This window comes from Rhodococcus sp. T7 (assembly GCF_009872365.1).
Taxonomy (GTDB): domain Bacteria; phylum Actinomycetota; class Actinomycetes; order Mycobacteriales; family Mycobacteriaceae; genus Rhodococcus_F.
The window spans coordinates 1-49,718 of the sequence record NZ_WXYH01000341.1 but is presented as its reverse complement, the minus strand read 5'-3'; the positions used below and the strand labels follow the sequence as shown (position 1 = coordinate 49,718).

43 protein-coding genes and 7 pseudogenes are annotated in these 49,718 nt (G+C 64.0%); 30 read left to right on the top strand and 20 right to left on the bottom strand.

Translation table 11 applies throughout. The features are described 5' to 3' along the window. Window positions 1–20 precede the first annotated feature (20 nt). A protein-coding gene (locus MLGJGCBP_RS32050; RefSeq protein WP_085990379.1) for an IS3 family transposase occupies window positions 21–1,252 on the top strand; the annotation gives its coding sequence in 2 pieces (ribosomal slippage) (window positions 21–342 and window positions 342–1,252; 1,233 coding nt in all). 332 nt (window positions 1,253–1,584) lie between these two features. On the opposite strand, the gene MLGJGCBP_RS32045 is transcribed toward MLGJGCBP_RS32050, so the two are convergent. Then, window positions 1,585–1,884, bottom strand: a complete 300-nt coding sequence (locus MLGJGCBP_RS32045; RefSeq protein ID WP_012686941.1) for a hypothetical protein — start codon at window positions 1,882–1,884, stop codon at window positions 1,585–1,587. Window positions 1,885–3,141: 1,257 nt separating this feature from the next. Between MLGJGCBP_RS32045 and MLGJGCBP_RS32040 the strand changes: the two genes are divergently transcribed. Beyond that, window positions 3,142–3,405, top strand: coding sequence for an ANTAR domain-containing protein (locus tag MLGJGCBP_RS32040; protein WP_007297966.1), 264 nt, complete (start codon window positions 3,142–3,144; stop codon window positions 3,403–3,405). Window positions 3,406–3,775: 370 nt separating this feature from the next. Further along, window positions 3,776–4,046, top strand: a pseudogene (locus tag MLGJGCBP_RS32035) (transposase); the annotation flags it as partial. A gap of 82 nt (window positions 4,047–4,128) precedes the next feature. On the opposite strand, the gene MLGJGCBP_RS53840 reads toward MLGJGCBP_RS32035, so the two are convergent. From MLGJGCBP_RS53840 to MLGJGCBP_RS32020, 3 genes and pseudogenes are all read right to left on the bottom strand, one after another. Beyond that, window positions 4,129–4,392 carry an adenylate/guanylate cyclase domain-containing protein gene (locus MLGJGCBP_RS53840; RefSeq protein ID WP_231869137.1) on the bottom strand — a complete coding sequence of 88 codons (264 nt, stop codon included), beginning with the start codon at window positions 4,390–4,392 and terminating at the stop codon, window positions 4,129–4,131. A gap of 373 nt (window positions 4,393–4,765) precedes the next feature. Continuing rightward, window positions 4,766–5,061, bottom strand: a pseudogene (locus MLGJGCBP_RS32025) (PaaI family thioesterase); the annotation flags it as partial. A gap of 25 nt (window positions 5,062–5,086) precedes the next feature. Then, window positions 5,087–6,685 (bottom strand): MFS transporter, encoded by a 1,599-nt coding sequence (locus tag MLGJGCBP_RS32020; RefSeq protein ID WP_007297962.1) that lies wholly within the window; start codon window positions 6,683–6,685, stop codon window positions 5,087–5,089. 121 nt (window positions 6,686–6,806) lie between these two features. Between MLGJGCBP_RS32020 and MLGJGCBP_RS32015 the strand changes: the two genes are divergently transcribed. Next, window positions 6,807–7,472, top strand: a complete 666-nt coding sequence (locus MLGJGCBP_RS32015) for a helix-turn-helix domain-containing protein (protein ID WP_039951559.1) — start codon at window positions 6,807–6,809, stop codon at window positions 7,470–7,472. A gap of 192 nt (window positions 7,473–7,664) precedes the next feature. On the opposite strand, the pseudogene MLGJGCBP_RS52145 reads toward MLGJGCBP_RS32015, so the two are convergent. Next, window positions 7,665–8,614 (bottom strand): annotated as a pseudogene (locus MLGJGCBP_RS52145) (flavin-containing monooxygenase); the annotation flags it as partial. A 23-nt stretch (window positions 8,615–8,637) separates the two neighbouring features. Between MLGJGCBP_RS52145 and MLGJGCBP_RS32005 the strand changes: the two are divergent. The 3 genes from MLGJGCBP_RS32005 (at window position 8,638) to MLGJGCBP_RS31995 (ending at window position 12,325) form a co-directional block, all read left to right on the top strand. Then, a complete protein-coding gene (locus tag MLGJGCBP_RS32005; RefSeq protein ID WP_007297958.1) occupies window positions 8,638–9,120 on the top strand; it encodes a TetR family transcriptional regulator in 483 nt (160 codons plus the stop codon). Window positions 9,121–9,298: 178 nt separating this feature from the next. Next, window positions 9,299–9,505: a hypothetical protein gene (locus tag MLGJGCBP_RS32000; protein WP_007297957.1), complete on the top strand. Its 207-nt coding sequence runs from the start codon at window positions 9,299–9,301 to the stop codon at window positions 9,503–9,505. Between the two features lie 1,359 nt (window positions 9,506–10,864). Then, window positions 10,865–12,325 carry a cytochrome P450 gene (locus MLGJGCBP_RS31995; RefSeq protein ID WP_007297956.1) on the top strand — a complete coding sequence of 487 codons (1,461 nt, stop codon included), beginning with the start codon at window positions 10,865–10,867 and terminating at the stop codon, window positions 12,323–12,325. A gap of 169 nt (window positions 12,326–12,494) precedes the next feature. On the opposite strand, the pseudogene MLGJGCBP_RS31990 reads toward MLGJGCBP_RS31995, so the two are convergent. The 6 genes and pseudogenes from MLGJGCBP_RS31990 to MLGJGCBP_RS53835 form a co-directional block, all read right to left on the bottom strand. Continuing rightward, window positions 12,495–12,686, bottom strand: a pseudogene (locus tag MLGJGCBP_RS31990) (transposase); the annotation flags it as partial. A 91-nt stretch (window positions 12,687–12,777) separates the two neighbouring features. After that, entirely contained in the window at window positions 12,778–13,974 is a 1,197-nt protein-coding gene (locus MLGJGCBP_RS31985) for an NAD(P)/FAD-dependent oxidoreductase (RefSeq protein ID WP_007297955.1), read from the bottom strand. Window positions 13,975–13,979: 5 nt separating this feature from the next. After that, window positions 13,980–14,171: a ferredoxin gene (locus MLGJGCBP_RS31980; protein ID WP_007297954.1), complete on the bottom strand. Its 192-nt coding sequence runs from the start codon at window positions 14,169–14,171 to the stop codon at window positions 13,980–13,982. 12 nt (window positions 14,172–14,183) lie between these two features. Beyond that, entirely contained in the window at window positions 14,184–15,485 is a 1,302-nt protein-coding gene (locus MLGJGCBP_RS31975) for a cytochrome P450 (RefSeq protein ID WP_007297953.1), read from the bottom strand. Between the two features lie 379 nt (window positions 15,486–15,864). Beyond that, window positions 15,865–17,268, bottom strand: coding sequence for a cytochrome P450 (locus tag MLGJGCBP_RS31970; protein WP_193384909.1), 1,404 nt, complete (start codon window positions 17,266–17,268; stop codon window positions 15,865–15,867). A 34-nt stretch (window positions 17,269–17,302) separates the two neighbouring features. Further along, window positions 17,303–17,641 (bottom strand): PaaI family thioesterase, encoded by a 339-nt coding sequence (locus MLGJGCBP_RS53835; protein WP_007297951.1) that lies wholly within the window; start codon window positions 17,639–17,641, stop codon window positions 17,303–17,305. A gap of 446 nt (window positions 17,642–18,087) precedes the next feature. On the opposite strand from MLGJGCBP_RS53835, the gene MLGJGCBP_RS31960 reads away from it, so the two are divergent. Next, window positions 18,088–18,708 carry a TetR/AcrR family transcriptional regulator gene (locus MLGJGCBP_RS31960; RefSeq protein WP_308821644.1) on the top strand — a complete coding sequence of 207 codons (621 nt, stop codon included), beginning with the start codon at window positions 18,088–18,090 and terminating at the stop codon, window positions 18,706–18,708. A 148-nt stretch (window positions 18,709–18,856) separates the two neighbouring features. Here the strand turns inward: MLGJGCBP_RS31960 and MLGJGCBP_RS52140 are convergent. The 4 genes and pseudogenes from MLGJGCBP_RS52140 to MLGJGCBP_RS31950 all read right to left on the bottom strand — a co-directional run. Then, window positions 18,857–19,188 (bottom strand): annotated as a pseudogene (locus MLGJGCBP_RS52140) (ABC transporter ATP-binding protein); the annotation flags it as partial. Further along, window positions 19,189–20,283: pseudogene (locus tag MLGJGCBP_RS31955) on the bottom strand (IS630 family transposase). Window positions 20,284–20,363: 80 nt separating this feature from the next. Beyond that, window positions 20,364–20,667, bottom strand: a pseudogene (locus MLGJGCBP_RS50740) (ATP-binding cassette domain-containing protein); the annotation flags it as partial. Between the two features lie 367 nt (window positions 20,668–21,034). Continuing rightward, window positions 21,035–24,499, bottom strand: coding sequence for a serine/threonine-protein kinase (locus tag MLGJGCBP_RS31950; protein WP_007297946.1), 3,465 nt, complete (start codon window positions 24,497–24,499; stop codon window positions 21,035–21,037). Between the two features lie 58 nt (window positions 24,500–24,557). Here MLGJGCBP_RS31950 and MLGJGCBP_RS31945 point away from each other — a divergent pair, with 58 nt between their 5' ends. Further along, window positions 24,558–24,746, top strand: coding sequence for a hypothetical protein (locus MLGJGCBP_RS31945; RefSeq protein WP_012686933.1), 189 nt, complete (start codon window positions 24,558–24,560; stop codon window positions 24,744–24,746). Between the two features lie 400 nt (window positions 24,747–25,146). On the opposite strand, the gene MLGJGCBP_RS31940 is transcribed toward MLGJGCBP_RS31945, so the two are convergent. Further along, window positions 25,147–25,809, bottom strand: coding sequence for a response regulator transcription factor (locus MLGJGCBP_RS31940; protein WP_007297945.1), 663 nt, complete (start codon window positions 25,807–25,809; stop codon window positions 25,147–25,149). A gap of 75 nt (window positions 25,810–25,884) precedes the next feature. On the opposite strand from MLGJGCBP_RS31940, the gene MLGJGCBP_RS31935 reads away from it, so the two are divergent. The 21 genes from MLGJGCBP_RS31935 to MLGJGCBP_RS31835 all read left to right on the top strand — a co-directional run bounded on the left by MLGJGCBP_RS31935 (window position 25,885) and on the right by MLGJGCBP_RS31835 (window position 48,008). Next, window positions 25,885–27,204, top strand: a complete 1,320-nt coding sequence (locus MLGJGCBP_RS31935; RefSeq protein WP_012686932.1) for a sensor histidine kinase — start codon at window positions 25,885–25,887, stop codon at window positions 27,202–27,204. Between the two features lie 374 nt (window positions 27,205–27,578). Next, entirely contained in the window at window positions 27,579–28,685 is a 1,107-nt protein-coding gene (locus MLGJGCBP_RS31930; protein ID WP_007297943.1) for an NDMA-dependent alcohol dehydrogenase, read from the top strand. 48 nt (window positions 28,686–28,733) lie between these two features. Then, entirely contained in the window at window positions 28,734–29,714 is a 981-nt protein-coding gene (locus tag MLGJGCBP_RS31925; RefSeq protein ID WP_007297942.1) for a R2-like ligand-binding oxidase, read from the top strand. A gap of 82 nt (window positions 29,715–29,796) precedes the next feature. After that, window positions 29,797–30,813 carry an NAD(P)/FAD-dependent oxidoreductase gene (locus tag MLGJGCBP_RS31920; protein WP_007297941.1) on the top strand — a complete coding sequence of 339 codons (1,017 nt, stop codon included), beginning with the start codon at window positions 29,797–29,799 and terminating at the stop codon, window positions 30,811–30,813. Window positions 30,814–30,859: 46 nt separating this feature from the next. Further along, a complete protein-coding gene (gene fdxA, locus MLGJGCBP_RS31915) occupies window positions 30,860–31,174 on the top strand; it encodes a ferredoxin (RefSeq protein WP_007297940.1) in 315 nt (104 codons plus the stop codon). Between the two features lie 183 nt (window positions 31,175–31,357). Continuing rightward, window positions 31,358–32,857: an aldehyde dehydrogenase family protein gene (locus MLGJGCBP_RS31910; protein ID WP_012686931.1), complete on the top strand. Its 1,500-nt coding sequence runs from the start codon at window positions 31,358–31,360 to the stop codon at window positions 32,855–32,857. Window positions 32,858–32,920: 63 nt separating this feature from the next. Beyond that, the gene (locus tag MLGJGCBP_RS31905) at window positions 32,921–33,328 is read left to right on the top strand and encodes an SCP2 sterol-binding domain-containing protein (RefSeq protein ID WP_007297938.1); all 408 of its coding nucleotides are present in this window, start codon (window positions 32,921–32,923) and stop codon (window positions 33,326–33,328) included. Between the two features lie 40 nt (window positions 33,329–33,368). Further along, entirely contained in the window at window positions 33,369–34,997 is a 1,629-nt protein-coding gene (locus tag MLGJGCBP_RS31900; protein ID WP_007297937.1) for a fatty acid--CoA ligase, read from the top strand. A 169-nt stretch (window positions 34,998–35,166) separates the two neighbouring features. Next, the gene (locus MLGJGCBP_RS31895; protein ID WP_012686930.1) at window positions 35,167–35,967 is read left to right on the top strand and encodes an MlaE family ABC transporter permease; all 801 of its coding nucleotides are present in this window, start codon (window positions 35,167–35,169) and stop codon (window positions 35,965–35,967) included. A 141-nt stretch (window positions 35,968–36,108) separates the two neighbouring features. Beyond that, window positions 36,109–36,888 (top strand): MlaE family ABC transporter permease, encoded by a 780-nt coding sequence (locus MLGJGCBP_RS31890; protein ID WP_148222682.1) that lies wholly within the window; start codon window positions 36,109–36,111, stop codon window positions 36,886–36,888. A 1-nt stretch (window position 36,889) separates the two neighbouring features. Beyond that, window positions 36,890–38,053: an MCE family protein gene (locus tag MLGJGCBP_RS31885; RefSeq protein ID WP_012686928.1), complete on the top strand. Its 1,164-nt coding sequence runs from the start codon at window positions 36,890–36,892 to the stop codon at window positions 38,051–38,053. Then, window positions 38,050–39,054, top strand: a complete 1,005-nt coding sequence (locus tag MLGJGCBP_RS31880) for an MCE family protein (protein WP_007297933.1) — start codon at window positions 38,050–38,052, stop codon at window positions 39,052–39,054. Before MLGJGCBP_RS31885 ends, MLGJGCBP_RS31880 begins: the two co-directional genes overlap by 4 nt. Next, on the top strand, window positions 39,054–40,052 hold the full coding sequence (locus MLGJGCBP_RS31875; protein ID WP_007297932.1) for an MCE family protein: 999 nt from the start codon (window positions 39,054–39,056) through the stop codon (window positions 40,050–40,052). Before MLGJGCBP_RS31880 ends, MLGJGCBP_RS31875 begins: the two co-directional genes overlap by 1 nt. Next, window positions 40,049–41,158 (top strand): MCE family protein, encoded by a 1,110-nt coding sequence (locus MLGJGCBP_RS31870; protein ID WP_012686927.1) that lies wholly within the window; start codon window positions 40,049–40,051, stop codon window positions 41,156–41,158. The genes MLGJGCBP_RS31875 and MLGJGCBP_RS31870 overlap by 4 nt, the downstream gene beginning before the upstream one ends. Next, window positions 41,155–42,306, top strand: coding sequence for an MCE family protein (locus MLGJGCBP_RS31865; protein ID WP_007297930.1), 1,152 nt, complete (start codon window positions 41,155–41,157; stop codon window positions 42,304–42,306). The genes MLGJGCBP_RS31870 and MLGJGCBP_RS31865 overlap by 4 nt, the downstream gene beginning before the upstream one ends. Next, window positions 42,306–43,784, top strand: a complete 1,479-nt coding sequence (locus MLGJGCBP_RS31860; RefSeq protein ID WP_007297929.1) for an MCE family protein — start codon at window positions 42,306–42,308, stop codon at window positions 43,782–43,784. Before MLGJGCBP_RS31865 ends, MLGJGCBP_RS31860 begins: the two co-directional genes overlap by 1 nt. After that, window positions 43,760–44,374: a hypothetical protein gene (locus MLGJGCBP_RS31855; RefSeq protein WP_007297928.1), complete on the top strand. Its 615-nt coding sequence runs from the start codon at window positions 43,760–43,762 to the stop codon at window positions 44,372–44,374. Before MLGJGCBP_RS31860 ends, MLGJGCBP_RS31855 begins: the two co-directional genes overlap by 25 nt. Continuing rightward, window positions 44,371–44,901: a hypothetical protein gene (locus tag MLGJGCBP_RS31850; RefSeq protein ID WP_007297927.1), complete on the top strand. Its 531-nt coding sequence runs from the start codon at window positions 44,371–44,373 to the stop codon at window positions 44,899–44,901. The genes MLGJGCBP_RS31855 and MLGJGCBP_RS31850 overlap by 4 nt, the downstream gene beginning before the upstream one ends. Window positions 44,902–44,969: 68 nt before the next feature. Then, entirely contained in the window at window positions 44,970–46,022 is a 1,053-nt protein-coding gene (locus tag MLGJGCBP_RS31845; protein WP_012686926.1) for an ABC transporter ATP-binding protein, read from the top strand. 74 nt (window positions 46,023–46,096) lie between these two features. After that, window positions 46,097–47,443: a C40 family peptidase gene (locus MLGJGCBP_RS31840; RefSeq protein ID WP_007297926.1), complete on the top strand. Its 1,347-nt coding sequence runs from the start codon at window positions 46,097–46,099 to the stop codon at window positions 47,441–47,443. A gap of 328 nt (window positions 47,444–47,771) precedes the next feature. After that, on the top strand, window positions 47,772–48,008 hold the full coding sequence (locus MLGJGCBP_RS31835; RefSeq protein ID WP_236581485.1) for a hypothetical protein: 237 nt from the start codon (window positions 47,772–47,774) through the stop codon (window positions 48,006–48,008). Between the two features lie 130 nt (window positions 48,009–48,138). Here the strand turns inward: MLGJGCBP_RS31835 and MLGJGCBP_RS50735 are convergent, their stop codons facing one another. The 4 genes from MLGJGCBP_RS50735 to MLGJGCBP_RS52135 form a co-directional block, all read right to left on the bottom strand. Further along, window positions 48,139–48,303, bottom strand: coding sequence for a hypothetical protein (locus MLGJGCBP_RS50735; RefSeq protein ID WP_007297924.1), 165 nt, complete (start codon window positions 48,301–48,303; stop codon window positions 48,139–48,141). Next, window positions 48,300–48,656 carry a hypothetical protein gene (locus MLGJGCBP_RS31830; RefSeq protein ID WP_007297923.1) on the bottom strand — a complete coding sequence of 119 codons (357 nt, stop codon included), beginning with the start codon at window positions 48,654–48,656 and terminating at the stop codon, window positions 48,300–48,302. The genes MLGJGCBP_RS50735 and MLGJGCBP_RS31830 overlap by 4 nt, the downstream gene beginning before the upstream one ends. Before the next feature lie 59 nt (window positions 48,657–48,715). After that, window positions 48,716–49,066: a hypothetical protein gene (locus tag MLGJGCBP_RS31825; protein WP_007297922.1), complete on the bottom strand. Its 351-nt coding sequence runs from the start codon at window positions 49,064–49,066 to the stop codon at window positions 48,716–48,718. 441 nt (window positions 49,067–49,507) lie between these two features. Beyond that, the coding region (locus MLGJGCBP_RS52135) for a hypothetical protein (protein WP_236581483.1) at window positions 49,508–49,718 on the bottom strand (211 nt) is incomplete at its 5' end.

Sequence of the window (49,718 nt, the reverse complement as noted above, 5' to 3'; positions counted from 1 at the left end):
CAGAGGAAGAGATGTCACTGATGGCGATGAAGGCGTACTCGGCGGAGTTCAAGGCCGATGCCGTCGCGCTGTACCTGTCCGATCCGAGCCACACCTTCGATGGCATCGGCAACGACCTGGGAGTCAGCCGCGAGACCCTACGGAATTGGGTGCGGGCGGAGCGCAAACGCACCGGTACCTCCACGGACGAGCTCCGGGCCAGTGGGGTGGCGCGGCCGACATCGCGGGCAGGCGCGGTATCGTCCGAGTCCGTGTTAGAGGAAGAGAATAGGCAGCTCAAGGCCCAGATCCGGAAGCTCGAAACCGAGCGGGAGATCTTGCGGAGGGCGGCGAAGTATTTCGCGGGCGAGACGAATTGGTGAGCCGCTTCCGATTCGTTGATGACCACTGCGACACCGTTCCGGTGAAGTGGCTGTGCCAAATCCTGGAGGTATCCCGCTCGGGTTTCTACCGGTGGCGGTCCTCGGCGCCGGCCCGGGCGGAACGCGTCCGCGCCGATCAGGAGCTGGCCGAGCGGATCCGTGCCATCCACTCCGACTCCGACGGCACCTACGGTGCCCCGCGGGTGACCGCGGAGCTGCGCGAGGCCGGGATCGAGGTCAATCACAAGCGGGTCGAGCGTGTGATGCGCGAGCACGGGATCGTCGGTGTGCATCTGCGCAAACCGGTCCGCACCACGATTCCCGCCCCGGACGCGGCCCCGGTGCCGGATCTGATCCGGCGGGATTTCACCGCGAGCGCACCGAACACCCGATACGTCGGCGACATCACCTATTTGCCGGTCGGTGATGGTGAGTTTTTGTATCTGGCGACGGTGTTGGACCTGGGTTCGCGACGGTTGGCGGGGTGGTCGATCGCCGACCACATGCGTACCGAGTTGGTCACCGATGCACTGCGGGCGGCGGCGGCCTGTCGCGGCGCCGCCGGTCTCGATGGGTCAATTTTCCACTCCGACAACGGGGCTCAGTATGCGTCGGCCGAGTTCGCCGACCTGTGTCGCGAGCTGGGCGTGACGACATCGCGGGGTGCGGTCGGGACGTCGGCGGACAACGCGGCGGCCGAGTCGCTGAACGCGACGCTGAAGCGGGAGACGTTACAGAGTCGGAAGCGCTGGAACAGCGCGGGCGAGGCACGTGCTGCTGTCTTCCGCTGGATCACGCGCTACAACACCAGAAGGAGGCACTCCACTCTCGGCCAGATCTGTCCGGTCGAGTTCGAGCGGCGATCGGCTACGCTGGCCACCGCCGCATAGGAACTGGTGTCCACACCTCGGGGGGAACGCCCGGTATCCACCTTCCGGGGATGATCCACGATGCTGTCGGCGTGTATACCCTGCCTTCGGACGGCACGAGAGTTGATGCTTGCCCATCGGATTGTCGCTGAGCGGTGGGTGAGGCGTAGACAATGTGGAGTAGATGTGCGGGTCCGGATCGGACCCGAGGTCTGAGATCGCCGTTTCGGCGATCAACAGCTCCGCGAGCGGGACGTTCCGAGAACGCTGGTCCTCAGGGCGGTCACTGTGCGATGCTCCGCAGGTACGCCGCGCTTGCCATCACATCCGAGACTGGATCCTCGGCTTCTGATTCACCCGTCACGATGGTGCCCCATTCTAGCATGAACCACCCGGCCGAAAACCCTGGTCCCCTGGTGCTCGACGTCAGCGTCGCCGAGCGGGGGTACGCGCCCTGGGCGGCGGCGTAGGCCGCGCGGGTGTCGGTGATGTCGGGTACGGGTCGTGGTCAGCGCGTCGTGCAGCAGCACGCGGGTGAACCCGCCGACCGCCTTCAGGTCGTAGGAGGTGAGGGTGCCCGCCAACCGTCGGGGGTCTGCCGGAAGGTACCCGCCCGGGCTGATCTCGGTCGATTCGAGCCCGGGGTTTCGCATCTCGGACGGAACGTGCTCGGTCGGCGGCGGGTGGCCTGAGCCCGGACCGCACCCACGCCCCCGAAACCGGCTCTGCTTCAATATGAATCATCGCCATCGCCAACCCTCGTCCATTCTGACTGGTCAGTGCTGTTGTAGGTGGCCCGGACTCACGACAGGCGGGGGTGCGCCGTCGACCATGGTCGACAGCGCAGTCGTGGAAATCTCTGGACATCAATGGCATTCGCGCGCATCGCCCCATTTCCGGCAAGGAAAGGGACCCTTCGGTCAGGATGTGCCGTCCGGTGACCCGTCGCGGCGACAGCGCCAACCGACACATTCTTGCCCAGAACCTCTTCCACTCTCCTCCGCGACAACACGCACGTTCAATCGGCGACCGTCGATGACGTGACAGCTCAGCCGCTTCTCTCGGAACGCCTGGATGCAGAACAATATGCACCGTACTCAGACGGTAACTGAACGGTATTGGGGTTAAACGAGGGTTAAACGGTTCTGCTGGTGGCCGCGGGTGACCGTGGTTTCGCCCCTCGGCGGTTCCACACCCCTCTGCTCGTTCTTGGCCGCGTGGTGCCAGACCGCGCGGCCGGTCGGTATTATGCCTTGAACTGCAGTTTCGACATCGAGTGGATACATCGGAGTGTTCGACAGTTCACATGCACGCAACTCAGTCTCAAGACGATTTCGTTACCGTAAGTGGTGCCAACGTGAGGGATCGGCTCAGCTAGAACTCAGCCACCGCTACGGAGCGCGCGATGGAACACCTTGTGGTCCTGTCCTTGATCGGCCTTCCGGTCGCCCTCTTCGGCCCGTATCTCACCTGGGGGGTGGTCCTGGCCTATGAAACGCGCTGGCTCGAGCGCCAGCGGCTACCCGCCCCGACCCACCACCAGCGACGACTACCGGCCCCGACCAAGGGCCACCCAGATCACTCGCCGATGCTCCCAGAGTTCGGTGTCGGCACCTCGGCGCCGGACCTGAGACCGGGGCACACCGAAACCGGTCGTCGACGCCCCGGTGTCGGCACCCCCGGCCGCGGCACCGGCGTCCCGGTGCAGGTGTCCGGCGCTGGTACACGGAGCTTGCCCGCCTCGGCATACCGAAGACGCGGGCGCGGGCCCTGCGGGTCGCTCCCTCGCTCCTCACAAGCGGAGCACTCAGGGCGCCGCGGAAGCCACGCAGCGACTCCCCACACCGCGCACTCGTGTCCCTCTACCGGCGTGGCCGCAGCAAACCACAGCATCAACAGAGGCGTGGGAGATGACCGAAGTACCCGATACCGGTGACACCCCGGCGCTGGAGCCCGCAGATGCCACGGACAAGCGTCGGATGGATGGCCGGCAACTATTGTCGACCGCGAAAGGCATTGTGATCGCGTTACGCGGCTGCAGCGACACCGCCGCATTCGACGAGTTGCTGCGCATGGCCCACCGTCACCACCTCAGCGTGCTCAACGCACGCGCACTCGTAGACCTCGCCGTCGGCGACAAGGGTCACACCAAACACACTCGTTGCGCGCAGTGACGCTCCCGGCAGTGGTCCTCTCTGCGCCCGAAACGCCCAATCGCCTCCCGGGGGGGACAATCAAGGACATGAAATGCAGCTCACCCCGCGACGCGGATAACGACAAACTCGCGATCTCACCGACACCGCCTTGTGCGCTCAACCATCGCGATGTTGTTGACGCAGATCGAATTTGCGGATCTTGCCGGTGGCGGTCACTTGGCCAGCGCGGTGACTATCTCGATCCGTTTGGGTACTCAACGCCGCTACATACACGGAGGGATGGCTCGTGGGTACACCACGGTGTCCCGGTCGTCGACAACCATCTCCACCCGGGTGGGATCGGTGGCGAGGTCATCCCATGCCACAACGTTGCGCTCCGCCACCCCTGGTGCCGCGGGATTCGGGCCGCATCAGCGGCAACCACCGACGACCACGGCGCTACGATCGCCGACTGTTGCGGGTGTTCTACCTGTCCGCCCAGCTCAGCGTGAGATCCAGTGCCCGAGTCCAAGACCTATTACGACCGCAAACGCGCGGAAGGGAAACGGCACACCCAAGCAGTACTTGCTCTGGCCAGGCGGAGATCGAACGTTCTGTGGGCGATGTTGCGAGACGGGGCCGCCTATCGATCTGTGTCCACCGTCGAGACGGCTGCCTGACGCGGAATCTCCACGGGCCCCGTAGGTCAGAGGTGCCGTTAGCGTGTCGGCGTTCCCGGTTTAACCGAATCACGGTTAGTGCTCACAGGGGGTGCTGCTTTCCCAGGTTTGTGTCGGCAGGGTTCGTCCTTTGAGGGAGAGTTCGCCGTGTGGTGTCCATTATTCGCGTTCGTGTTCGCTGGCAGCTCTGATGACGGTGTCGGCGGCGAGGATCCATCCCGGCGTGTGTTTGGCGAGGGTCTGTGAGGCGTGATGCCTCGTTGACCGCGTCGCCGATGACGGTGTATTCCAGGCGCTGGTCGGTGCCGAGGTTTCCGGCGACGACGGCGCCGGTAGCGAGTCCGATCCCGATGTCGAGTTCCCCACGTCGGCGAGGACGCGGTCGCGGATCTGCCGTGCGGCGTCTCCCTCGAATTTGTTGACCAGCCCGTGGTGGCTCTCGGTTGCCGCGATCACTGCCGCGAGGAGACGGTTGAGCTTGTCGACGAATACTTGCGGCGAGAGCTGGTGGGCGAGTTCCGTCGAGTTGGTTACGTGCAACAGCACCGGAACTGGCCGGCCGGCATCGGCGGCTTCTGCGGGATCAGGGCGGGAGGGCAGCACACTCGTCGGCCCGCTCCGTGCTGCTGCCCGCGGTGCGGACGGGCACTGGTGTGACACATTGCCATGCATCTTCTTTCAGTCGTGTCAGCGGTCCAGCGCGTGCTGGACCGCGCCGGGGCGGTGATGCGAAAAGGCCGGTGCAGCGGGACGGGGCGAGGTAGTCGACGGTGAGGCTGCGGGTCACCGCCGGGGTGAGGGCGATCCAGAGGGTGAAGCCGAACAGGTCGTCGCAGGCGGCGGCCACCGCCCCACCGTGCGCGAGGCCGGGCGCACCGATGTGGCGTTCGTCGAACGTCACATCGGTGTAGACCTCGTCGCCGGAGCGGAACACCTCCAGTTGCAGGCCGGCGGGATTGTCCGGCCCGCACCCCATGCAGGTCGGCGAGTGCGGCGGTAGCGGTAGCTGGGTCACGGGCGTCCCTTCTCGGCGGTGCTGGCTAACGGCGGGCGGCGCGGGATCGACTGCGCTGGGCCGGTTCGGCCGGGTTCCCCGATGCGGCCGGGTTCCCCGATGCGCCCGTGTCCGGGGTGCGGGGAGCGCGGCCGGGCGCCCAGAACAGCAGGATCGCGGCACCCGCCGACGCGATGACTGCGAGGACGATCGCGGACTGCTCGGTGCCGTGCAGAAACGCGGACTTGGCGAAGTCGGCGAGTTGGTCGCCGACCGGTCCGGCCCGGTCGGCGACCTCGAGGGCACCGGCGAGTGAGTCGGTGACCGGGCCCCGCGCCTCCGGAGGGAGCCGCTCGATCGCCGGGGCGATGTTGTGGCTGTACCCGGCGGCCAGGACACTGCCGGCGACCGCGATGCCGATCGCCGCACCGATCTCGCGGGTGGCGTCGTTGACCGCCGCGGCGACCCCGTGTTTTTCGACCGGGGTGTCCGCAACGATGGCCGCCGTCGCCGGTGCCGCGGTCAGGCCCAGACCCGCGCTCATCAGCAGCGTCGGCCACAGCACGTCGACGTAGGTGGAGTGCAGATCCAGCCGGCTGATGACGTAGAACCCCCCAGCGATGGCGAGCAGACCGGTCACCGTCATCAACCGCAACCCCAGCCGGGCCGCCATCCACGGTGCGATCGCCGACAGGAGCACCAACGGCACCATCATCGGCGCCAACGCCAGCGCCGAACCCAGCGGGCTGTATCCGAAGATCAACTGCAGGTATTGGACGAGGACCAGGAAGACGCCGAACGTCACCAGGAACTGGATCGTGATGGAGAACGATCCGCTCCCGAAGCCCCGACGGGCGAAGAACCGCACATCGAGCAGCGGATGATCCGCCCGCAACTCCCACACCACGAACACCGCCGTGGCCACCACACCCAGCCCGAATCCGGCGACCACCGCGGGATCCGACCAGCCAAGTGCCGGCACCTCGATGATGGCCAGCACCACCAGTCCGATCGCGAACACCACCGCGACCGATCCGATCACATCCATCAGCGGCGGATTCTCCTGGCGGGATTCGGGAATGGTGAAGGCACACAACAGCAGAAACACCCCCACCCCGGTCAGGCCGACGAAGATCGACTGCCACGACCAGAAGTCGAGCAGCAGCCCCGACCCCAGAATCCCCAGCAGACCCCCGGACCCGGCGACCCCCGCCCAGATCCCGACCGCCCGCCCCCGCTGCTGCTCGGGGAAGCCCGCGGTCAGGATCGACAGCGTGGACGGCATCACGAACGCCGCCCCCACCCCGGCCGCGGCCCGCGCCGCGATCAACCACCACGGGGTCGATACCAGCAGTGGCACCGCCGAGGCCAGCGAAAACAGCGCCAACCCCACGATCAGCACCGCCCGCCGGCCGTAACGGTCACCCAGCGCCCCGGCCGGCAACACCAGACACGCCAACGCCAACGTGTACCCATCGACCACCCAGGTGAGCTGGGTTTGCGTCGCCCCGGTGGCCACCGCAATGTCCGGCAGCGCGGTGTACAGGGCCGCCATCGACGCGACCACCAGGGCCACCGACAGGCACGAGACCACCAACGTCCACTTCTGCGCCCGCGACAGCAGCACCCGATCACCGGCAGCCATACACCCACCTCCACATAACGATACGGTTGGTATCGGTTCGCTACTATGCGTAGCACAATGTGGGGTGAGGGGATAGTGCCCGCGACTGATCCGAGGGCACAATGACGAGGTGGGCGAGAAGATGATCATCGAAAACCTGGTCGACGACGAGGACCGGCTCGTGGATCCCCGGCGGGCCCGTTCACGCGCACGACTGCTCGACGCGGCGACGTCCCTGCTCTCGACCGGCGGCATCGAGGCCGTCACGATCGACGCGGTCACCAAGGTGTCCAAGGTCGCGCGGACCACCCTCTACCGGCACTTCACCGACAGCACCCAGCTCCTGGCCGCGGCGTTCGAGCGACTGCTGCCCCCGGTCACCGCACCGCCGGCGTCCGGAACGATCCGTGAACAGTTGATCGAGCTGCTGGACCGTCAGGCCAAGCTCATCGAGGAAGCCCCCGCCCAACTGACAATGCTCGGCTGGCTCGCCCTCGGGTCCACCCAACCCGACACCGTCGGGACGACATCGCATCCCGAAGATGACAGGAACCCGGTCAGTTCCCTCCGCACGCGGGTGGTCAACCAATACCGCGAACCGTTCGACGAGATCCTGGGCAGCCCCGAAGCCCAGCAAGAGCTCGGCCACTTCGACACCACCCTGGCCCTGACCCAACTCGTCGGACCCATCATCTTCACCCGACTCGCAGCACTCCCGCCCACCGGCCCGGCTGAACGTCAGCAACTCGTCGACGACTTCCTCGCCGCCCGCGCCACCGCACAGACGCAAACCTCGATCACACACTGATTTGTTGTTGCCCGACATGTTTCAGAGGTCAACGATTCTCCGCCGGTCTCGATCTACCCACCAACTACCATGCGCAATCATCGAACTGCGTTCGTCGATGATCGACGGGCAGATGGCACACATGTCCGAGCTGGGTACACCTAGGCTTAGGAAAGTTCGGGCGCGCATTCCTCGTCCCTTGGCCTCACGGCCTCACGGCCTCCCGGCGACGGCCTGGTAGTCCTGAAACCGCACGTCCGCCATTTGTTTGACGTATGGGTGGCGAACCCGGGGTACATGGTGGCGTTGAAGCCGTCCTCGGTCAGATACCAGCTTCGGCACCCTGAGTTCCCGGTCGTTTTCGCCAACCGTTTCTGCAGGGCATCGAAGCTGCGTTGCGCGTTCTCACGTACATCGAGGTACTTGAGATTCCAGCGTCCCATGGCCCGGATCGCCTGCACGGCGTAGTCGATCTGTGCCTCCATGTACACCAGCGCCGAGTTGTGCCCGGGCCCCGGAATTCGGGCCGAAAGTGAAGAAGAGGTTCGGATAGCCGGCGACATTGATGCTCTTGTACGCGTAGGCACCGGACGACCACTCCTCGTCGAGGGATCGACCGTCGATCCCGACAATCGAAAAGGGTGTGCCGGACTTCGCCACATCGAAGCCCGTGGCAAACACGATCGCGTCCACGTGATGTTCGAGCCCGTCGGCGGTGCGGATGCCCTCCGGACACAGGGTCGCGATGGGCCAGGTAATGAGGGTGCAGTTCTCCCGACTCAACGCTGGGTAGTAGTCGTTGGTGACGAGCAGTCGTTTGCATCCCGCCGTGAAGCGAGGGGTGAGTTGGCGGCGCATCCAGGGATCTTTGATCTGGCGTCGCAGCTGCAGCCGGGAAATCTGCTGGAGAAGTCGGGTCATCGCGGTGTGCCACACCAGCCCGAGCGCCATGAACTCGTGCATCCCGAACACCGCACTACGGGCTGCAGTCTGGGCGGGCGGCACCGTCCGGTAGAGGGCCTTGTTCCACTCCGGGGTGTTGCAGCCGGGGCACCACCCAGCCCGGAGTCCGCTGAAAAACCTTCACGTGCGCGGCCGTATTGACTAATTCGGGGAATGATCTGCACGGCACTCGCGCCGGTGCCGATCACGGCGACCTTCTTGCTTCGGGATCAACCGGTCGACAGTGGAAGACATCACACGGCGTTCACGGCTCGCGCGCGTCACGCTGTACCGCAGATTTCCGAGCAAACAGCACCTGATCGAAGCGGTCATAATGCGCGAGCTCGGAAAGTTCCTCACCGACCTGCAGCGTGAGGCCGACCGATATCCCCGTGCGGAAGACAAGCTGACCGAGGGCTTCGTCTTCACGCTCGCCGCCCTACGCAGTCACACGCTGCTCAATCGGCTGCTCGAAAGCGAACCCGAAGCTCTTCTGCCCCATCTGACCGTGCAGGGCAGGGAATTCGTTCGAACATGCTCGGACTTTCTCGCCGCACAGTTCGCGCAGAGCCTGGACGACGACCGCACCGGCGCCGAACTACTCATTGTCGCCGAACTGACCGTGCGCTTGATTCTGTCGTTCGTGCTGACTCCCACGACCATCGTCGATCTCGACGACCCCGACACCGCACGCGACTTCTGCCGCCGATACCTGGCCCCGCACTGACCGGCCAACTCAAACCAACCGACCCGAAGGACTGAACGCACATGGCTCGCTCATCGACCACTCACACAAGCAAGCTTCTTCGTCACCGGAGCCGACAGAGGAATCGGCGAAGCCCTCGCCCCGACGTCTGCATGCCACTTGGGCGAACGGCGCGCTCGTCGGCCCGGAAGCGGACAGAATGCGCACCCTCGCAATCAAACTCGGCGATCGCACAGTAGTCTTCGAAGCTGGCGTCACCGATGACGCAGCAATAACGGCCGCCGCCGACGTGACGGCCGAACGGTTCGGCGGAATCGACGTTACCATCGGCGTCGCCTTCGTCGGCGTCGCCTTCGTCGGCCCCTGTTCGCCGCACCTGTCGAACACATCGAACGCACCCTCGTAGTCAACTTGGGCGCCTGGCCCCCGACCGTGCCGTCCTGCCCCATCTGCTTCGCAGGGGTTATCTGCTCAACATTCCCCACTTGCCACGGCAGGACACATGCGACTGATAGGTGCCCACACCGCGTAGGTGCCTACACCGCGTCCAAGCCCGGCAACGAAAGCACTCACGCTTCCGTCGACACCGACCTCGTCCGCGGAGCCTTCACCATCCAGCCGGAGCAGCCGCCTATGAGCTTGCGGCGGCGCTTCTCGCCAGATCCAGCCCCGTCACTGAAGCCGTCGGTACCACCGAGAAGGGGAATCGCCCGACGCCCCGCCCGAATCCGGGCGCCCCGGTTCGTCGACCCTGCCCTGCGGACTCGTACACCCCCTCGAGTTCGGTCTACCGATGCGACCCCGAGGATTTCGCCGCCGCATTCGCGCTCGCCGACGGCCACGAACAGCTCGCCCAGCACGACAATCTTCTCGGATCTGCTGCGAATATTCCACTTGCCCAAGATAATTCCTACTTTGAGGCGTGTCGAGGAGATCGGTCCGACTCGAGCCTACTGCTGCCGCTTGGGCGCGTTGCCCTGCTCCTGATCGTGTTCCGGTCCTCTTGCACGGCGCCGACTGACATCTAGCAGTTCCTCCTCCGACAAACATTGAGACAATGTCGCACTATTGACAAAGATTACTATTCTGTCGAGACTGGCCAGACGTGTGTTAGACCCCACATCGCAGGGAGAATCGATGACCTCAGCCTTGTCCGCCGAGCGTCTGCGCCCCGTAACTCCGATACGCCGCCTTCGACACGAAGCTGGCGAAACGCCACCCTTGAGACGCTGGATGCGCCACGACATGGGAAACACATGAGCACGGCGGCACCCTGGCGGTGTACGGCCCGGTCTTCGGCACCGTCCCGGACCGCGCGCGTCTGTCACGTACGAGGTGACAGCGCTTCGGGATGGGCAGCCAAGACGGGACTGCGACGGCCTTGGATCGCGGGTCACCTGGATACTACGTTTCCGAGACTGTTTGCTGGCCACCGAAGAACACCTTGCTACAGTCCGAACAGGCGAACCCCGGCAAGAGGCTTCGATCGAAGTCCCCTGGTCTGCGACTTCCGCGAAATTCCTCGCCGAAGAGCAATCCCCGCACGCAAACACTGCTCACCGCGACCAAGCTGCTGTCGATCAGATACCGGCCTTTTCCGGTGGTCGGCGTCATCAGCGCCTGCAACGTCCCACTGGTGGTATGAACGCGGGCCGAACAGATTGCACGCCCACCCGAGATCGGAGCGGTGAACCGGCGGCAACCACCGAGACCGCGCCCGCAAAGCCCTAGACAACTAGGCGACAGACGTCAAGGACGGTACCCCATGGTCAATCTGATTCACGCTCCGCTGGACAAGGCGCGCGAACGCGTGTCATCCGTCGTGATGCTCCCCGCGCCACGACGGATCGAGAACGCACTGCGCAGCTTCAGCCACAAATGGCCGACCCGCCACCTCGCTGAGCCACCGTCGGGCAGCGGACTCAAGCCGGTCGAAGGCGACCGAGGACTGCCGCTGCTCGGGCACACTCTGGACTACATCCGCTTCGGCTCGGATTTCACCCGCGACCGGTACAACCAGTTCGGACCGGTTTGTTGGATGGGAGCCTTCGGCACCCGAATGGTCATCGTCTCCGGGCCGGACGCTACCCAACACGTGCTCACCAACAAGGACAAGGCCTTCTCCCAAGACGGCTGGACTTATCTCATCGACAAGTTCTTCCACCGCGGCCTGATGCTGATGAGCTTTGATGAGCACCGCATGCACCGGCGCATCATGCAGGAGGCCTTCACCCGCGACCGGCTCGCCGGCTACGCCAACCAGGTAGGCCCCTGCGTGCGGGAGAACGTGCCGACCTGGCCGACCGACAGCACGCTACGCATCTATCCACGTTTGAAGAACCTCACGCTCGACATCGCCACCGAAGTGTTCATGGGCGGGTGCGGCGGCGGAGAGGACGCCGCAGCGATCAACCAGGCCTTCGTCGCCACCGTGCGTGCCGCGAGTTCAATCGTGCGGGCACCGTTGCCCGCCACACGGTGGCGCGCCGGCGTCAAGGGACGGCGAGTGCTCGAGGACTACTTCGCACGACACCTTCCAGAAACGCGGTCCGGCGACGGCAACGATCTGTTCGCCGGACTCTGTCACGCCACCACCGCCGACGGCGAACGCTTCACCGACGACGACGTCATCAGCCACATGATCTTCCTGATGATGGCCGCCCACGACACATCAACGATCACCACGGCCGCGTGCGCCTACTACCTCGCCAAGAACCCGGCCTGGCAGCAACAGGCCCGCGACGAATCAGACGCCCTCGGCGACGATCTACCCGACATCGACGCCCTGGAAGGACTCCAAACCCTCGACCTGATCATCAAGGAGACGCTGCGACTGGTCGCACCCGTACCGATCGTGATGCGCAAGACCGTCGCCGACACCGACGTCCTCGGCCACTACATCCCTGCCGACACCCTCGTCGCTGTCGCACCCGCGGTAAATCACTTCGTCGAGGACTACTGGACCAATCCCGACACCTTCGACCCGAATCGCTTCGCCCCCGACCGTCAAGAAGACCAGTCGCACCGCTTCGCCTGGATTCCCTTCGGTGGCGGCGTGCACAAATGCATCGGACTTCACTTCGGCACACTCGAGGTCAAAGCGATCCTGCACGAGATGCTGCGCGTCTACACCTGGACTGTTCCTGACGACTACACCGTCCGCTGGGACAACACTTCCTTGCCCGTTCCCGTCGACGGACTACCAATCCAGCTCAGCCGCAGATAGCCCACGACAACTTCGAGCAAGCGGGAGTGTGCCTTGCTCCTCTGACCCGAAAATCCCCTTGACCACGGGCGTACGTCGGAGACCCGGCGTAGCTTGCGGATCCGGGTTCTATTGTGGCGGTGCCGGATTCGGTTAGGCAGCTGGCGCGACGGTGACGCGGTAGCCGAGTCCGGCGCGCGGCGATGCGCCGGAACTTCGCCGAGAAATAGGTTCCCTTAGCAGGAGACGGCGAGGGCGGCGGTGCCGGGGCGCCCTTGAGATACCGGTTTCCGGGCCGGGTCTTCGTGGATTTCACCCGACCGGCCGACTCGTTCGACCCCGGCGCGGTACCCGCCCACGAGGCCAGATGCCCTGATGACGCTCGGCGAAAGTGCTCAGACCTGCTCGGTGAAAGTGCTCGCAGTTGCTGTCCGGACTGCGGAGTTACGCGACAAGGTTGATTTCGAACCGACTCATCGGACGCCGGCGCCGGCGAATGTCAGGGCGTCGGCGAAGGTGGCTCCGGCCGCGATTTTGGCGCGATACTTCATGATCTTGCCGGGCTTGTTGACTGCCAACGCGCCGACGAGCAGGTCGCCGCGGCAGTACAGCGCCAGCCAATCGTGGTCATCGATGCTACCGACGACCACAACGTCGTCGGCAGCGCAGATGCCGACCATCTGGATTTTGTCTGTGTACCAGTCCGACCAGAAGTAGGGGACAGTCTGATAGGGAGTGGCGTTGTCAGGATCGAGGGCGTTGCGGGCAGCGAGAGTCCCTTGTTCAGCCGCCGCTGTCCAATGCTCGAGGCGCATCGACTCCCCGAACAGCGGGTGGTTCCATCGGGTGATGTCGCCCGCCGCGTACACCGAGTCAGCGGCCTTCAACGTCGCGTCACACACCACACCGTCGTCGAGGTCGAGGCCCGAATCCGTGAGCCACTCCACAACGGGTTCCGCACCGATCCCCACGACGACGAGATCCGCGTCGAGCACGGTGCCGTCGGAGAGATGCACGTGCTCGATCCGGTCCGTTCCCGTCAGAGCGGTGACCGTGACATCGCAGCGAAGGTCGGTGCCGTTGCGGGTGTGCAGCGCGGCGCACGCCACCGCCATCTGCGGGCCGACAGCGCGGATCAGCGGCAGCGGTGCAGCCTCGACCATCGTGACGGGAAGTCCACGTCGACGGGCGGCGGCGGCGATCTCGGCACCGATGAATCCGGCACCGATGATCACAGTGCGTGCCTGCGCCTCGAGGGCCGTACGAATTGCCTGCGCGTCCTCGACGGTGCGCAGGGTGTGCACTCCGGGCAGCTGTTCGCCGGGCAGGGTGCGGGGACGGGAACCGGTCGCGGCGATCAGGCTGGAATAGTTGATCCGCTCATCGCCGGCGATGATGTGGTGTGTCGCGGTGTCCAGACCGGTGGCAGTGCAACCGAGGCGCACCTCGACACCCAGGTCGGGTAGCGAAGCGGCACCGGGGAACGTGGTAGGCGCCGGTGCCGGGCCCTCGGCGAGGAACCCCTTCGACAGTGGCGGCCGATTGTAGGGCAGGTGCTCCTCGGCGCCGAGCAGCGTGATCGGACCGTGGTAGCCGGTCTTGCGGGCCGACTGGACCGCATGCAGCCCGGCCAACGAGGCACCGACGACAACCAGGCCGGATTCGCTCACCGGGGTCAGTCCTCGATGCTCAGCGCGTCGGTTGGACAGACGCCCACCGCTTCCTCGATCAGCGCGCGGTGGCAGTCGGCGGGGTTGGCGTCGAGAATGTGCAGTGCACCGTCGTCGCCGACCTCGAAGAACTCCGGGGCGGTGGCCTCACACATCCCGGTCGAGGAACACCTGTTTTCATCGAGCACGATTCTCATGTCGTCTCCTTGTCAGTGCGACGGGCTGAACCGGACGGGGAGGTGGTTGACCCCGTGAAAGAAGGTGCTCACGGTGTAGGACGGCGCGCCACACACCTCGATGTCAGGCAAGCGGTGGAGCAACTCGTCGAAGAGCGCAGCGAGCTGCTGGCGGGCGAGCTGGTTTCCTAGACAGTGGTGGATGCCGCCACCCCCGAAGCTCACATGCGGGTTGGGATCGCGGGAGAGGTCGAAGCGTTCCGGATCGGTGAAGACCTCGGTGTCCCAGTTCGCGGAGGCGTAGAACATGACGACCTTGTCACCCTCGGTGATCTGCTGACCGGCCAGTTCGCAGTCGTGGGCGGCGGTCCTGCGGAAGGTCATAATCGGGGTGGCCCAGCGGACCATTTCCTCGACCGCAGTCTTGATGCGGGCATCGAAATCGTCCATCAGCCAGGCGCGCTGGTCGGGGAAGTCGGTGAGGGCCTTCATCGCGTGACTGGTGCTCTGCCGGGTGGTGTCGTTCCCGGCGATGGTGAGCAGCCCGAAGAAGGAGACGATCTCATCGTCGCTGAGCTTTTCGCCGTCGACCTCAGCCTCGACCAGGTTGGTCAGAAGGTCGGACTCGGGATGGTTGCGGCGTTTGCCGATGAGGTCGGCAGCCACCTCACGCAGATATCCCATCGCCTCGAACAGGCGGGGGATCGGCGGTTGGTCCCCCATCAGCTCCGGATCGCTCCATCCGCCCGCGTAGCGAGCTTCGTCCGCGACCTTGCGGCGCACATCCTCAGGCACACCCATCATGTCGCAGATGTTGTGCATCGGCAGCAGTGCCGCGCACTCGGTCACGAAATCCGCCTCGCCCTGGGGTGCGAGGTCATCGACGACTCGTTTCGCGTTGCCGCGGATCTGGGTGTTGATGCGGGTGATCTGCTTCGGGGTGAACGCCGAGGTCAACAGCCGGCGTACCTTGGTGTGCCGGGGCGGGTCCATCGCGATGAAACCCTGTCCGGCGTCGAGCAGTTCCTGCGGCATCGACTCCATCACAATGCCCTCGCCGGACAGGAAGTCCTCGTTCCGCTTGGTGACTTCCACCAGCGCCGCGTGGGACATGACAGCCCAAAAGCCTTGATCGTTGGGGTCTTCGATGAGGAGTTTCTCCACCGGCCGGTGCCAGCTCACCGGGTTCGTCGCGCGCAGATGCGCGAACGTAACTTCCCGTTCGCCGGCGGTCGACGACCAGAACGCGCTCGACGACAGGTCGGTCTCGTCGTACGGCCGTGCGAGGCGCCGTGTGGCGCTCGTCGGGGTAGTGCCAGAGGTCTCGGTGGTCATGGCAGCTCCGTCTGAGGAATCGTGCGAAAGGCGGTTCGAACGACGTCTCCATTCTAGCTAGAGTGTCCATAGTGTGACACTCTGTTTCGGAGTGTAAATCGGGCATGAGCGGGATACGGCGGAGGTCGTGGAGCCCACCGGTAGGCATGTCGGTCAGCGGTCGAGGAAGGCGGTTGACAGCTGCAGTTCGGTCGACGCTGGGGCGGGTATACCGGCGTCGGCTGGATTCGAGACGACCGTGGCCTAAGTTCTGCGACGGGGGTTGCGTAAGTGAACGATGACTCAACCCCCGAGACTTGCCGACCTGCTCGTCTATACCGGGCGCGCATTGGGGAAGCCGTGGCCCGAACCTCGACGGCGTCACAGTGAGAAAATCCCGTCACCGGCAAGATCGCGGACGAGTGGGGAACATCAACTTTCGGTTGATGTCCTGGGAGCGATAGGTGCTAGTTGGTGCTGTCGAGCGGGGTGGAGCAGTGATCAGGTCGACGGCGGCGGGTACGAGGTAAGCCTGCGGACCGCGCAGCGAGCGGGCCGCGACGGTCAGCGCCCGGCGAGGCTCGCCTCCATCTCCGGCAAGAACGCGGCACGGTCGGCGGCGACAGCCGCTCGGAGGATCGCGGGCATGCTTCTGTCGGACGCTGCGGTCGCCACTCCGCTCCGCCCGCGCGATGCGAGATGCGCCGCCTCCGCCGCTGCGTGGACGGCAGGATCGCCGAGGCGGTCGGCCAGTATTTGGCATCCTGAGGCTTGCAGGCTGCGGAAGGATTCCGGCTCCGAAGGCAAGTGGGGGGCGTCCGGTCGGGGTGAGATCGAGAGTGTCGGGGTCGTCGAAGACGTCGGGGTCGCGGTTGGCGGCACCAAGGAGTGTGAGCACGGCCCGCCCTGGGGTCAGGTCGTGGCTGGCGAGGGTGGTCGGGCGCAGCACTGTGCATCCGTTGGTTTGCACGAGGGCGTCGTAGCGCAGGAGTTTCTCGACTGCGGTGCCGACAATTTCGGGTCGTTCGCGGAGCAAGTGCATTTGCTCGGGGTGTGCGCGCAGCGCCGCCACCCCAGTTACCGATGAGATTGGTCGTGGTCTCGAAGCCCGCGGCAAACAGCAGCAGCGCGGTACCACGCATTCGTCGTCGTCGTCGAACGCGTTGTCCCCGCGCGCGGTGGCCAACCTGCTGAGTAGATCGTCGCCCGGCGCTCGGCGTTTTGCCGACAGTAACCCGGTGAAATAGTCGGTCAATCGATCCTCGGCGACGGCCGCGCGCGCGACGGCGGCGGCGTCAGCGCTGGGTTCGAGCGGGGCGACGAGGTCGCGAACCAGCTGCGCCGCCGCCGCACGGTCGTCATCCGGGACACCGAGCATCGTCCCGATCACCGAGACCGGTAAGGGTAAAGCCAGATCGGCAATGATGTCGGCATGGGGTCGCACGCTCATCTTGTCCAGCAGCAACTCGATCTGGGCGATCACCGACGAGCGCAGTTCGTCGATATGACAGGGGTGAACACATCTACCACGATGCGGCGCAACCGCGCGTGGTCGGGTGGGTTGCGAAAGCATCGTGCGCCGAAAACGACGCATCGCGGTGCGCTGCAATTCTTCGGGCCCTTCGCTGAGGCGAAACCCGAGCGATTCGTCGACCTTGCCCAGATTACGGTCTCGTCGCGCGGCGTCACAGTCGTCGTAGCGGGAGAGAATCAGCGCTCCGGTCCGCGTCGACAGTGCCGGGTGAGCGCCGCGCAACCGAGCGAACGCGGCGTAGGGGCCGGCGGGGCCGTGATCGGTGAGCAACGCATCGACGAGCAGCCCCCAGTGCTCGAGGCGGTCACGGGAGGTCCTGGTCGATATCCGTGGTGGACTGGGCACGTGTCAGCGAGGTCGTGAAATGTGCCAGGTCGACGACGATGAACAACGCGCGCGCCGATGCGGCAAGATCCCCGGTGGTCGCTACTTCCATCCGCGCGGTCACGTCGAGTTTGCGCCCGCGACGGCGCTGCAGGTCCGCGGTGATCACGTACCGAGTGCCGAGCAGGACGGGGGCGTGGAATTCGGTGTCGAGGCGCCTAGTGACCGCCATCTCGCCTACGGTGTAGAGCAGCATCCCGAACATGTCGTCGAGGACCGTGGTGACGGCGCCGCCGTGCGCGATCCCCGGAGCGCCCATGTGCCGGTCGTCGAAGACGTGCTCGGCGACGACCCCCTCTCCGCGACGGCGCGCGTGCAGGTGGTGCCCGTGCGGATTATCGGGTCCGCACCCCAGGCACCAACTGTGATGCGGTGGAAGCTCGTCGCCGTCTCGGACAGTCGGATGGTGCTGGTGAAATCTCCCCCACCACTGTCCCAACACCCCCTTGTCGGCGCTCTGCGGTACGCGCAAACCATCAGCCGAGTGTCGTTGTTCACCGCCCTCACCGTGATTGCTACACCTGCGACTCATACGGCACCTTTCGAAGGAGCTTGTACGTCTCAACTCGAAGAATCATTGCATACATATTTTGATCAATTGTATATGCAGATACATAGTCGCATAGTTTGTAAACGCGTTTTCGCTGACCGGCACTATCGGACCAGTGTCGCGATCTGAACACTTGTCACCCATCCGTTAAGGTGATGGTCGTGATCGGGGAATCCCTGCGGATGTCTTATCGGCGGCACATGCGAGAGGAAGCCTTGCGTGCGACGCAGACGTTGATCACCGAAAAAGGGTGGAACAAGGTCCGCTTCAGTGACGTCGCTGCCATGATCGGAGTTTCGCGTCCGACGTTGTACAAAGAGTTCGCCAGCAAAAATGAGCTCGGGGACGCCCTCGTACTACGTGAAACGGAGCGGTTCCTCACGGGAATACAGACCATCCTCGACACCAACACCGACTCCGTCCCGAGGGCTATCACCGAAGCGGTGCAATACACCCTCGACGAAGCAGTCGAGAGTCCGTTGCTTCGCGCAGCGCTGACCGCACCGCTCGATGACCTCCGGGGGGAATCGAGCGTACTGCGCTTGGTCGCCACGTCCACATCAATGCTCGAACTTGCCACGCAACGGCTGATCAGCTGGTTCGATGAACACTTACCCAACCATGACCGCGCCGACATCGACCACGCCGTCGACGTGCTGATCCGGCTCACGGTCAGCCACATAGTCCTGCCCGCCGCCGATGGCAACGTACACCGAGAGAATGTGGAGACCTGTCGGCAGATTTCTGATGTCGTTCTCCGTTTCCTTCGTCTGTGAGGACATTCTGTGAGGACATGACCGGAGCTCCATGCGTCGACCTGGACGCCTCAGATCACTCATCTCAGCTGACCGGAGTTGGAGCTTCACGAGCGGCCCGCCCCGCCAGGCGTGATGCGGGATCTGACACGAGATGGGTTCGGTCGAACTATGCCGGCGTCCAAATATTCGCACCACCCGCGGGAAGGACCTGTGTGTCCTGTTCGGCGTCGATGCTTTCCCTGATGGCCGCCTGCGCGTTGGGGGCAGCGTATGCATGATCTCCCTGACCGCTCCTGACGACGGAACACGGCCTCGCGAAACGGCAGCCCTGGAGTCGGCTGAATCTGCGCGACAATGCCTTCCATCTCTCTTCCGTGCCGCCACGATGATGGCCAGCCTCGACCAACGCCTGCTCCCGGGCAATCTGCGATTCATCCTTCTCCTCGCTCATACCGATGGGCCGATTCGGCGACCACTGAGGAACTGTTCCACGACGGGCTAGTGTCCCGCGTCAGAAATTCGTGAGATATATTTGGCGAGGGAATCGAGGATCTCCTCGGCGGTCTTGTGCCAGACGAACGGCTTCGGGTCGTCGTTCCAGGTCTTGATCCAGTTGCGAACGTCTTTCTCCAGTGCTGCAACGCTTTTGTGTACACCACGGCGGAGCAGCTGATCGGTCAGGAATGCGAACCAGCGCTCGACCTGATTGATCCAGGAGGACCCGGTCGGGGTGAAGTGGACGTGAAAACGTGGGTGCTTGGCCAACCAGTCGCCTACTGCCGGCGTCTTGTGGGTGGCCAGGTTGTCGCAGACGAGATGCACGTCCAACTCGTCGGGGACGGCCTTGTCGATCGCGGTGAGGAACTTCTTGAACTCCACGGCCCGGTGACGTCGATGAAGCTCGGAGATCACCGTACCGTCGGCGATGTTGAATGCCGCGACTCCCCCAAGGACTACGTCCAGGGAGGTACCCCCAGGCTGGTGACGCCGCTGCGGGCGTAGTCATGACTGCGCCGTTCCGGCATGCCGGGCATCATCGGCAGCACCGGCTGGGAACGGTTTGAATGCCTACATCTGGCCCTCCTCGTCCACACAGAGGATAACGGCATGCTCGGGCGGATTATGGTAAAGGCCAACAACATCGACAACCTTGTCCACGAACTGCGGATCCGTGGACAGCGTGAAACCGTCGGTCAGATGCGGTGTGAGTTCGAACTTGCGCCAGATCCGGCCGATCGTCGACGGTGACAGGCCGGTGCGCTTGGCCATCGCGGTACGCGACCAGTGCGTCGCATTGGCCGGGGTGGTTTCCAGTGTCGCGGTGACCACGTCTTCGACCCGGTCCAGCAAGATCGAGGGCGGACGACCCGGTCGAGGTTCGTCGACCAAGCCGTCGAGGCGTCGGTCGACGAAGCGCCCGCGCCATTTGTTGACCGTGTTAGCGGATATCCCCAGGTCTGCCGCGACTTGCTTGTTGGTCATCCCCGGCTCCGCGCAGGCCAACACGATCCGCGACCTCAGTGCCAACGATTGGGGGGTTTTCGCTCGCCGCGACCATCGAACGAGTTGTTCGCGTTCGTTATCGGTCAACATCAACTCAGCCTTCGGGCGTCCGGTTCGAGGCATGCCTCGGTATATCAAGTTAAAGCACGAATTTATGGCGTACGACACTAGTCGCTGGTGAGGAGGACCTCCCTGGGGGCCGAACATCACCAGATACCTACGAAAGAGCATTCCGATGTTGTCAAGCACGGTGCGCGCGACGGAAATATTGTGGGTCACGATCAAGATGGTGGCGTCGATCTGCGCATTGATATCGATCAACAGCTGGCTGAGGTAGGCCCGGCGGACCGGGTCGAGACCGGAGTCCGGCGCATCGCACAAAATGAGCTGCGGGTCGAGAACCAGAGCGCGAGCGAGACCGGCACGTTGTCGCATTCCGCCGGAGATCTCGCCCGGGAGCTTGTATCGGTCGCTGATTCACATTCCGTCGCTTTCGAGCAGGTGCAGATACCTGCGGAATATCACCAAGACGGGTGGTGTCGTCATCGTGAATAGCGAGCGTGCGGCGCATCTCGTCCTGGACCGAGGGCACCACTTCCCAGTCCGGGTAGTGGATCATCCCCAGCTCGGGTACCTACCCATCGCCCATGCCCTCCCTCATCCGCTGCCGTGGTGCGGCGGCCCCGTGTCGGGCCAATTCCGTGGCCTCCCTCCGCTCCGCACGTTCTACCTTCGCTGCGTGCGCGTGCTGGTTGTCTTCACGTGGCCCACGACCCCGTTCATCCTTACGCCTTTGGCGCCGGACCGCTTGCCCGTGAATACGAGCGGTCAGCGGCTGAACTCAGACATCGCGGCCCATGGCATCGGTGAGGAACGAGGCGGTCACATCGGGCCACCGCCGTAACCATCGATCACCGGAGCGGACGTCTTCGAGAAGCTGGGACAGAACATGTGGAATTTCCGCACCGCCATCGAGCAGCAAACGCGGTAGTCCGAGAACGGCACACTGCGACGCGACTGGAGCCAGCGTCCGTTTGGCCTCGTCCATCCGGCCCGCCGATGCAAGGCAGTGCACCAGCAGCAATGTCGACACCATCAGTGCTCGCGGCCGCTTTTGCTTCTTCACGCTCTCGACCAGCGCTCGCCCACGGGCGAGGGCCGCTTCGATGGATGCGTCAGAACGGTCGGCGAGGAGCAGCATTATCGTCGAATCTTCGTCGAATTGAGATGAGACCTCCGCGATCCCGTTCTCCATCTCCTCTCGAGGGCCGGCATCTTTCAGACGCGCTTCCAAAGAGGGATCGATTGGCAATCCGGCGCGAATTCGCTCGTTCACAATGCGCTTGGCCAAACGCGGAAGATGGAGCTTCTCCGCTATCCTCGCCCCTTCCTCCAGACGGATCGTCGCGGAATCACGGTCTCCGCGAAGTACCTTGATCCGTGATCCAACGCCGTAGGTGGCGAGCATGATGTCGACGACACCACCTTCGGGGCCGAGTTCGTTGCTGCGATCGAGCAACTCTTCCGCGCCGTCGATGGCGCCCTTGTCGTACAGCACAGAACCGAGAAGTGCGCCAGCGAGGCGTGCGGCGTGACTGTGCATGCCGGTCTGTCGTGCGAGCGCCAGTGCGGTATGAAAGATGTTCTCGGCCTCCCCGACGTCGAGAACCTCGTATGCTGCTACTCCAGCCATGCAGTGGCCGTAGACCGCACTGAACGGCCCGACGGTCTGCTCGTGATACCTGCGTGCCCAGTCCTGCCATCGCCGAGCTGCCGCGAACTCGAAGTTGTGAATCGCCAGAAACGACGCCACATCGCTCGCGGCCGACGCGACGAAAGGACGCAAACCGTCAGGATCTCGGAGAATGTCGTCGATCAGGTCCTGAACACCCTCGCTCTGATCGGCGAGGACCTTTGCGACTGCTCGGACCAAGTTTGCTTCGCGGGCGATAGCACGCTGTTCCCACTCGGTCATCGACTCCGAATCGAGGGAGGAAGAGAGACGGTCGAGCGCGAGTTGCATGACCTTCGGCCGCTGTAACAACACATTTCCCCACGCGACGGTGAGCTGAAGACGCGGTCGATTGTATGCCACAGCGGGGGGAAGCTTCGCGACAAGACCAAGCAATGTTGCCATCCTGGAGTTCTCGATCAACTCCATTCCACCTGATTCGACCAGATGAGCGGCACGATCGAAATCCTTCGCCGCCATTACGTGATCGACTGCCTCACTGAGCATTCCGTGGTCCTCGAACCAGGTCGACGCAGTGAGATGCAGTTCTCGGGCCCTTGCCGGATCGACTCGTTCGAGTCGACGTTGGAGGAACTCGGCGAACAGATGGTGGTAGCGGAACCATTCCTTGTCATCGTCGATGCTGGTCAAGAAGAGATCCCGACCTTCGGCTTCCTCGAGCAGTGCCTGGCCAGATTGCAGGCCGGTTAGTTTTGCGGCTAGGTCGCCGCAGACCTTCTCGGCGATCGCCGTGGCCATCAGGAAATCGAGTAGGTGGGGCTCGAGCGTGTGAAGCACGTTGGCCACGAGATACTCGCCGATGGCATGATGCCGTCCAGACAGATGTCTGATGAACTCTGCCGGATCGTCCCGGCCGCGAAGCGACAGCGATGCCAACTGCAGCGCGGCCGCCCATCCGTCCGTCGCGATGGCCAGTTCAGTGACCTCCGATTCGCTTAGCCGCAGGCCATTGACGTCGAGGAGGAAAGCCTTCGCTTCCGAGGCATCGAACCGCAGTGCGTCCGGGTCTATTTCCACGAGTTCGTCGCTCACCCGCATCCTGCTCAGGGGTAGACCGGCCTGAGTGCGACTCGTCACTACCAGCTGCAGATGGTGACACCCATGGTCGAGGAGGAAGTCCATGGCCTCGATCGTTTCGTCTGCGCTCACCCGATGCCAATCATCGATGACGACCACCAAACGCTCGCCACTGGAATGGATCTCGTCGATCAGCGAACTCAGTACGTATCGGGCCGCGTCCGGGGGATGGTCTTCGAGGATCTGTCCGAGCTCACGCGCCAGGGCGGGGCGAACCTGGCGGACTGCTTCTACCAGATGGGCGAGAAACCAGACCACATTGTTGTCGTCGGGGTCGACGCTCAGCCATGCGACTGAGGCACCGTCCTCGACCAGAACGCCTCGCCACTGCGACGCCAGCGTGCTTTTGCCGAAGCCGGCGGGCGCATGTATCAGGACCAATCTGCGGTGCGCACCACTTTGCAGAGTGTCGATCAGCCTGCGCCGCACCACCAATGGTCGAGTGGAGGTGGGCGGACGGAACTTGGTCGAGGCGCTCGGCGGTGTGGATGTCGCCGCAGGCATCCACCCAGCCTCATGTGCCCTACCAACCGGTTGGTCCGCGGAACGGTTCGCGAAAGTATCGGTTCCTGTGGGCCCTGCAAGCGCCATATCCGCGCTGTACAATCCGTGCTTCTCTCGGATTCCCCGGAGTTCATCTCCGAGAGCGACGGCCGATTGGGGGCGGTCTGTTGGAGACTTGGCCATCGCATGCTCAATTGCGGCCACCACATCGGGTGGAAAATTCCGCATACGGAGGTCGGGGATCGACGCACGGGTGATTCGTACGAACTGAGCAACAACGCCCTCGCCGGCCCGGCGTTCGAACGCTGCGTGTCCGGTCATCAACGTGAAGAGCGTCGAGCCGAGTCCGTAGATATCGGATACCGGTCCGGGTGCCTGACCCTGCAGCAATTCCGGGGCGGTGTAGGCGGGCGAGCCTGCGATGTGTCCCGTCGAAGTCTTGAAGGCGCCGCCGACCCGCGCGATGCCGAAGTCGGCTAACTGAGGCTCCCCGTAGTCGGTGATCAGGATGTTGGCCGGCTTCACGTCGCGGTGCAATATCTCGAGGTCGTGTGCTGTGTGTAGAGCGCCAGCGAGCTTGATCCCGACCTGAAGGACATCCGGCCAGGGCAAGGGGCCGTGGCGTCGAACCCACGCTTCCAGCGAATCGCGCGCGTGGAATGGCATCACGATATACGGGCGCCCTGCCGCGAGAACTCCCACCTGCAGTATCTGGACGATATTCGGATGCCCGGACAATCTTCCCATGACCCGTTGTTCTCGGACGAAGCGTTCGCGCTCGTCACGTTCGAAGCCTTCATTCAAGACCTTGATCGCGACTGTTCGATCCAATGCGGTCTGAACACAACGGTAGACGACGCCGAAGCCTCCGCGACCAACTTCCAGCGCGTCGTTGAAGCCTTCGGCTTCGAGCTCGGAGACGACTGAGAGCGCTACGTCGCGTTCAGTCCGTGCGGGCTCTGCATCGGCCATCTCCTAATCCTGGTCTCCCTGGCGATGCCTGCGTTAGCATTTTCTGGAAAGAATACGAATGCCCATCGTCCAACCGCCATGGGCGGAAGAACTGACCCGCAGGGCCATCATGGTGGGCCGGGCGCCTGCACAGGACGTCCGCGTCGCGGCGCAGGTGCCGTACCGACGCGCCTCGCCGCAGAGGAATCGTGGTGGGGTGGACGGCACGGAATACCTGGGACTCGTAGCGTCACCGCCGTGGTGGTGAACCAGTCGGCTCCGGCCAGCGTTTGTCGTGCTCGCCGCTCAGGGTGCCCGTTAGTAATGATGGTCAACGATGTGTGCCCGAGCAGCTTGGAGACCATTCCGACAGGGATTTCGCCCTAGCCTGGGTGGCGTAGGTGTGCCGGCCCCAGACCGTGTTGACGTTGGCTGGACTGGGCCTTTTTTGGGGGGGTGGCCGGTGCTTGACATGCCCTCACGGCCCGTTGCGCTGCTCAGGCATAGGCGGGCCGACCACCCACGCAGTTGGCGTCAGCGAGCTTCGATCGTGTGCCATCGGGCACTATCTCATCGTGTTGGCCACACCCGGGGCGCTGACCGCGGCCCTTACGTCCACTTCTGGTTGCACAACCGGGCCAGGAACTTCATAGATCTGGCGACGACGCTCAGTCGACTGTGCTCGTGCCGAGGAGCCCGTAGTGACCGGCCAAGCCGGCCGCGACGACCCGATTCGGCGCCCCCAGTTTGTTGAGCAGCGCTGCCACCATTCGTTTGGTTGTGCGTTCGGAGACGAGCATGTGCTTGGCGATCTCCGTGGTCTCCAGGCCGCGGGAGAGCAGAACCCAGAGTCGAATCTCCTCCACGGCCAGTTTGTCGAGCAGGCTTTGCGGAGGGTGCCGGACAGAATCGAGAAGTACGGTCAACAAATCAGGTGCGATGACTCGTAGACCGGCGGCCACGGTCAAGAGCGGAGCTACCAGTACGTGTGGGTCCGCCGACTTTGGTAGAAATCCGTCGGCGCCGGCTCGTAAGGCTTCCTCGGCGAGCTTGTAGTCCGTCGTCCCGGACAGCACGACGACTTTCGTGTCGGGGTATCGGGACTTGATTTGACGAATCGCCAGCATTCCGCCGGTCGGGGGCATCGTGAGATCGACGATTGCGATGTCTGCACCGCACGAGCCGACCAGGGCCAGGGCCTCATCTGCTCGGTTGGTGATGCCGCCTACCTCGAAACGGTCGGCGTCCTGCGCCTCGAGGAGCATTGCCAGCCCTTGCGTGAACAAATCATGATCATCGATCAGGGCCAATATCAGTTTCTGGTCACGCATTGCCTCACCCGAATTAGTGTCATGCCACAGTGATTACACATCAAACGACTGGTTGAGTGTAAGTGGGAGGTAACCATGTCGGCCGTTCCGTGGTGGCGCTCGTCGGGATCCAGTATGCACTCGGGCACGGAATCGTTTAGCGATACCGATATCCGAACGATCCAGCGGATCATCATCAGCGTCCGTTGTGGTGTCGTGCTGTCGGTGGGGGTGCTGCTGGCGGTGGGAGCGGGCAATGTACGCGAGCATCTCGGGTGGGCGCTACTTCTCCTCGGTATCTCGACCGTGTATTCGCTCACGGGGTTCTACTATCCGTCGACTGAACTGGGGAGCATGAGGGCGTCCGCAATCGTGACTACCCTGGACGCGGGGCTGTCGCTCGGGTTCATCGCGACAACCGGCGGTAGGGAAAGTCCCACCGTGGCGTTGCTGTTTCTGGTTATCATCGCCGCGGCGACGCGATTGTCTTTTGCGGGTACCGTCCTGCTCTCCCTTGCGCTGGGTGTGTCGTATTTCCTCCTCGCACTCACTGTGAACTCCGCGGACACGCCGCTCGAGGTTCGACTACAGGCCGGGCTGTGGTGGCCGCTATATCTGTTGTTCACCGCCGCATTGACGGCGGCCTTCACGTTGCTCACCGAAGGCGCGGCGCAAGCGCAGGCGGCGGCGCGGGCCGAAGCGGCCGCCGAACACGCGGCCGCCGAGGAGGAACGGGACCTGCGTGCTCGATTGCTGAAGTCGTATGAGGCCCAGGAGACTGGCCTACAGGTCATTTTGCACGAATTACGAACGCCGATCGCTTCTTTGAAGGCCCTGGCCGACGCAGGTCAACGCAATCTACCGGCCCACGATACTCAACGGGCCAGGGACCTGATCGCGGCACATGCAGGTCACCTGTCGGCGATGATGGATGCTCTGGGGGATGTTGCAGCGAGCCGTCGACCCACGTTCAGCACCGGGCATCGGCAGCTGGTTCTTCTGCACGACTTCCTGCTTGCCACCGCAGACGCCGTCGGCCTGGTCCCTCCTCAACTTCGGATGACGATCTCGCCACCGGATGTCCGGTGCCGGTTCGATCCGCAGTTGCTTCGCCGCGTGATCACCAATCTGCTCACGAACGCCAGTCGGCACGGACGGGGTGAGCCGGTCGACATAGTCGCTCGAGTGAGTCGGTCCGAATTGCATCTCGAGATCCTCGATCGCGGCCCCGGGCTACCTCCCGAGCTGGCTTCCATCGTCACCAAGAAGTTCGTGTCCGTCGGTGATCAGCGTGGTAGCGCGGGACTCGGCTTGTGGATCGCCGATCAGATCGTGATCTCGCTGAATGGGCGCTTGCACTTCGGTGCGCGGACAGGTGGTGGCCTCGCGGTGTACCTCGAAGTGCCCATTACGTGAGTGGAGGGCCAGTCCCGGCGCCTGGGTGTCGCGAATCCGAGGCGATGCCCGCCCGGTGCACTCCTCCGCAGTCTGTCGAAGTGGCCGCGTAGCCCTCGCGCGACCCGGCACGGCACGGTGATCAACGAATTCTCAGGTGATCGATCAGTCCACGACCTATAGGGCGCCCCGGTACCGGGCTCGCCGGTAACGCCCGGCTACCTATGTGACCGCGCCAAGGGAACAACTCGGTACACCGTGGTCGAGCCGTGGCATACATAGTCCTGCACCTGGCCCCCAGGGGCCATCAGCGGCACGCGCGGCTCGCGCGAACACCCCCCAATCATTGTGATGATGGTTACACGCCGTTCCGCGAGTGAGGGAGTCAACAGCCCGTGAAGACAAAAGCAGCAGTCCTGTGGGGTCAGAACGAGAAGTGGCAGGTCGAGGAGATCGACTTGGATCCACCCGGCGAGGGCGAGGTTCTGATCAAGCTGACCGCCAGCGGACTGTGCCATTCCGACGAACACCTGGTCACAGGCGACTTGCCTTTCCCCTACCCGCTCGTGGGAGGGCATGAGGGCGCCGGTGTCGTCGAGGCAGTAGGGGCGAACGTCGCCGACATTTCCGAGGGTGATCACGTCGTCATGATGTTCCTGCCCGCATGCGGCCGGTGCTCGTACTGCGTACGCGGGATCGGCAACTTGTGCGATTCCGGTGCCGCGGTGATGCTCGGACCCCAACTCGACGGGACGTACCGGTTCCATGCGCGCGGCGAGGATGTCGGTCAAATGTGTTTGCTCGGAACCTTTTCCGAATACACGGTCGTCCCAGCAGCATCGGTGGTGAAGATCGATGACGGCATTCCCCTGGACAAGGCTGCGCTGGTGGGCTGTGGAGTAACGACCGGGTACGGCAGCGCAGTTCGTTCGGGTGAGGTGCGAGCCGGCGACGCCGTCGTCGTCATCGGCGCAGGAGGCATCGGCATGAACGCGATCCAGGGAGCACGGATCGCCGGCGCCCGCATGATCATGGCCGTTGACCCGGTCGAGTTCAAACGCACCAAGTCACGCGAGTTCGGCGCCACGCACACCGCTTCGTCGGTCGACGAGGCGTGGAACGTGGTCAGCGAACTCACCCGCGGCCAGCTCGCGGATGTCTGCGTCATCACCACCGATGTCGCCGAGGGCGCCTATATGACACCCGCCCTGAGCCTCGTCGGCAAGCGGGGCCGAGTCGTCGTTACCGCCATCGGCCACCCCGAGGAAACCACCATCACGACAAACCTTCTCGAATTGACCCTCTACGAAAAGCAAATCCGAGGATCGCTGTTCGGATCATCGAACGGTCAGCACGACATTCCCCGCTTGCTCGAGCTGTACACCCTCGGACAGTTGAAGCTCGACGAGCTGGTAACAACCGAGTACGACCTCGAGGACATCAACCAGGGCTACGCAGATATGCGCGACGGAAAGAACATCCGTGGCGTGATCCGCTACTGAGTTCGCATTCTCCTCCACCAAACGCGCACCACTAGAAAAGGAAATGGTATGGCAATCGACCGCGTTATCGAGCATGGCAAACGAAGCGGATTTGGCAGCCTCAGCGAGGGCGGCCTGCGAATGAATTCATTCGCAATGAAATTGTTCCGCAAGGGAAACAAGAAGTTCTGGGACCCCGAAGCCATCGACTTCTCCCAGGACGCCCAAGACTTCGCCGGACTCTCCGATGAAGAAAAGCGGCTCACCTGCATCCTCGCCGCACATTTCATCGCCGGCGAGGAGTCGGTGGCACAGGATCTGCAGCCCTTCATGTCGGCGATGGCCGCCGAGGGCAGGCTGGCCGACGAGGCCTACCTCACCCAGTTCACCTTCGAAGAAGCCAAGCACATGCAGGCGTTCCGACTTTGGTTCGACGCAGTGGGACTGAGCAGCGATCTCCACGAATATGTGGATTACAGCGAGCCTTACCAGCGGATCTTCACCGAGGAACTCCCCAAGTCGCTGTACGCACTGACCACGGACCCGTCGCCGGCGGCCCAGATCCGCGCCTCGGTCACCTACAACCACGTGGTCGAGGGATGCCTCGCGCTCACCGGCTACTACGCCTGGGCCAAGGTCTGCAAGAGTCGCAACATCCTGCCCGGGATGCAGGAAGTGATCAAGCACATCGGTGACGATGAGCGTCGGCACATGGCCTGGGGCACGTTCACCTGCCGGCGGCATGTGGCCGCCGACGACCGGAACTGGGATGTCGTAGACGAGCGCATGCAGGAGCTGTTGGAGCCCGCCCTGCAGCTGATCGTCAGGATCTTCGACACCTTCGACGAAATCCCGTTCGGTATCACCATCGACGAGATGACCGACTACGGGATGGACAAGCTCAACCGACGGCTCGAGTCGATCGAAAGCGCGCGCGGCAGGCCGCTGGAGGAGATCGACGAGGACTACTCCCCGATGCAGCTCGAGGACAAGTTCGCCGCGGAAGACGAGCTCCAGTTGTCCCAACTTCTGACGAGTGCCACCTCCTGACCCGTCCGGTGTCGTGTCGCAGTCGCGGACACACATCCGTACCACCCGTCTACGCCAACCCTGAACCCGAGGAGCGATCTGCATGACAACCGAAATCTCGACAGCCGACGTCGCCGTCGACCTGCTGTTCGTCGGTGCCGGACCGGTTGGCCTCTTCGGCGCTTACTGCGCGGGTTTTCGAGGGCTCAGCACGGCACTGGTTGACGCCTTGCCCGAGGTCGGCGGCCAAGTACAGGCCATCTACCCCGAAAAGAACATCTACGACGTCGCCGGCCTGCCCGGCGTGCAGGGGCAGCAGCTCATCCGGAATCTCACCCAGCAAGCAGAGGCGTTCGCTCCCAAACACCTGCTCTCACAACAGGCCGACACACTCGAACGCCTCCCCGCCGGGTGGCGGGTCACCACCTCGAAACGTGTGGTGATCGACGCGCGGGCTGTGGTGATCACCTCCGGTGTCGGAGCTGTCACTCCGCGGCCCCTGGCAACCGGGGAGGCCTTTCTCGGTCGAGGACTGCGCTACTTCGTTCCCCGGCTAGACGTCCTCGACGGTCAGGATGTCGTCGTCGTCGGCGGCGGTGACTCTGCAGTGGACTGGGCGTTGGCCGCATTACCGCGGGCCCGCTCCGTCACGCTCGTCCACCGGCGTAAGCAGTTCCGGGCGCACGAGCACTCGGTCCGCCTACTGCGTGAGTCTGCCTGCGATCTGCTGCTCGATGCCGATGTGGCGGAAATACGTGGCGATGATCAGGTTGAGAGCGTTGTCGTCAAGGTCGCCGGCGAGTCGTCCGGACGTGAAGTCAAGGCCCAGGTTGTCGTTGCCGCGCTCGGATTCCTGATGAATCTCGGGCCGATCGCGGACTGGGGCCTCGAACTCGAAGGCCGGTCGATCACAGTGGACAGCACAATGCGGACCACCCTGCCCAATATCTTTGCCGCGGGGGACGCCGCCACCTTCGACGGGAAAGTGAAACTGATCGCCGTCGGTTTCGGTGAGGTGGCTACCGCGGTGAACAACGCAGCGGTAGCGCTCGACCCGAACGCATCCCTCGCACCAGGCCATTCGAGCGATCTGGTTCAACCCGTGCTCGCCGAGGCCTGACCTCGTCGGCAAAGTTTGTCACGCAAATAGCAAGGAGGTAGATCTGATGGCATTCGTCATTGGTGAACCGTGTGTGGACGTTATGGACAAGTCGTGCATCGAAGAATGCCCGGTAGATTGCATCTACGAGGGCGGCCGGATGCTCTACATTCATCAGAACGAGTGCATCGACTGCGGTGCATGCGAGCCGGTGTGTCCCGTCAGTGCCATCCGTCCCGCACAAAAGGTCGATGAGCAGTGGCAGCCCTTCCAAGAATCGTCGAGGGAAGTAACCAAGGATCTCGGCAGTCCAGGTGGTTCGAGTAATGTCGACCTTCCGATCGCCGATTCCGAGTACGTGAAGACGCTCGACGAAAAATGACAATCGTCGGTTGAGAATCGCCTCGGTCGTATTTCCTCGACAAAAGAGGCCTCCGCACTTGCGCCGCACCTCGTCGGTCGTGAAATGTGCCGCAACCATTCGACAGCCACTCACAATTGTTCGGGCTGCGTTGCGCCGCAAGGAAATTCTGAAGTAATCTTCTACACAGAAAGGCAGTGGCCGATGACCATGATGTCGGTGGACATACCCGAGGCGGTGCAGTCTTTCTTGCGCAGCGCTTCCGCGAGCATCGTGATCGGGACAGAGAAGTTGGCGGCAGCGGACGGCAGTGAGGTTCCCACCACGGACCCGGCGACTGGCGCAGTCCTGGCCAACATTTCGGCGGGCGGCGCGATCGACGTGGATCGGGCCGTCGACTCCGCAAGTGTGGCCTTCCAGGCCTGGCGCCGCCTGAGCCCCGCCGCTCGAGGTCGGATATTGCTCGACGTCGCGGACGCGATCGAGGCGCACGCGGAGGAACTGGCCACTCTCGAGACCCTCGACAACGGCAAGCCGCTGTCGGAGTCGTTGTATATCGACGTGAGCCTGGCCAGCCAAATCTGGCGATATTTCGGTGGGTGGACAACGAAACTCGCCGGCCGGACTCTGCCGGTTTCACCGGCGGTAGGAGAGGCACTGGTCTACACACAACGAGAACCGCTGGGGGTGATCGGCGCGATCGCGCCGTGGAACTTTCCGTTACTGATCGCTTCCTGGAAGGTGGCCCCCGCGCTGGCGGCAGGCAACACCGTAGTCCTCAAGCCGTCCGAACATACCTCGCTGAGCGCGCTCCGACTGACCGAAATCGCACTCGAGGCCGGACTGCCCCCCGGAGTCCTCAACCTGGTCACCGGGTTCGGCCCGGAGGCGGGCCAAGCCCTGATTGATCATCCTAAGGTTGCGAAGGTCTCGTTTACCGGATCGACCGAAACGGGGCGCAGGATCATCACCGCCAGCGCGCCGAGCATCAAGAAGCTCACCCTCGAGCTGGGTGGAAAGTCCGCAAACATCGTCTTCCCGGATGCCGATCTCAACGCCGCGGCACAGGGCGCATTAGCCGCCATCTTCCTCAACCAGGGACAGGTGTGTTGTGCAGGTTCCCGGCTCTTTGTCCACCGCGACGTCCACGACGAACTCGTAGCCGAGCTGGAGGCGGCCACCCGAGCGATTCAGCTCGGTCATGGGTTGGACGAGAGTACCGAGATGGGCCCATTGGTCTCCGCGATGCAGCTGGACCGCGTCGAGGGCTTCGTACGCGCGGGCACCCGGGAGGGCGCCACCCTCGTCTGTGGTGGTGAGTATCCGGGGGGCGCGCTCAGTAACGGGCACTTCCTCACACCAACGATTTTCACCGATGTGCGTGACGACATGTCGATCGCCACGGAGGAGATCTTCGGGCCGGTGCTGTCGGTGCTGACCTTCGACGACGAAGCGGAAGTGGTGCGCCGCGCCAACTCCAGTGCCTATGGACTCGCAGCAGGTGTGTGGACCGATAACCTCAAGCGGGCGCACCGGGTGGCGCGGGAGCTCGAGGCGGGCACCGTCTGGGTCAACATGTACAACATGCTCGATCCCGCGGCGCCGTTCGGTGGCTACAAAGCATCGGGGTACGGGCGAGACCTCGGCGAGGAATCCTTGCTGGGATACACGCAGACCAAATCCGTTTGGATCAGCCTGGACTGACCACGGGTCACTTGGCACACGACCGAATCTTCACAACGTCAAACACACGAAAGGATCATTCTCATGGGCGTATTCAAGAACGATGCAGAGGTCCACAAGTACATCGGCGGGGTCTTCGAGAAGGGACTGGCAGATCCCGAGATCGGACCCAAGCTCTCCGCGTCGGGCGTTGTCCTGCAGATCAATTACACCGACCCCGACGCGACCGTGACGGTCGACCTGCCCAACGGCAAGGTGTTCGCGGGCGCGACCGATATCAAGCCGGATGTCGAGTTGTTCATGTCCGCGGACACGGGCAATGGATTCTGGCAGGGCAAAGTGAACCTGTCGGTGGCAATGGCCAAGGGCCAGGTGCGGACCAAGGGTCCGGTGCAGAAGATCCTCAAGCTCGTCCCGACTGCGAAACTGCTGTTCCCCGCGTACAGGGCGATGCTCGAGGCCGACGGCCGCAGCGACCTCCAGCAGAAATGACCAGCGATACCGCACGCCGAGTCCACAAGGAATCCAACTGATGCAAGGCACGATGCAGAGCGCTCCCCTGTCGGTGGCGTCGATACTCCATCACGCCGCCGGCGTGCACGGCGACAGGCGGGTGATCAGCGCCACCGAACAGGGTTTCCGCCGTTCGAGCTACCGCGAGATCGGTGAGCGGTGTGCAAACCTGGCCTCTGCCCTGCGACGCCTCGGAGTCACCGGGGATGATCGGGTGGCCACCTTCCAGTGGAACAACCAGGAACATCTGGAGGCGTACTGCGCCGTCCCCGCCATGGGCGCCGTACTGCACACACTGAACATCAGGCTCTCCGCAGAACAGATCCGTTACGTCGCCAACCACGCGGAGGACAGAGTCATCATCGTGGACTCGTCCCTGGTGCCCCTGCTCGCGCCCGTACTACCCGATTTGCAGTCGGTACGGACGGTGCTGGTCACCGGCGAAGGCGACGTTTCGGCGCTCGACGGCAAAGGTCCCGAGGTGCTTCGCTACGAAGAGGCACTAGCCGGGGAATCGGATGAATATCCTTGGCCCACAGTGGACGAGACCTCCGCAGCGGCGATGTGCTACACCAGCGGCACCACAGGTGATCCCAAGGGCGTGGTGTACAGCCACCGATCCATGTATCTCCACTCGATGGCGGCATGCACCGGAAACGGCTTGGGTATTTGCGAGGCCGACCGCGTCCTGCCGATCGTGCCGATGTTTCACGCGAATGCGTGGGGCCTGCCCTACGCGGCGCTGATGGCGGGCGCCGAATTGCTCATGCCGGACCGGTTTCTGCAAGCAGGTCCGCTCACGCAGATGGTCCACACGGAGCGGCCCACCGTAGCCGGTGCGGTGCCAACGATTTGGAACGACGTTCTCCTGCATGCCGAGAAGAATCCTCAATTGGACTTCTCGTCGCTGCGGCTGGTGGCCTGCGGCGGATCTGCGGTGCCACGCTCGTTGATGGAGGCATTCGAGGAGCAGCTCGGGGTCACCGTCTTGCAGGCATGGGGAATGACCGAAACCTCGCCGCTTGCTTCGGTCGCACGGCCGCCGGTGGGGGCTTCCCCCGAAGAGGCCTGGCGCGTGCGGTCGACACAGGGTCGCGCCGTGTGTGGAGTCGAGATGCGAATCGTCGCAGATGACGGCGCGGTGTTGCCGCACGATGGCGAGGCTGTGGGCGAGTTGGAGGTTCGCGGACCCTGGGTCGCCGCCTCGTATTACAAGGTGGCGGACGAGGACAGGTTCCACGATGGTTGGCTGCGAACCGGCGACGTCGGTCACATCGACCGCGGAGGCTTCCTGACCTTGACGGACCGGGCGAAGGATGTGATCAAGTCCGGTGGCGAGTGGATCTCCTCGGTGCAACTGGAGAACATCCTGATCGGGCACCCCGATATCTTCGAGGCTGCGGTGATCGCAGTGCCAGACCCGAAGTGGCAGGAACGTCCGCTCGCAGTCATTGTGCTGCGAGAGGGAGCGGCTATTGCTCCGAAGGAGCTGCAATCGTGGCTCGCCGACCAGGTGCCACGGTGGTGGCTGCCCGAACAGTGGACGTTCATCGAGCAGGTCCCCCGTACCAGCGTGGGAAAGTTCGATAAGAAGCTGCTGCGCGCGGACCACGCGGACGGCAGGCTGACAATCACGAATGTGGGGTGACCGGTTCTACCCATGTGCATGCGGAAACGGCCCCGCGAAAGCTGTGATCGCGGGGCCGTTTCCCCGCTCTCCCCACGGCTCTCCCAACGCCTATCGGGCTTCATGCTGAACACATCGAATTGGCGTGGCTCACATTCGGGCACCCAATTCATGAGCACGGAGGACTAACGTGCAACTGCTGGACAGATCGGTCACGCCTGGCGAAAGAAGCGCCAAGGCGAGGGCAGCACTACGGGTGGCGCCACGCGCGGTGGGCGCCTTCTACGCGACTTCGCTCGAGACGTATCGCTGCATGTTCAAGCGGCCGTTTCACCTGCGGGAGTTCCTCCAGCAGGCTTGGTTCATCGCCAGTGTGTCGATCATGCCCGCGCTGTTGATGGCAATCCCGTTCTGCATGATGTTCGTCTACCAGATCAACATCCTCCTCGCTGAGATCGGTGCGGTCGATCTCGCCGGCGCCGGCGCGGGTGTCGCGATCGTCCGGGAAATCGGCCCCATCGTCACTGTTCTGGTGGTGGCCGGCGCCGGTTCTACGGCGATCTGCGCGGATCTGGGATCGCGAACCATCCGCGAGGAGATCGACGCGATGAAAGTCCTCGGCATCGATCCCATTCACCGTCTCTGTGTTCCGCGGGTATTGGCGTCGACCTTCATCGCGATCTTCCTCAATGGCCTCGTGTCGGCCGTCGGCCTCGTCGGCGGCTACATCGCCACCGTGTACATGCAGGGCGCATCACCCGGGCAGTACGTCACGGCAATCTCCATCATTACCGGTCTCGGTGATTTCTTCGTCGCCGAGATCAAGGCTGCCGTATTCGGCATGCTCGCCGGGTTGGTTGCCTGCCATCTCGGCCTGAACGTGAGGGGCGGGCCGAAAGGCGTGGGGGATGCTGTCAATCAGACGGTGGTGTTCAGCTTCCTGCTGCTGTTTCTGGCGAACTCGATCATCACCACCTTGGCAATGCACTGACGACCTATGAACTCTTTGCAGAATCCGCACGTAACCGACGACGGGAAGCTCGTGTCGAAATCGAACCAGCCTTCGGGTACCCGGAGAGCCCGTGCCGTCGCGCTCAAGGTGATTGATGCGCCGGTCAGCCATCTCGAGGAGATGGGCCGACAGTTCTCCTTCTACAACCACACGATCGCGGCGATTCCGCGAACATTCCGCCGCTATCGCGCCGAAACGGTCCGGCTCTTGGCAGAAGTGAGCATGGGAACCGGAGCGCTGGCGGTGATCGGCGGGACGCTCATGGTCATCTCGTTGCTGACCGCCGCGGTCGGTTACGAGGTCGGCCAGCAGGGGGCCACCTCTCTCGGCCGTGTCGGAATCGGCGCATTGTCCGGATTCATCTCCGCATTCTTCAATACCCGGGAGGCCATACCGGCGATCGCCGGCATCGCGTTGACCGCGACCGTCGGTGCCGGATTCACTGCACAACTCGGCGCCATGCGGGTCAGCGAGGAGATCGACGCGATGGAAACCATGTCCATCCCCTCCCTCCCCTACCTGGTCACGACCCGCGTGATGGCCGGGGTGATCGCGGTGATCCCGCTCTACTCGGTGGCATTGTTCGTCGGCTACGCCGCGACCCAACTCGTCACCGTCTACATGATCGGGGAGGCGAAAGGAACGTTCTGGCACTACTTCAACGTCTTCCTCGTTCCCAGCGATGTGATTTGGTCGGCAGTGAAAGTGCTCGCGATGTCCGTGGTGGTGATGTGCGTGCACTGCTATCACGGGTACAACGCCAGTGGTGGTCCGGCGGGTGTGGGTGTCGCGGTCGGCCGGGCAGTCCGGACGTCGCTGATCTCCATCATGGTGATCGACCTGCTCATCGGTATCGCGGTCTATGGCGGCTCCGCTGGGGCAGTGAGGGTGTCGGGCTGACATGAGTGGACACCTTGCAGAACGCAGCCGACGAGCCTACGTTGCACTCGGTCTCGTCATGGTCGCAGTCGGAGCACTCGCGACCGCGACTTCAATCGCCGTCTACCGGGGAAGCTTCACCTCCGCTGTTCCGGTCAAGCTCTATTCCACCCGGGCCGGCCTGATGCTCGAACCCGGCTCGGACGTGAAGATGCGCGAGGTCGTCGTCGGCCGGGTCACGGGCGTCAAGCTGGTCGACGGGCACGCCGAGATCTCCATGGACATCGACAAAGGACGTGCACACTCGATCGCCGCGAATGTCTCCGCCGCGATCGACCCCACCACCCTGTTCGGCCGCAAGTTCGTCACACTCGACCCGCCGGAATCACCTTCGCCGGAGACTATCTCGGCCGGCACGGTCCTCTCGACGGGCCAGGTGGCCACGGAAGTGAACGACCTTCTCGAGTCGTTGGTCACCGTGCTACGGACGGTGGAACCGGAGAAGGTCAACGGAACGCTGAACGCACTCGCCACGTCGCTACACGGCCGCGGCGACCAGCTCGGTGACACTCTGGTCGAACTCAATACCTACCTGGCGAGCTTCAACAACAGCCTGCCCACCCTGCGGCGCGATTTGGTGCGCGGAGCCGAGACCACCGACGTCCTCGCAGCCGCGGCACCGGACGTGATGGAAACGGTCGACCAGGCCAGCACGACGGCGACGACCCTCACCGACCGCCAAGACCAGTTCAAGGCATTCCTGCTCAGCTTCACCAGCTTCGGCAACAGCGGACGCTCCTTCTTCGAGACCAGCGGGACCCCGCTGACCGAGTCGCTGTCCTCCCTGGCCCCGACCACCGAACTGCTGGCGCAGCGTGCGCCGACACTGCCCTGCCTGGTCGAGAGCCTCGTGCAGACCAACACCTACCTCGAACGCACCCTCGGAGGTAGTGATCAGCCCGGATTGAACATCCTCGGCACCCTGCTGATGGGAGATCCGCCGTACACGAATCCGGCCAACCTCCCGGTGGTGCGAGCCGATGGGCCCGTCGCCTGCGACGACTGGTCACAGCCGCAGGGACACACCGATTTCGATGACGGCAGTGCCGCCTACCGACCCGCACGGACCCCGATGGATCTGATCGGAAACCCCTTCGCGCAGTTCTTCCTAGGAGGTCTGCGATGACGAAGACTTCGCCCAGCCTGAAGTTGCTGATCTTCGTACTGGTGACCACCCTGACGGGATTCGGTGTCGCAACGGTTGTCGGTAACCTCCGTTTCGGCAGCACGCACGCCTACAGTGCGGTCTTCACCAGCGCATCCGGCCTCGGAAGCGGTTCAGACGTGCGTGTGGCGGGAGTGCCCATGGGTAAGGTCACCGACGTCTCGGTCAACTCCGACGGCACGGCGTTGGTCACCTTCTCTCTCTCCACCGAGCGCCCGCTGACCGCGGCGACCGAGGCGAAGATCAAGTACAAGAATCTGATCGGCGACCGCTATGTCGACCTGTCCCCGGGTTCCTTCGACCCGAGTCCGCTCCAGGCTCCGATACCACTCGCTCAGACAACGGCTGCGTTGGATCTGGACCAGGTTGTCAACGGCTTTCGTCCCCTGCTCCAGGGCCTGGATCCGGACCAGACCAACCAACTATCCGCGTCATTGATCCAGGTTCTCAACGGGCAGGAAGCAAGCATCAGCCAGCTGATTTCCCAGATCGACACCTTCACCAATGCACTCGCCGACCGCGACCAGGCCATCGGCCAGGTCATCGCGAACTTCAACGCCGTGCTCGGGACCGTCAACAACCGACGCGACCAGTTCGCAACCCTGGTCGACCAACTACAGCAACTGGTCGCCGGCCTCAACGACGACCGGGATTTGATCAGCCACTCGCTGGGCCAGATCGACGACGCCTCGAACGCCATGGCGACCGTTCTCACGGAGAACCGGCCGCCCATCGCCCAGGATGTGTCCGCGCTCGGTGACCTGGCCGGCCAGCTCAACGCACAGACCGACACCGTGAATCTCGTTTTGAGCAAGCTTCCCGAGACCTACCGGCTGACCGCGCGGGCAGGCGGATACGGAAGCTTCGTCAACTTGTTCGTGTGCGGACTGGCAATCAAGTACGCGCAGGGCCCCGGCGGAGTCACGCCGATGTTCACCGCGCCCGCCGAAAGGTGCAAGTGATGGCAACCAAGTCGTTCCTCGAACGGAACCCGATCCGACTCGGTGTGATCGGAACCCTCGTCCTCGTCGGCGTCCTCGCCGTCGCACTCAACTTCGACACCATCCCAGGCATCGGTCCGAAGACGTACCACGCTGAGTTCCTTGACGCCAGCGGCCTCGTGGTGGGTGACACCGCCCAGATCGCCGGCGTCAAGGTGGGCAAGGTGCGGGAGATCTCCCTCAACGGAGACAAGGTCGAAGTCGAATTCGACGCAGACAGCGGCGACGCGCGCCTGGGCAACGACACTCGTGCTGCCATCAAGGTCGAAACCGCACTCGGGCGCCGATACATCGAACTGACCCCGGAGGGAGAGGGGGAGCTGGGGCGAGGCGACACGATCCCGGTCTCACGCACCACGTCCGGTTACGACGTCACCCGGTCGCTCGAGGAAGTGACCGACAAGGTCTCCAAGACGGACACCGTCGATTTGTCCGGTGCACTCGACCAACTCTCCGCGGTCGAAGAGGCCCTGCCACCCGACCTGAAGTCCTCGCTGACCGGCCTGTCCCGGTTGTCCGAGACGGTGGCCAGTAGGGACGCCGACCTACGGCACCTACTGACCAACACCGCCGGGGTGAGCACAGTGCTCGCCGAGCGCAGTCAGCGTGTCGCCGCGCTACTCGGGCAGGGTCAGTCCCTGTTCGATTCGCTCAATCAGCGCGCCGACTCCATCCACCGCATCCTCGTACAAACCCGCGAGATCGCCGACGAACTCACCGCCCTCAAGCGGGACAACGAGGCCACACTTGCACCCACTCTCGAACAGATGGACACGTTGGTCACGACCTTGAATAACAACTACGACAACATCAACGCCTCCCTGACCGGACTCGAGCGTTACGCCCAGCAGATCGGCGACGTCGTGGGCAGCGGACCGTTCTTCAGCGCTCTCCTGCACAACATCCTTCCCGCGAACCTGGCAGGTCAGGTCCCCGGCAGCCTCGGAGGTCCCCGATGATGGCCACGAGGACCACCTCGCGCGTGCCGGCGAAGATTCTGCTTCTCGTGGTGATCGTCGCCGCCCTGGTACTGGGCACCGGAGCCTGGGTCACCGGGCACTCCACGCACCACATCACCGCCTTCTTTCGCAGCACGAGCGGACTCTATGTCGGCGACCGTGTCATGATCCTCGGCGTCGAGGTCGGCCAGATCAACGACATCGTGCCCGAAGGCGACCAGGTCCGCGTCGAATTCAGCTACGACGGAAAGTACGACGTCCCCGCCGACGCCAAAGCTGCCATTGTCGCCCCGGTTCTGGTCACCGGTCGATACATCCAACTTGCCCCCGCTTACGTCGGCGGCGACAAAATGGCAGACGGGCAGACGATCCCCGTCGAGCGCACCGCAGTTCCAGTCGAATTCGACGAGGTCAAGGAACAGGTCGTCAAGCTCGCACAGGACGTGGGACGCACACCCGAGGACCCCGACGGTTCGCTCAACCGCTTCGTGACGAACACCGCGGATGCTCTCCGCGGGAACGGGCAAACCCTGCACGACTCGCTGGTACAGCTCTCCGACGCCACTAGCACTCTCAGCAAAGGCGGAGAGGATCTGTTTGCCTCCGTCCGAAACCTGCAGACCTTCACCTCGGCGTTGGCCACCAACGAACAGCAGATCACCGCGTTCAGCCGTGAACTGGCCACGACGTCGTCGATGCTCAACGACAACCGCACCGAGCTCGACGCCCTGCTCAACAGCATGCTCGCCACGTTCAACGAGGTCACCGCGTTCCTTCAGAACAACCGGGGGGCACTGACCACCGACGTCGGTAAGCTCACCGACCTCACCCGCCAGCTCGTCGACCGGGAAGACACCCTCGCCTCGATCCTGCACACTGCGCCGACCTCACTGTCGAACTTCTACAACATCTACGATCCCGACTCGAACTCGCTGACGGCCGCGATTGCAGTCTCCGACCTTCCGCCGGACCCCCGGTCGCTGATTTGCGCACTGCTCACCACGGCCAATGCGCCGGCCGACGAATGTTCCAAAGCCACCGGTGCGCTCGCCACCGGACTGGTCCAGAAAGCGGTGGCACCGGCACCGAGCGGAGGAACACGATGATCTCGATCAGGCAATTGAGTGCCTGCACCGCCCTGACACTCGGTGTGGCGGTGACTGCCACCGGGTGCCGCTTCGACGGAATCAACTCGATCCCGTTGCCCGGTAACGCCATCAGCGGTGACACCTACGAAGTCACGGTCGAGCTGGCCGATATTCAGAATCTGGTCGGCAACTCCCCCGTGAAAGCCGACAATGTGATCGTCGGAAACATCGCCAGCATCGGTGGGGAGAACTGGATCGCGCGCCTGACACTCGAACTGCGCGCGGACGCACGGATCCCGGCGAACGTCGGTGCGAAATTGGCGCAGACCAGTGTTCTCGGTTCCCAGTACCTGGAGCTGTCGGTTCCCTCCGGTGAACAACCGGTCGGGACGCTGGCGGACGGCGCCGTCATTCCCATCGCCCGCACCAGCCAGTACGCGTCGACCGAAGAGGTTTTGTCGGCACTGTCGTTGGTACTGAATGGCAGTGGACTGCAGCAAATCCGCACGGTCACCTCCGAACTCGTTCGGGTGCTCGACGGCAGGGAGCAGAACCTGCACGAGCTGTTCGGCAACCTCGAGACCGTCGTGGGAAACCTCGACCAACAACGCGCGGATATCGTCCGGGCGATCGATGGACTCGACCGGCTCGGCGCCGAGCTCGCGGCGCAGAACGCCACCCTCGATCGCGGTATCGAGACGATCACCCCAGCGGCACAGGTACTCAACGATCAGCAGAAGCAGCTCACGACAATGCTGACCAGTGTCGGCCAGTTCGGGGAGGTCGCGACCAAGGTCCTTGACAGTAGCCGCGAGGATCTGCACGCCAATCTCACTGCACTACAGCCGACCCTGAGCCATCTCGCCTCGGTAGGCGATTCCATCCCGGAGGCCCTCAAGATTGCTGCCACGCTTCCGTTCCCGGTCGAAACCACGGATCGGGCGATCCGAGGCGACTACGTGAATTTGTTCCTCACCCTCGATCTGACTGCCGAGACCGTGGGCGGCAAGGTCCTCGGAAGCATCCCGGTGTCCGAACTGGCGGGACTGAACCCGGCGCGGCAGGCGGCCAACCCGCTACTCGTTCCCACCGAGCGGCCCGCGAGTGCACCTCCGGCCGCGACCCCAGCCGCCGGGGCGCCCCAACCGCAGGGAGGTCAGCGCTGATGCGCTCGAAATTGGTCCGAGCCCAACTCGTGATCTTCACCCTTGTCGCGGTCGTGGCTGTCGCCAATTCCGTCTACAGCTACATGGGATTCAACCGGCTCTCGGGTATCGGAATGTACTCGGTCGATGTCGAACTCGAACGCGCCGGCGGCCTGTACGCGAGCGCGCTCGTCACCTATCGCGGCGTCGATGTCGGTGTGGTCAGGTCGCTCGACGTGACCCCCGATCACGTGACCGTGCACCTGCAATTGGACTCGGACCACCCGATCCCGAAATCGACCGACGCCTACGTGCGCAGCGTCTCGGCGATCGGCGAACAGTATGTCGATCTGGTGCCGCCCACATCCCAGGGTCCGTTCCTGGCCGATGGCGACGTCATCGATCGGTCCCGGACAACGTTGCCGGTATCGGCAGCGCAGGTCGTCGACGAGGTCAGCACCCTCCTCGAGGGACTGCCGAAGGACGACTTGAAGACCACGGTCGACGAGGCCTACGCCGCCTTCGACGGCGCCGGTCCCACCCTCTCGCGTCTGATCGACTCGTCCCGCCCGCTCATCGCCCTCGCCCAGGCCAACCTGGGCCCGACCACTACCCTGATCACCGACGCGGAACCGGTTCTGACGGCGGTGAACTCAGCGGGTCCCGATATCGCGCGTTTCTCCACCGACCTGGCTTCGTTCACCGAGCAGCTGACCATGAACGACGCCCAGATCCGGGGAACCCTCGACAACGGTCCTGCCTTCTTTGATGCGTTCGGCGGAACACTCGCCGACCTGCAGCCGTCGCTGCCGCTGCTGCTGGCGAATCTGCAGAGCGTCGGAGAGGTATTGCGAGTCAACGTTCCCGGTATCCGCCAGATCCTGGTGATCTACCCGGCAATGTCCGCCGCGATCAATCACATGCATCAGGGTGTGCAAGGCGCGGACCGCACGTATGGTCAGGGCCCCCTCGATATCAAACTGGGCAACACCGCCAACCCGCTGCCCTGCACCGAGGGCTATGAGGAAACACAGCGGCGCGATCCCAGCGATCTTTCGCCGGCCGAGCCCGCCACCAGCTCGTACTGTACGTTGCCGCCAAACGAGCCGCGTGTGGTGCGCGGTGCCCGGAACCTTCCCTGCGCCACCGACCCCTCCGTGCGGACCGCGGAGGTCGGCGAATGCCCCGGCGGTCTGCCCTCGAGCTGGCCGCAGATGCTGGCCCGGCCCGGGCAGCCCTACGCCCCTGCACCGAGCGCACCGCCCGCGCCGCCCACAGCAGCGCCGGAGCCGCAGCAGTCGGACAACTCTCAGCAGGCTCCTGTCGCGGCGACCCCGGCGGCCTGGTCCAGCCGGCAGGCCCCTGCGGTCGCCACCGCTCCCTACGACCCGATCACCGGCGCCTTCCGCGCCCCAGACGGCGCCCTGTACTCCATCGACGCCACATCCCCAACCCAGTCCGAGGAGGAACTGACATGGCAAAGTCTGCTGCTGCGCTAGCACTGGACACGATCGACGACGACAACGTCCTCGATCGACCCGAACGACCACCCGAAACATCGACGGACGCCGCCGAGGACTCCGGCGGCCCCGCACGACGGCGGGGCGGCGGTCTCATCCTCGCTGCGGTCGTGTTCCTCGGTGCGATCGTGCTGGCCGGTTCGGTGTGGGGGGTGAGATCGTGGAGCGACTGGCGGACCACGGACGCCGCCGCGGCCCGTGATGTCTCCATCCTCGATACCGCCACCCAAATGTCAACCAACTTGGTCACCCTCCGTCACCAGAGCGTCGACGAGGACATCAAGAAGGTCGCCGACGGCACGACCGGACCGTTCCACGACCAGTTCGCCACGTCCTCGGGGGGTTTCGGGGATGTACTGAATCAGGGTCAGGTCGAGTCGACCGGCGAAGTGAAGTCCGCCGGCATCATCGACTCGTCGGACGATCACGCCACCGTCCTCGCGGCAGTGACGTCGACGGTCAAGAACACCGAGGCCCCCGACGGTGAGATGCGGGTCTACCGCATGAAATTGACCCTCGACCTCGTCGACGGTCGCTGGCTCGTTTCCGATGTGGAGTTCGTCGCATGATTACCTACATCGCTCGCATCTCCTCGCTCTTCGACACGTGGAGCAGCCGTAAACGCACACTGTTGGTCGCGGGCCTCGGCGTGCTGGCGGTCGCGGTGACAGTCGGCAGCGTGACATTGACGATCCGCGCACACGAGGGCCGGAGCCAGGAGGACACCCGGCAGCAGGCGCTCACGCAGGCCGCGCAGTTGGTTCCCGACATCCTGTCCTACGACTTCAACACGGTCGACGACCACTTCACCGGTTCGCTCGAGCACCTCGGGGGTGAGTTCCGCACTCAGTTCGAGAGCGTGAGCAAGGACGTCATCATTCCGTCCGCGAAGCAGCGGCAGGTGGTCACCTCGGCCACCGTCGTGGAGTCCTCGGTTGTCTCGGCCTCCGCTGACGCTGCCACCGTGCTGATGTTTCTCAATCAGTCCACGACCAGTACCGACAGTCCCGCCCCCAAGCTGGACGGCAGCCGCGTTCAGGTGTCGCTGCACCGCGATGGAGATTCCTGGCAGATCACCGAGATGTCCCCGGTGTGAACCGCGGAGCACCGACTGCGTGATGTATCCCTTCCCGAAAATTCACGAATCGACGTAAGGAAGACTCGATGGGTGTCGAAGTTTCAGTCAGCGACCTGACCAAGTCGTTCGGCTCGCAGAGGATCTGGCAGGACGTGTCGCTGACCCTGCCGGCCGGTGAGGTCAGCGCGTTGCTGGGCCCGTCGGGAACCGGTAAGTCGGTGTTCCTGAAGTCGCTGATCGGTCTGCTCCGCCCGGAGCAGGGGTCGATCGTGATCGACGGCACCAACATTCTCGAGTGCTCGTCCAAGGAGCTGTACGAGATCCGCAAGCTGTTCGGCGTGCTGTTCCAGGACGGCGCCCTGTTCGGCTCGATGAACCTGTACGACAACGTGGCGTTCCCGCTGCGCGAGCACACCAAGAAGTCCGAGTCCGAGATCCGCAAGATCGTGATGGAGAAGATGGAACTCGTCGGTCTGCTCGGGGCCGAGGACAAGCTGCCCGGCGAGATCTCCGGCGGTATGCGCAAGCGCGCCGGCCTGGCCCGCGCCCTGGTGCTCGACCCGCAGATCATCCTCGTCGACGAGCCGGACTCCGGCCTGGACCCGGTGCGCACCACCTACATCTCGCAGACCTTGATCGACATCAACGCCGAGATCGACGCGACGATCCTGATCGTCTCGCACAACATCAACCTCGCCCGCACGGTGCCGGACAACATCGGGATGCTCTTCCGGCGGAAGCTGGTGATGTTCGGCCCCCGCGAGGTGCTGCTCACCAGTGAGGAGCCGGTGGTCAAACAGTTCCTCAACGGCACCATGATCGGCCCGATCGGCATGTCCGAGGAGAAGGACGAGGCCACCATGGCCGCCGAACAGGCGATGGTCGACGCCGGCCACCACGCCGGCGGGGTCGACGACGTCGAGGGCATCGTCCCGCAGATGAAGGCGACACCGGGGATGCCGTTCCGCCAGGCCGTCGCCCGCCGCCAGGAACGCGTCCGCGACATCATGCACACCCTCCCCGAGAGCGCCCAGATCGCGATCCAGGAAAGTTTCGACGAACACGAGCTCTACAGCGATTTCGATTCCGCTACTGAGGAACTCGGCGCCGTTGATGTCCATGATTGGAGCGCCCCGTGACCGAAGTCATGGCACGAGCTAGCCCGGCACCGGAACTCGAAGACGACTGTCCGATGTAGAGAAACGAGCGAAAGATGTCCGACCCCTCCGCCATCATTGCGGCGATCGTGATCGCCGCCGGTGGCGCCGCGAACAGCACTAACCTGCCACCAGAGGTGGAAACGCAGGTCACCGACACCCTGGCCGTCGTCGAACAGGCAGCACCGGCCCTGGATCAGCAGGTCGGGGACGTGATGGCGACGCTTCCCGCCCCCGTACAGCAGTTTGCGCAGCAGGGGATCGACAATGCCGCGCAGGCGTTGTCCGGGGTGATTCCTCCTCAATCCCCGCCCGCGCCCCCGCTCCCGCTCCCACCCGCCGACGCGCCGCCACGCCCGGATCCGTCCCCGGCGGCGCCCGAGCCACCGGCCGACAGCGATGTCGTACCCGAGCCCGGCAATACCGACAGTTCCGGCGTCTCGAGCTGGGCAAACACAAACGCCCTCGACACCGCGTTTGCCGCACCGACCAGCAGCGTGCTGCCCCGCCTCACCTTCGCCCCCGGCAACGCGTTCGCCACCTTTGTGCCGTGGCTGACCAAGGCCGGCGCACTGTGTGACGGGATCACGGCGCCGACACTGGCGGCCCTGTATTCGGCGGAGAACGGATTCCGCTACGGTGCCACCGCACCGGTGTCACCCGTCGGCGCCAAGGGTCCCGGCCAGTTCATGGACGGCACCTGGCGCACCTACGGCAAGGACGCCGACGGCGACGGCACCGCCGATATTCTCGGCGTCGCGGACTCGGTCATGGCGTCAGGACATCTCTTGTGCGACATGTACAACCAGATCGACACGTGGAAGCACCAAGGACGAGTTCGCGGGGACACGCTCGATCTCGCGATCGCCGGATACAATGCCGGGGTTGGTGCCGTGCTCGCCTCCGGGGGAATGCCCTCGGGTAGCCCCGACTACGAGAATCAGACGAAACCGTACGTCGCGAAGATCCGCGCGGCCCAGGACTACTTCGCGCGGCTGCTCTCCCCCTTTGGTGGACCTGCCCTGTCCGAGCTGGGCGCCCGGGTCGTCGAGAGCGCAATGAACTTCCTCGGCCTTCCGTATGTGTGGGGCGGCGGCAACATTCACGGCCCCTCCCAGGGCGGGTTCGACTGCTCCGGCCTGACCTCGTACGCGGTGTACACCGCGACCTCAGGCAAAGTGACACTCCCCCGCACCTCCGAAACCCAATGGAACGTAGGAGTCGAGCGCCCACTGTCGGAGGCAGTACCCGGCGACCTCCTGTTCGGGAACTGGAGTGCGAACGGTCCCGGGCATGTCGCGATCTACATCGGAAACGGGCAGATGATCCACGCACCCACGACCGGCGACGTCGTACGCGTGGCATCGGTTTTCGCCGACATGCGGGCACGGCACGTGATGTGACACCCGAGTAGGATCTGGTGTTGTAGGTTCTCACGCTACTTTTCGCTCTTCTCACTATTCTGTCGCCAATTCGTCGGCGGCGAACCGGATGACCAACGAATCTCCAGGTCAGCGACTCATGGGGATGGCCGGCAGGCGGCGCCGAGCGGTGGAAGCTCCCCGCCGGCCGAGGAAAGCGACATTTCGATGAGAAAAGCCACCGACAGAAGGGTGAGAAAGCTACGCGAAACCGCAGGTCAACGCTTCTCTCGGGAACTTTTTGTTCAGAAATCATATTTGTGCTGGTCAGCGGCCTGCTTGTGTGCACTACAGGTTGGGCACGTGGTGGTTGTGGTCGGCCGTTGAGGGTTGCCATCAGGTCTCGGTTGGTGGCGCGGGCGGCTGCGAGTTCGTCGTCGCGGTCCTGGAGCTCGTGTTTCCTGCCGAGGAGCTGCTGTTCGAGTTCGGCGGCCCGCTCCCGGAGGGTGCCGATTTCGTCGTGTCCGGTGAGACCGGCGCCGTGGAGAACCTGTTCGCCGAGAACCTCGGAGAGTCTGTCGGCGAGTTTCGTGTTCTGCTGCCGTAGTCGTTCGTTTTGTGCCCGCAGGTTGGCTACATCGGCCAGAAGTGACCGATAGCTGGTGCGGGTGCTCGACGGTGGCGGCTCAGGTTCGGCGGCGACTGTCAGGATCTGGGCTCGGAGATCGTGGTGGCGATTAGAGGAACGAGCGGTCGACTCTCGCGGTGCGAGCGACGGCAGAGATTGTGATCTCCGCCCCGTCGGTGCGGAGCCGGGAAAGCGCGTCGAGGACTCTTTGCCGTCGACGGTTGCTGTCGCCGCGGCGGGCCGCGATCAGATGTTCGGTGGAGTTCGAGGTCATGAGTGCGTTTCGAGGTGTGGGTCGAGCGTTTGCGGCCCGGTGGTGGGTAGTCCGAGGTGCACGGTCTGTCGGGTGCGACGCACTACCCGAACGGCTTCTTCGATCTGTCCACGCTCGTCCTCGGTGAGTGCGTCAAGCTCGTGTTGGACGCGGCGGATCGACTGCCTCAGCCTCGTGATCTCCGCTTCCGACGGCACCGCCTCGTCGCGGGCCCAGTCGTCGAGTTCGGTAGCTGCACGGACTCTTTCGCGGTCACGCAGCAGGGTGTCGAGGTAATCCCGCAGCTCGGGCAGGTAGGAGGGGTCGGAGCGGAAGTGACCTTCCGTGTCAAGTCTGCGCGTGTTGTCGATCAAGTTCTGTTCCTCGCTCGGGTCCGAACCGACTATGCGCGTGCTGAGACCAAGCTCGGGGCTCAGTGGGTGTGTCGTTGCAGTGGGCGGACGACGTCGTTGGTCTGGCTTTGCTCGCGCAGTTGGGCGTTTTCCACTTCCAGGACGTGGATGACGCGGGCGTAGGTCGCGACCTGGTCTGTGAGCCGGGTGTGTTCGGCGCGGAGGTCGGCGAGTTTCGTGCGGAGCTGATCGTTGTCGGCGTGCAGTCCGTCGGCGATCTTGGGGCGGTGGTCCTGGGATCGCACGAGCGCGTAGAACAGGTCCTTCAGCCCGGTGTGCTTGTGGGTCAGCTTGTTGCACCGCAGACCGGCTTCCTCGGCGCCTGGTGATGGCGAACATCTCGGTGGTGACCGGGCCGTGCGTGAGTCCACGCTCGACCAAGAACTGCGCGTACTTCTCCAGCACAACGCGGTCGATCTGCCCCAGGCAGGTGACCTGGTGCTGGTCCAGCCACTGGGCGAAGCCCCTCCATGCCGAGAAGGTGCGTTTGAGGCTGCCCGCTGACAGCCTCGGCCGGGTGGACGAACCCGAGCGGTGAAGCAGTATGTCCGGCGTCGGAAGGTTGATCACTGCCCAGCCCGCGCGCATGAACCCGGCCCGCAGACATACCGGGACACCCTCCCAGTCGACGGTCAGCGAACGTCCCGCGGCGCCGTGGGCCAAGGCCGCCAGCTGCCAGCGCAGCTCACCGAAGCGCGGGATGTCGGCCTCGCGGGTGCCAGGCCGCGCGCGGTCGGCGGGAAAGACCGGGGTGTCCGGGGTCGGGTCGACCAGTCTCGGCGCCTCATGCCTGAGCGGGTGTGATGGGATACTCATGCGTCCAGCCTCCGGTCGAGCATGCGGTCGATCAGGTCCTGGTCGCCCTCGGTGAGCTGGGCTCGCAGCGCCGCCCGTTCGGCCTCGGTGGTGTGCGTGCTGACCAGGTCAGCCACCCGGCCGTGATGTTTGAACCGTCCTGGACGAGGTGGAGACTCCTGATCTAACAAGGAGAATGCTGGTATGCCTGCACCGAAGAAGTACGAC

Excerpts from the sequence above, each read along its gene's own strand:
- MLGJGCBP_RS32045 (WP_012686941.1), bottom strand. The coding sequence starts at position 1,884 with ATGCGAAACCCCGGGCTCGAATCGACCGAGATCAGCCCGGGCGGGTAC.
- MLGJGCBP_RS32040 (WP_007297966.1), top strand. The coding sequence starts at position 3,142 with ATGACCGAAGTACCCGATACCGGTGACACCCCGGCGCTGGAGCCCGCA.
- MLGJGCBP_RS32020 (WP_007297962.1), bottom strand. The coding sequence starts at position 6,685 with ATGGCTGCCGGTGATCGGGTGCTGCTGTCGCGGGCGCAGAAGTGGACG.
- MLGJGCBP_RS32015 (WP_039951559.1), top strand. The coding sequence starts at position 6,807 with ATGATCATCGAAAACCTGGTCGACGACGAGGACCGGCTCGTGGATCCC.
- MLGJGCBP_RS32000 (WP_007297957.1), top strand. The coding sequence starts at position 9,299 with ATGCGCACCCTCGCAATCAAACTCGGCGATCGCACAGTAGTCTTCGAA.
- MLGJGCBP_RS31995 (WP_007297956.1), top strand. The coding sequence starts at position 10,865 with ATGGTCAATCTGATTCACGCTCCGCTGGACAAGGCGCGCGAACGCGTG.
- MLGJGCBP_RS31980 (WP_007297954.1), bottom strand. The coding sequence starts at position 14,171 with ATGAGAATCGTGCTCGATGAAAACAGGTGTTCCTCGACCGGGATGTGT.
- MLGJGCBP_RS31975 (WP_007297953.1), bottom strand. The coding sequence starts at position 15,485 with ATGACCACCGAGACCTCTGGCACTACCCCGACGAGCGCCACACGGCGC.
- MLGJGCBP_RS53835 (WP_007297951.1), bottom strand. The coding sequence starts at position 17,641 with ATGGGCGCTCCGGGGATCGCGCACGGCGGCGCCGTCACCACGGTCCTC.
- MLGJGCBP_RS31960 (WP_308821644.1), top strand. The coding sequence starts at position 18,088 with ATGGTCGTGATCGGGGAATCCCTGCGGATGTCTTATCGGCGGCACATG.
- MLGJGCBP_RS31950 (WP_007297946.1), bottom strand. The coding sequence starts at position 24,499 with ATGGCCGATGCAGAGCCCGCACGGACTGAACGCGACGTAGCGCTCTCA.
- MLGJGCBP_RS31945 (WP_012686933.1), top strand. The coding sequence starts at position 24,558 with ATGCCCATCGTCCAACCGCCATGGGCGGAAGAACTGACCCGCAGGGCC.
- MLGJGCBP_RS31940 (WP_007297945.1), bottom strand. The coding sequence starts at position 25,809 with ATGCGTGACCAGAAACTGATATTGGCCCTGATCGATGATCATGATTTG.
- MLGJGCBP_RS31935 (WP_012686932.1), top strand. The coding sequence starts at position 25,885 with ATGTCGGCCGTTCCGTGGTGGCGCTCGTCGGGATCCAGTATGCACTCG.
- MLGJGCBP_RS31925 (WP_007297942.1), top strand. The coding sequence starts at position 28,734 with ATGGCAATCGACCGCGTTATCGAGCATGGCAAACGAAGCGGATTTGGC.
- MLGJGCBP_RS31920 (WP_007297941.1), top strand. The coding sequence starts at position 29,797 with ATGACAACCGAAATCTCGACAGCCGACGTCGCCGTCGACCTGCTGTTC.
- fdxA (WP_007297940.1), top strand. The coding sequence starts at position 30,860 with ATGGCATTCGTCATTGGTGAACCGTGTGTGGACGTTATGGACAAGTCG.
- MLGJGCBP_RS31910 (WP_012686931.1), top strand. The coding sequence starts at position 31,358 with ATGACCATGATGTCGGTGGACATACCCGAGGCGGTGCAGTCTTTCTTG.
- MLGJGCBP_RS31905 (WP_007297938.1), top strand. The coding sequence starts at position 32,921 with ATGGGCGTATTCAAGAACGATGCAGAGGTCCACAAGTACATCGGCGGG.
- MLGJGCBP_RS31900 (WP_007297937.1), top strand. The coding sequence starts at position 33,369 with ATGCAAGGCACGATGCAGAGCGCTCCCCTGTCGGTGGCGTCGATACTC.
- MLGJGCBP_RS31890 (WP_148222682.1), top strand. The coding sequence starts at position 36,109 with ATGGGCCGACAGTTCTCCTTCTACAACCACACGATCGCGGCGATTCCG.
- MLGJGCBP_RS31885 (WP_012686928.1), top strand. The coding sequence starts at position 36,890 with ATGAGTGGACACCTTGCAGAACGCAGCCGACGAGCCTACGTTGCACTC.
- MLGJGCBP_RS31880 (WP_007297933.1), top strand. The coding sequence starts at position 38,050 with ATGACGAAGACTTCGCCCAGCCTGAAGTTGCTGATCTTCGTACTGGTG.
- MLGJGCBP_RS31875 (WP_007297932.1), top strand. The coding sequence starts at position 39,054 with ATGGCAACCAAGTCGTTCCTCGAACGGAACCCGATCCGACTCGGTGTG.
- MLGJGCBP_RS31870 (WP_012686927.1), top strand. The coding sequence starts at position 40,049 with ATGATGGCCACGAGGACCACCTCGCGCGTGCCGGCGAAGATTCTGCTT.
- MLGJGCBP_RS31865 (WP_007297930.1), top strand. The coding sequence starts at position 41,155 with ATGATCTCGATCAGGCAATTGAGTGCCTGCACCGCCCTGACACTCGGT.
- MLGJGCBP_RS31860 (WP_007297929.1), top strand. The coding sequence starts at position 42,306 with ATGCGCTCGAAATTGGTCCGAGCCCAACTCGTGATCTTCACCCTTGTC.
- MLGJGCBP_RS31855 (WP_007297928.1), top strand. The coding sequence starts at position 43,760 with ATGGCAAAGTCTGCTGCTGCGCTAGCACTGGACACGATCGACGACGAC.
- MLGJGCBP_RS31850 (WP_007297927.1), top strand. The coding sequence starts at position 44,371 with ATGATTACCTACATCGCTCGCATCTCCTCGCTCTTCGACACGTGGAGC.
- MLGJGCBP_RS31845 (WP_012686926.1), top strand. The coding sequence starts at position 44,970 with ATGGGTGTCGAAGTTTCAGTCAGCGACCTGACCAAGTCGTTCGGCTCG.
- MLGJGCBP_RS31840 (WP_007297926.1), top strand. The coding sequence starts at position 46,097 with ATGTCCGACCCCTCCGCCATCATTGCGGCGATCGTGATCGCCGCCGGT.
- MLGJGCBP_RS50735 (WP_007297924.1), bottom strand. The coding sequence starts at position 48,303 with ATGACCTCGAACTCCACCGAACATCTGATCGCGGCCCGCCGCGGCGAC.